The 42,824-nt window shown below is 66.9% G+C and carries 43 protein-coding genes; 18 read left to right on the top strand and 25 right to left on the bottom strand.

Going from position 1 to position 42,824, the window contains the following annotated elements; all coding sequences use genetic code 11:
* A partial coding sequence (locus ACXAJT_RS21065; RefSeq protein ID WP_475238612.1) for a quinoprotein relay system zinc metallohydrolase 2 occupies positions 1 to 909 on the top strand: 909 nt, incomplete at its 5' end.
* A 146-nt stretch (positions 910 to 1,055) separates the two neighbouring features.
* On the opposite strand, the gene ACXAJT_RS21060 is transcribed toward ACXAJT_RS21065, so the two are convergent.
* The gene (locus ACXAJT_RS21060) at positions 1,056 to 1,673 is read right to left on the bottom strand and encodes a hypothetical protein (protein ID WP_475238609.1); all 618 of its coding nucleotides are present in this window, start codon (positions 1,671 to 1,673) and stop codon (positions 1,056 to 1,058) included.
* A gap of 184 nt (positions 1,674 to 1,857) precedes the next feature.
* Here ACXAJT_RS21060 and ACXAJT_RS21055 point away from each other — a divergent pair, with 184 nt between their 5' ends.
* The 7 genes from ACXAJT_RS21055 (at position 1,858) to ACXAJT_RS21025 (ending at position 8,154) form a co-directional block, all read left to right on the top strand.
* Positions 1,858 to 2,985, top strand: a complete 1,128-nt coding sequence (locus tag ACXAJT_RS21055) for an S-(hydroxymethyl)glutathione dehydrogenase/class III alcohol dehydrogenase (protein ID WP_475234219.1) — start codon at positions 1,858 to 1,860, stop codon at positions 2,983 to 2,985.
* 3 nt (positions 2,986 to 2,988) lie between these two features.
* Positions 2,989 to 3,813 (top strand): S-formylglutathione hydrolase, encoded by an 825-nt coding sequence (fghA, locus tag ACXAJT_RS21050; protein ID WP_475238607.1) that lies wholly within the window; start codon positions 2,989 to 2,991, stop codon positions 3,811 to 3,813.
* Positions 3,814 to 3,841: 28 nt separating this feature from the next.
* Positions 3,842 to 4,240 (top strand): c-type cytochrome, encoded by a 399-nt coding sequence (locus tag ACXAJT_RS21045; protein WP_475238603.1) that lies wholly within the window; start codon positions 3,842 to 3,844, stop codon positions 4,238 to 4,240.
* 138 nt (positions 4,241 to 4,378) lie between these two features.
* The gene (locus tag ACXAJT_RS21040; protein WP_475238600.1) at positions 4,379 to 6,181 is read left to right on the top strand and encodes a methanol/ethanol family PQQ-dependent dehydrogenase; all 1,803 of its coding nucleotides are present in this window, start codon (positions 4,379 to 4,381) and stop codon (positions 6,179 to 6,181) included.
* A gap of 80 nt (positions 6,182 to 6,261) precedes the next feature.
* Positions 6,262 to 6,795 carry a c-type cytochrome, methanol metabolism-related gene (locus ACXAJT_RS21035; protein ID WP_475238597.1) on the top strand — a complete coding sequence of 178 codons (534 nt, stop codon included), beginning with the start codon at positions 6,262 to 6,264 and terminating at the stop codon, positions 6,793 to 6,795.
* On the top strand, positions 6,779 to 7,630 hold the full coding sequence (locus ACXAJT_RS21030) for a substrate-binding domain-containing protein (protein ID WP_475238594.1): 852 nt from the start codon (positions 6,779 to 6,781) through the stop codon (positions 7,628 to 7,630). The genes ACXAJT_RS21035 and ACXAJT_RS21030 overlap by 17 nt, the downstream gene beginning before the upstream one ends.
* Positions 7,627 to 8,154 carry a PQQ-dependent catabolism-associated CXXCW motif protein gene (locus ACXAJT_RS21025; protein ID WP_475238589.1) on the top strand — a complete coding sequence of 176 codons (528 nt, stop codon included), beginning with the start codon at positions 7,627 to 7,629 and terminating at the stop codon, positions 8,152 to 8,154. The genes ACXAJT_RS21030 and ACXAJT_RS21025 overlap by 4 nt, the downstream gene beginning before the upstream one ends.
* Before the next feature lie 9 nt (positions 8,155 to 8,163).
* On the opposite strand, the gene ACXAJT_RS21020 is transcribed toward ACXAJT_RS21025, so the two are convergent.
* From ACXAJT_RS21020 to ACXAJT_RS21005, 4 genes are all read right to left on the bottom strand, one after another.
* Entirely contained in the window at positions 8,164 to 8,634 is a 471-nt protein-coding gene (locus tag ACXAJT_RS21020; protein ID WP_475238586.1) for a MaoC family dehydratase, read from the bottom strand.
* A gap of 81 nt (positions 8,635 to 8,715) precedes the next feature.
* The gene (locus ACXAJT_RS21015; protein WP_475238582.1) at positions 8,716 to 9,669 is read right to left on the bottom strand and encodes a YncE family protein; all 954 of its coding nucleotides are present in this window, start codon (positions 9,667 to 9,669) and stop codon (positions 8,716 to 8,718) included.
* Positions 9,653 to 10,204, bottom strand: coding sequence for an SRPBCC family protein (locus tag ACXAJT_RS21010; protein WP_475238579.1), 552 nt, complete (start codon positions 10,202 to 10,204; stop codon positions 9,653 to 9,655). The genes ACXAJT_RS21015 and ACXAJT_RS21010 overlap by 17 nt, the downstream gene beginning before the upstream one ends.
* On the bottom strand, positions 10,201 to 10,707 hold the full coding sequence (locus ACXAJT_RS21005; RefSeq protein ID WP_475238576.1) for a DUF3280 domain-containing protein: 507 nt from the start codon (positions 10,705 to 10,707) through the stop codon (positions 10,201 to 10,203). Before ACXAJT_RS21005 ends, ACXAJT_RS21010 begins: the two co-directional genes overlap by 4 nt.
* Positions 10,708 to 10,875: 168 nt before the next feature.
* Between ACXAJT_RS21005 and ACXAJT_RS21000 the strand changes: the two genes are divergently transcribed.
* The 8 genes from ACXAJT_RS21000 to ACXAJT_RS20965 all read left to right on the top strand — a co-directional run bounded on the left by ACXAJT_RS21000 (position 10,876) and on the right by ACXAJT_RS20965 (position 18,022).
* Positions 10,876 to 12,048, top strand: a complete 1,173-nt coding sequence (locus tag ACXAJT_RS21000; RefSeq protein WP_475238623.1) for an ABC transporter substrate-binding protein — start codon at positions 10,876 to 10,878, stop codon at positions 12,046 to 12,048.
* A gap of 8 nt (positions 12,049 to 12,056) precedes the next feature.
* Complete coding sequence (locus ACXAJT_RS20995) at positions 12,057 to 13,028, top strand: YVTN family beta-propeller repeat protein (protein ID WP_475238574.1); 972 nt, start codon at positions 12,057 to 12,059, stop codon at positions 13,026 to 13,028.
* An 89-nt stretch (positions 13,029 to 13,117) separates the two neighbouring features.
* Positions 13,118 to 14,083: an ABC transporter substrate-binding protein gene (locus ACXAJT_RS20990; RefSeq protein ID WP_475238572.1), complete on the top strand. Its 966-nt coding sequence runs from the start codon at positions 13,118 to 13,120 to the stop codon at positions 14,081 to 14,083.
* Positions 14,080 to 14,751 carry an ABC transporter ATP-binding protein gene (locus ACXAJT_RS20985; protein ID WP_475238570.1) on the top strand — a complete coding sequence of 224 codons (672 nt, stop codon included), beginning with the start codon at positions 14,080 to 14,082 and terminating at the stop codon, positions 14,749 to 14,751. The genes ACXAJT_RS20990 and ACXAJT_RS20985 overlap by 4 nt, the downstream gene beginning before the upstream one ends.
* Positions 14,752 to 14,766: 15 nt before the next feature.
* Entirely contained in the window at positions 14,767 to 15,195 is a 429-nt protein-coding gene (locus ACXAJT_RS20980; protein WP_475238566.1) for a cupredoxin domain-containing protein, read from the top strand.
* A 145-nt stretch (positions 15,196 to 15,340) separates the two neighbouring features.
* Positions 15,341 to 15,625, top strand: coding sequence for a helix-turn-helix transcriptional regulator (locus ACXAJT_RS20975; protein ID WP_475238563.1), 285 nt, complete (start codon positions 15,341 to 15,343; stop codon positions 15,623 to 15,625).
* Positions 15,625 to 16,962, top strand: coding sequence for a HipA domain-containing protein (locus ACXAJT_RS20970; RefSeq protein ID WP_475238560.1), 1,338 nt, complete (start codon positions 15,625 to 15,627; stop codon positions 16,960 to 16,962). The genes ACXAJT_RS20975 and ACXAJT_RS20970 overlap by 1 nt, the downstream gene beginning before the upstream one ends.
* 85 nt (positions 16,963 to 17,047) lie before the next feature.
* Positions 17,048 to 18,022, top strand: coding sequence for a class 1 fructose-bisphosphatase (locus ACXAJT_RS20965; protein ID WP_475238557.1), 975 nt, complete (start codon positions 17,048 to 17,050; stop codon positions 18,020 to 18,022).
* 70 nt (positions 18,023 to 18,092) lie between these two features.
* Here ACXAJT_RS20965 and ACXAJT_RS20960 read toward each other — a convergent pair whose 3' ends face one another.
* Positions 18,093 to 19,556: an MDR family MFS transporter gene (locus ACXAJT_RS20960; protein ID WP_475238554.1), complete on the bottom strand. Its 1,464-nt coding sequence runs from the start codon at positions 19,554 to 19,556 to the stop codon at positions 18,093 to 18,095.
* 402 nt (positions 19,557 to 19,958) lie between these two features.
* On the opposite strand from ACXAJT_RS20960, the gene ACXAJT_RS20955 reads away from it, so the two are divergent.
* The gene (locus tag ACXAJT_RS20955) at positions 19,959 to 21,392 is read left to right on the top strand and encodes an aminotransferase class V-fold PLP-dependent enzyme (protein WP_475238551.1); all 1,434 of its coding nucleotides are present in this window, start codon (positions 19,959 to 19,961) and stop codon (positions 21,390 to 21,392) included.
* A 195-nt stretch (positions 21,393 to 21,587) separates the two neighbouring features.
* Here ACXAJT_RS20955 and ACXAJT_RS20950 read toward each other — a convergent pair whose 3' ends face one another.
* From ACXAJT_RS20950 to ACXAJT_RS20910, 9 genes are all read right to left on the bottom strand, one after another.
* Positions 21,588 to 22,049 (bottom strand): Lrp/AsnC family transcriptional regulator, encoded by a 462-nt coding sequence (locus tag ACXAJT_RS20950; RefSeq protein WP_475238549.1) that lies wholly within the window; start codon positions 22,047 to 22,049, stop codon positions 21,588 to 21,590.
* A 62-nt stretch (positions 22,050 to 22,111) separates the two neighbouring features.
* Positions 22,112 to 23,056 (bottom strand): LysR family transcriptional regulator, encoded by a 945-nt coding sequence (locus ACXAJT_RS20945; protein WP_475238547.1) that lies wholly within the window; start codon positions 23,054 to 23,056, stop codon positions 22,112 to 22,114.
* Entirely contained in the window at positions 23,053 to 23,706 is a 654-nt protein-coding gene (locus ACXAJT_RS20940; RefSeq protein ID WP_475238545.1) for an aspartate/glutamate racemase family protein, read from the bottom strand. The genes ACXAJT_RS20945 and ACXAJT_RS20940 overlap by 4 nt, the downstream gene beginning before the upstream one ends.
* The gene (gene hydA / locus ACXAJT_RS20935) at positions 23,706 to 25,160 is read right to left on the bottom strand and encodes a dihydropyrimidinase (protein ID WP_475238542.1); all 1,455 of its coding nucleotides are present in this window, start codon (positions 25,158 to 25,160) and stop codon (positions 23,706 to 23,708) included. Before hydA ends, ACXAJT_RS20940 begins: the two co-directional genes overlap by 1 nt.
* Positions 25,161 to 25,248: 88 nt before the next feature.
* Positions 25,249 to 26,175 (bottom strand): N-carbamoyl-D-amino-acid hydrolase, encoded by a 927-nt coding sequence (locus tag ACXAJT_RS20930; RefSeq protein WP_475238540.1) that lies wholly within the window; start codon positions 26,173 to 26,175, stop codon positions 25,249 to 25,251.
* A gap of 22 nt (positions 26,176 to 26,197) precedes the next feature.
* A complete protein-coding gene (locus ACXAJT_RS20925) occupies positions 26,198 to 26,866 on the bottom strand; it encodes an amino acid ABC transporter permease (protein ID WP_475238537.1) in 669 nt (222 codons plus the stop codon).
* A gap of 10 nt (positions 26,867 to 26,876) precedes the next feature.
* On the bottom strand, positions 26,877 to 27,545 hold the full coding sequence (locus tag ACXAJT_RS20920) for an amino acid ABC transporter permease (protein ID WP_475238534.1): 669 nt from the start codon (positions 27,543 to 27,545) through the stop codon (positions 26,877 to 26,879).
* Positions 27,542 to 28,282, bottom strand: a complete 741-nt coding sequence (locus tag ACXAJT_RS20915) for an amino acid ABC transporter ATP-binding protein (RefSeq protein ID WP_475238621.1) — start codon at positions 28,280 to 28,282, stop codon at positions 27,542 to 27,544. Before ACXAJT_RS20915 ends, ACXAJT_RS20920 begins: the two co-directional genes overlap by 4 nt.
* Before the next feature lie 118 nt (positions 28,283 to 28,400).
* Entirely contained in the window at positions 28,401 to 29,234 is an 834-nt protein-coding gene (locus ACXAJT_RS20910) for a transporter substrate-binding domain-containing protein (RefSeq protein ID WP_475238532.1), read from the bottom strand.
* Positions 29,235 to 29,625: 391 nt separating this feature from the next.
* Here ACXAJT_RS20910 and ACXAJT_RS20905 point away from each other — a divergent pair, with 391 nt between their 5' ends.
* A complete protein-coding gene (locus ACXAJT_RS20905) occupies positions 29,626 to 30,039 on the top strand; it encodes a VOC family protein (protein ID WP_475234984.1) in 414 nt (137 codons plus the stop codon).
* An 83-nt stretch (positions 30,040 to 30,122) separates the two neighbouring features.
* Here the strand turns inward: ACXAJT_RS20905 and ACXAJT_RS20900 are convergent, their stop codons facing one another.
* From ACXAJT_RS20900 to ACXAJT_RS20855, 10 genes are all read right to left on the bottom strand, one after another.
* Entirely contained in the window at positions 30,123 to 30,932 is an 810-nt protein-coding gene (locus ACXAJT_RS20900; RefSeq protein WP_475238529.1) for a metallophosphoesterase family protein, read from the bottom strand.
* 155 nt (positions 30,933 to 31,087) lie between these two features.
* Positions 31,088 to 32,581, bottom strand: a complete 1,494-nt coding sequence (locus ACXAJT_RS20895; protein WP_475238525.1) for an amidase — start codon at positions 32,579 to 32,581, stop codon at positions 31,088 to 31,090.
* Complete coding sequence (locus tag ACXAJT_RS20890) at positions 32,581 to 33,897, bottom strand: D-serine ammonia-lyase (protein WP_475238523.1); 1,317 nt, start codon at positions 33,895 to 33,897, stop codon at positions 32,581 to 32,583. The genes ACXAJT_RS20895 and ACXAJT_RS20890 overlap by 1 nt, the downstream gene beginning before the upstream one ends.
* A complete protein-coding gene (locus ACXAJT_RS20885) occupies positions 33,894 to 34,706 on the bottom strand; it encodes a sulfite exporter TauE/SafE family protein (protein ID WP_475238520.1) in 813 nt (270 codons plus the stop codon). The genes ACXAJT_RS20890 and ACXAJT_RS20885 overlap by 4 nt, the downstream gene beginning before the upstream one ends.
* Before the next feature lie 3 nt (positions 34,707 to 34,709).
* Positions 34,710 to 36,098, bottom strand: coding sequence for a M20 family metallopeptidase (locus ACXAJT_RS20880; RefSeq protein WP_475238518.1), 1,389 nt, complete (start codon positions 36,096 to 36,098; stop codon positions 34,710 to 34,712).
* Positions 36,099 to 36,118: 20 nt separating this feature from the next.
* Positions 36,119 to 37,690: a gamma-glutamyltransferase gene (locus ACXAJT_RS20875; RefSeq protein WP_475238515.1), complete on the bottom strand. Its 1,572-nt coding sequence runs from the start codon at positions 37,688 to 37,690 to the stop codon at positions 36,119 to 36,121.
* Complete coding sequence (locus ACXAJT_RS20870; RefSeq protein WP_475238513.1) at positions 37,687 to 39,351, bottom strand: ABC transporter ATP-binding protein; 1,665 nt, start codon at positions 39,349 to 39,351, stop codon at positions 37,687 to 37,689. Before ACXAJT_RS20870 ends, ACXAJT_RS20875 begins: the two co-directional genes overlap by 4 nt.
* Positions 39,351 to 40,241: an ABC transporter permease gene (locus ACXAJT_RS20865; protein ID WP_475238617.1), complete on the bottom strand. Its 891-nt coding sequence runs from the start codon at positions 40,239 to 40,241 to the stop codon at positions 39,351 to 39,353. Before ACXAJT_RS20865 ends, ACXAJT_RS20870 begins: the two co-directional genes overlap by 1 nt.
* Positions 40,242 to 40,290: 49 nt before the next feature.
* A complete protein-coding gene (locus ACXAJT_RS20860) occupies positions 40,291 to 41,208 on the bottom strand; it encodes an ABC transporter permease (protein WP_475238511.1) in 918 nt (305 codons plus the stop codon).
* Between the two features lie 63 nt (positions 41,209 to 41,271).
* Positions 41,272 to 42,780 (bottom strand): ABC transporter substrate-binding protein, encoded by a 1,509-nt coding sequence (locus tag ACXAJT_RS20855; RefSeq protein ID WP_475238508.1) that lies wholly within the window; start codon positions 42,778 to 42,780, stop codon positions 41,272 to 41,274.
* Positions 42,781 to 42,824 lie beyond the last annotated feature (44 nt).

The raw sequence follows: 42,824 nt of genomic DNA, 5'->3' as shown, positions 1-42,824 counted from the left end.
GCGGCGCTGGCGGCGCGCCCGGTGACCGGCGCGCGCTGCCGCGCGGCCGGCCCGGCGCTGCCGGTGAACGAGGTGGCGCCGGGGGTCTTCGTGCACCGCGGTGCGGTGGCCGAACCCGAGGCGGGCAACGGTGGCGACACGTCCAACCTTGGCTTCATCGTCGGCAGCCGCGCCGTGGCGGTGATCGACGCCGGCGCGGCGGCATGGATCGGCGAGGCGCTGTGGCGCGCCATTCGCGCCCGCACCGATCTGCCGGTGCGCTACCTCGTGCTGACCCATGTGCATCCCGATCATGTGCTCGGCGCGGCGGTTTTTGAGGCGGCGGGGGCCGAGGTGATCGGCCACGCCGGGCTGGCGCGGGCGCTGGCCGAGCGGCAGGACGGCTATCTGGAGAGCTTCGCGCGGCTGATCGGGGCACCGGAATTTCTGGGCAGTGCGCCGCCGCGGGTGACGGGGGGGATCGAAGACGTCGCCGTGCTGGAGCTTGGCGACCGGCGGCTCGATCTGCGCGCCTGGCCCGCCGCGCACAGCAGCACCGATCTGACGGTGCTCGACCGGAGCAGCGGCACGCTCTTTGCCGGCGACCTGCTGTTCGACGCGCATGTGCCGGCGCTCGATGGCAACCTGCGCGGCTGGCAGGCGGCGCTCGACCGGCTGACCGAACTGCCGGCGCTGCGCGTGGTTCCCGGCCACGGTGGGCCAGTGCTGGACTGGCCACAGGGCGCCGCGCCGCTGCAGCGCTACCTCGACGTGCTGGCGGGCGACACCGCCGCGGCCATCGCGGCCGGCGAGCGGCTGTCGGAGGCGGTTGCGCATGTGGCGCAGAGCGAGGCGGACCACTGGCAGCTTTTTGACGCCTTCAACCCGCGCAACGCGACGCAGGCGTTCACCGAGCTGGAATGGGAATGAGTTCGCACCCGCGGCGCATGCGGAAGGCTGCGTATTTTTAAAGAGAAGAAGCCGGGGACGCGGGCGCGCTTCTTCTCTTTGAAAATACGCCCGCCGGAGGCGTCCGGCGCTGCGGCCCCGAGCCGGGGCGGAGAAGGGGGCGGTGCTTATCCGCCCTCGCGTCCGGCCTCGGCGAGCATCTGGGAGATGGCATAGAGGCGCTTTTCCAGCAGTTGCGGCGTCTCGCAGAGATAGGTGATCGTTTGCTGCCGGTCGGTGAAGATGCGCTGGTCCCAGTCGAGTTGCTCTTCCAGCGCGTCGACCCGGTCGAAATCGGGATCGGGTCTGGACATTTCCGCCGCCATCTCGTCGCGCGCGGCGTCAATCTTTTCGGACAGTGCGATCTGGCTGAGGGAAAATTTCCCGATGCCGTCGAGGATGCGCGTGCGCCGTGCCGAAAGCCGGTCGAAAACCTCGCCGAAGACGGCGCCCATCAGGGCCATGTCGCGGCCCTGCGCCTCGGCGAAGGCGGCGACTTCCAAGCGCGCGGCTTCAAGCTCCACGCGCCGCAGCGCCAGAAGCTCGGCCAGATCGCCTGCCGCCACGCCGGCTGCGCCCTCGGGGGCGGTTTCGGGCAGCGGCTGCGGCCACATCAGACCCGGCGAAAGCTGCGCCACCTTGCGCTGCACACAGGGCCATGTGGGATCGGAGAAATCCGCAGCCAGCGCGCCGGTGCCAGTCAGCGCGAGCGTTGCCGCGAGCGCCAGAAGTCCCTGTCTTATCATCCTCTCCCTCCATCGGTGCGGGCCGGTTTTCCCCTTCTCGCAGGCTGCGCTTTCGGGGCGTTGCGGGGAATACCCACCATTGGCGGTATTGTTGGGTATGCAACGGCGCACCCATACTCGGCTCAACCGCCGGGTCCGTCTTGGGACCCGATGCGCAAGGATTTTCACTCAGGAGGGAGACTGCATGAGAACCCGTGCAGCCGTGGCGCTGGAAGCCGGCAAACCGCTCGAGATTATGGACGTGGAGCTTGATGGCCCGAAGGCTGGCGAGGTGCTGGTGGAGGTGAAGGCCACCGGCCTGTGCCACACTGACGAATTCACCCGGTCGGGCGCCGACCCCGAGGGCATCTTCCCGGCCATCCTTGGCCATGAGGGCGCGGGCGTGGTGCTCGAAGTGGGCGAGGGCGTCACCACGCTGCAGCCCGGCGATCATGTCATCCCGCTTTATACCCCCGAGTGCCGCGAGTGCCCGTCGTGCCTGTCGGGCAAGACCAACCTCTGCACCGCGATCCGCAATACCCAAGGGCAGGGGCTGATGCCCGACGGCACCACGCGCTTCAAGATGCTCGATGGCACGCCGATCCATCACTACATGGGCTGCTCCACCTTCGCCAATCACACGGTGATGCCGGAGATCGCGCTGGCCAAGGTGCGCGACGATGCGCCCTTCGACAAGATCTGCTACATCGGCTGCGGCGTCACCACCGGCATCGGCGCGGTGATCAACACCGCGGGCGTCGAGATCGGCTCCACGGCGGCGGTGTTCGGCCTCGGCGGCATTGGCCTCAACGTGATCCAGGGCCTGCGCATGGCCGGTGCCGACATGATCATCGGCGTTGATCTCAATGACGACAAGGCCGAGATGGCGCGCAAGTTCGGCATGACCCATTTCGTGAACCCGTCGAAGGTCGAGGACACCAAGCAGGCGATCATCGACCTGACCAAGACCGAGCGCGACCAGATCGGCGGGGTGGATTACAGCTTCGACGCCACCGGCAACGTGCAGGTGATGCGCGACGCGCTGGAATGCTCGCACCGCGGCTGGGGCGTGTCGGTGATCATCGGCGTGGCGCCGGCGGGGGCGGAGATCTCCACCCGGCCGTTCCAGCTGGTGACGGGCCGGGTCTGGAAGGGCACGGCGTTTGGCGGCGCCAAGGGCCGCACCGATGTGCCGAAGTTCGTCGACTGGTACATGGACGGCAAGATCGAGATCGACCCGATGATCACCCACAAGCTGACCCTCGACGAGATCAACCACGGCTTTGACCTGATGCACGAGGGCAAATCGATCCGCGCGGTCGTCGAGTTCTGAAGCATGGAGGTTGTGGCGGAAAATATCAGCTTCGGCGGGCGGCAGACCGTCTACCGGCATGGCTCGGAGGCCTGCGGCTGCGACATGACCTTCGCGGTCTACCTGCCGCCGCAAGCGGAGGCGGGGCCGGTGCCGGTGCTGTGGTATCTCTCGGGGCTGACCTGCACGCATGAGAACGCGATGACCAAGGGCGGCTTTCAGGAGCACGCGGCGCTGCACGGGCTGGCTGTGGTGTTTCCCGACACCTCGCCGCGCGGGCCGGGGGTGGCCGATGACGAGGCCTATGATCTGGGGCAGGGGGCGGGGTTTTACGTCAACGCCAAGCGCGCGCCGTGGAAGCCGCACTACCGCATGTACGACTATATCACCGACGAGTTGCGCGGTCTCGTTTCGGGGCTGGAGGGCATCGGCGCGCGGCACGGCATCACCGGGCATTCCATGGGCGGGCATGGCGCGCTGACGCTGGCGATGCGCAACCCCGAGCTTTACCACAGCCTCTCGGCCTTTGCGCCGATTGCCCATCCGACCCAGTCGGACTGGGGGCGCAAGCAACTCTCGGCTTACCTCGGCGACGACGAGGGCTGCTGGGCGGGGCATGACTCCACGCTGCTGATGGAGGAGCGCGGCTGGAAGGGAGAGATCCTCGTCGATCAGGGCGCGCGCGACCAGTTCCTTGACCTGCTGAAGCCCGAGGCTCTGGCCGGGGCGATGACAAAGCGGCGGCAGCCGGGGGTTCTGCGCATGCAGCCCGGCTACGACCATTCGTATTTTTTCGTGAACACATTCGCCGGCGACCATGTCGCGTGGCACGCGGCCCGGCTGGCCTGAGCCGGTGCCCAGAAGGAGGAGACAAGGCATGTTTCAAAGAACGCTCGCAGCCGCGCTGATGGTGACCCTTTCGGGGGGCGCCGCGCTTGCCGACATGCAGGGCGACGCCGAGAAGGGCGAGAAGGTGTTTCGCAAGTGCAAGGCCTGTCACATGGTCGGCGACGATGCAGAGAACCGGGTCGGCCCGGTGCTGAATGGCATCGTCGGGCGCGAGATCGCCACGGTCGACGGTTTTGACTATTCCGACGCGCTGACCGAACTGGCGAGCGAGAAGGGCAGCTGGACCCCCGAGGAACTGGCGGCCTTTCTGGAAAAGCCGCGCGATTACGCCAAGGGCACCAAGATGTCCTTTGCCGGGCTGCGCAAGGAGGATGAGCGCGCCGACGTGATCGCCTATCTGTCGGGCTTCGCGGCGGGCGGGTCATGACCGGCTGAACAGAATTCCGGGACCGGCGGGAGGAGAAGGAGCGCCGGACCCGGAGGATCCACGCAGGCCGCGTGCGCCGCAAAGGCGGGCCAGCGGGGACAACAGGGCGGCGGTGCCGCCATACCTAGGGAGAGAGAAATGAAGAGACGGCTGCTTCTGACGTCTGGCGTGGCCCTATGCGCCGCGTCCATGGCGATGGCGAATGACGACCTGATGACCCAGATGGACGACCCGGCGCAATGGGCGATCCAGACGGGCGATTACGCCAACCAGCGCTATTCGGAACTGGACAAGATCAACAAGGACAACGTCGGCGACCTGCAGGTGGCGTGGACGTTCTCGACCGGTGTGCTGCGCGGCCACGAAGGCTCGCCGCTGGTGGTGGGGGACACGATGTTCGTGCACACCCCGTTCCCCAACATCGTCTATGCGCTCGACCTTGCCGAAGAGGGCAAGATCAAGTGGCGCTACGAGCCCAAGCAGGATCCCGACGTGATCCCGGTGATGTGCTGCGACACGGTGAACCGCGGCGTCGCCTATGCCGACGGCAAGATCTTCCTGCATCAGGCCGACACCAAGGTGGTGGCGCTCTCTGCCGAGACCGGCGAGGTGCTGTGGGAAGTGATGAACGGTGACGCCTCGAAGGGCGAGACCAACACCGCCACGGTGATGCCGGTGAAGGACAAGGTGATTGTCGGCATCTCGGGCGGCGAGTTCGGCGTGCGTGGCCATGTCACCGCCTACAACATGGAGACCGGCGAGCAGGAATGGCGCGCCTACTCCATGGGGCCGGACGAAGACATCCTGATGGATCCCGAGACCACCACCCATCTGGGCGAGCCGGTGGGCGCGGATTCGGGCACCAACACATGGGAAGGCGATCAGTGGATGATCGGCGGCGGCACCACCTGGGGCTGGTATTCCTATGACCCCGAGGCCGATCTGATCTACTACGGCACCGGCAACCCCTCGACGTGGAACCCGGCGCAGCGCCCCGGCGACAACCGCTGGTCGATGACCCTGATGGCGCGCGATCCCGACGACGGCATGGCCAAATGGGTCTACCAGATGACCCCGCATGACGAATGGGATTACGACGGCGTCAACGAGGTGATCCTCACCGATCAGGAGATCGACGGCGAGGCGCGCAAGCTGCTGACCCACTTCGACCGCAACGGTCTGGCCTATACGATGGACCGGATCAGCGGCGAGCTTCTGGTGGCCGAGAAATACGACCCGGCGGTGAACTGGACCACCGGCGTCGACATGGACCCGGAGTCCGACACCTATGGACGTCCGGCGGTGGTCGCCGAGTATTCGACCGAGCAGAACGGCGAGGATGTGAACTCCACCGGCATCTGCCCGGCGGCGCTTGGCTCCAAGGACCAGCAGCCCGCGTCCTATTCGCCGAAGACCGAACTGTTCTACGTGCCGACCAACCACGTCTGCATGGACTATGAGCCGTTCCGCGTGAGCTACACCGCCGGTCAGCCCTACGTGGGCGCGACGCTGGCGATGTATCCGGCGCCCGACAGCCACGGCGGCATGGGCAACTTCATCGCCTGGGACAACATCAACGGCGAGATCAAGTGGTCGATCCCCGAGCAGTTCTCGGTCTGGTCAGGCGCGCTGGCGACCGCGGGCGACGTGGTCTTCTACGGCACGCTGGAGGGCTATCTGAAGGCGGTCGATTCAGAGACCGGTGACGAGCTTTATCGCTTCAAGACCCCGTCGGGGATCATCGGCAACGTGATGACCTACGAGCATGACGGCAAGCAGTATGTCGGCATCCTGTCGGGTGTCGGTGGCTGGGCCGGCATCGGTCTTGCCGCGGGGCTGACCAATCCCAACGACGGTCTTGGCGCCGTGGGCGGCTATTCGGCGCTGTCCGACTACACCGCGCTTGGTGGCCAGCTGACGGTCTTCGCTCTGCCCGAGTGATCCGCAGCCATGACGGCCCCGGCGACAGCCCCGCTGTCGCCGGGGCCTCCCTCGACAGACAGTTTCAGGACCCATACGCCATGACCCCAAAGTTCACCCTCCTTGCCGCCGCCGGCCTGCTCGCGGCCCTGCCCACGGCGGGGGCGCTGCACGCCGCAAATGTTTCGATGGACGATCCCAATATCGCCGTCGATTACGAGGAAGGCGGCCGCTACTACACCGAGGACGGCATCCCCACCTTCAACGTGGCCGAGGATGGCACGGTGGACTGGCCGACCTTCTCGGGGTTCCGCCGCTATCACGCCGAATGCCACGTCTGCCACGGCCCCGACGGCGAGGGCTCGACCTACGCGCCGGCGCTGAAGAACTCGGCGATAGAGATGGATTATTACGATTTCGTCGACGTGGTGGTGAACGGGCGCAAGAAAGTCGGCGCGGCAGAGAACTCGGTGATGCCCGCCTTCGGCACCAACCCCAACGTGATGTGCTACCTCGATGACATTTACACCTACCTCAAGGCGCATGGCTCCGGCGCGATCGCGCGCGGCCGCCCGGCCAAGAAGGAGCCCAAGAGTGAAACCTTCACCGAGATGGAAGATGCCTGCATGGGCTGAGGGAAAGCGCCGCACCCTCATTGCGGCGCTGGCGGCCCTGCTTGCCTCCCATGCGGGGCCGGGCGCGGCGCAGACCTCGGATCTCGTCTCCAAGACGCATCTGAGGGTCTGCGCCGATCCCGCCAATGATCCGATGTCAGTTCAGGATGGCTCGGGGTTCGAGAACAAGCTGGCCGAGCTGATCGGCGGCAAGCTCGAACGCCCGGTCAGCTACACGTGGTTTCCGATGGCCACGGGGTTCATCCGCCAGACCCTGAAGGCCGGGCAATGCGACGTGGTGATGGGCTACGCGCAGGGGCATGAGCTGGTGCTCAACACCAACCACTACATGACCTCGGCCTATGTGCTGGTGGTGCCCGGCGGCGGCGCGCTGGCCGATGTGAGCCAGCTGTCGGACCCGGCGCTGCAGGGGCTGACGCTGGGGGTGATCGCCGGATCGCCGCCCGCCACGCATATGGCGCGGCACGGGCTCATCGGAAAGGCGCGGCCTTACCAGTTGGTGGTCGACCGTCGCCACGACAGCCCGGCGCAGGACATGCTGGCCGATCTGGAGGCGGGCGAGATCGACGCCGCCGTGCTGTGGGGGCCGATCGCCGGACCGCTGGTCAAGCGCGCGCATCCGGGGCTGAAGGTGGTGCCGCTGCTAAGCGAGGCGGGGCCGCCGAAGCTGTTCTACCGCATCACCATGGGTGTGCGGCGGGGCGAGAAGGTCTGGCAACGCCAGCTCAACTCGCTGATCCGCCGCCATCAGCAAGAGATCGACGCGCTGCTGGTCGAGGCCGGGGTGCCGCTGGTCTCGGATATGGGCGAGCAGGTGATCTCGGTGTCGCAATGAGGCCCTTGGCGGGTGTGCTGGCGCTGCTGCCAGCGCTGGCCTTTGCGCAGGCGCCAGAGCCCGCAGGCTACCGGATGGACGCATACCGTGCGCCGGTGCCAGAGACGCTGGAGGGGGCGACGGTGGTTGGGGCAGGGAAAGCGCATGACCTGTGGCGATCCGGTGAAGTGGCCTTTGTCGACGTTCTGCCGCGCCCGCCGAAGCCCGACAATCTGCCCGAGGGCACGGTCTGGCGCGATAAGCCACGCGACAGCATTCCCGGCGCGGTCTGGCTGCCCAACACCGGCTATGGCGCGCTGGCCGAGGCCGACGCACGCTACTTTCGCGACGGTCTGGCGTCGGTCACCGGCGGCGACAAGGCGCATGCGGTGCTGCTGTTCTGCCTCGCCGAATGCTGGATGAGCTGGAACGCCGCCAAGCGCGCCTTGGCCGAGGGGTACACAGAGGTTTACTGGCTGCCCGAGGGGACAGACGGGTGGGCCGCGGCGGGCTACCCGCTGGAGCGGGTGACACCGCGGCAGTAACGGGCGCGCTCAGTCTTTATAGTCGCGCCCGAACATCACCATGCGCGAGAGCAGCCGCTGGCGGGTCTCGCCATGCTGGTTGAGGGTCAGCGTCTCGACCGAGACCATCGCGCGGCCGGGGCGCGAGCGCGAGGGTTTGATCTCGGTGATGGTGCTTTCCACGTGCAGCACGTCATCCGCGCGGGTCGGCTTCGGCCATGTCACTTCGACCCCGGCACCGATAAGCCCTTTGGCGAAGGGCATCGAGGCGACGAAAAGCTTCATGGTGATCGCCGCAGTGTGCCAGCCGCTGGCCGCGAGCCCTTCGAACAGGCTGTCCTTTGCGGCCTCCTCGTCGAGGTGGAAGGGCTGCGGATCGTAATCGGCGGCAAAGGTTTTGATCTGCGCCGCGTCAAGCGCGTGGGTGCCGCTGACGAAGCGATCCCCGACGGCGATATCTTCAAGGTAGAGATCGCGGGGCAGGGGGGCTGTTTCGGTCATGGCGGCGGGATCCTTGGCAGTGTGCGTGCCGCAGCTATGCGCAACGCGGGCGCGGACGTCCAGCCCCGTGATGCAGCGGCATCACTCGGGCCGTTGCAGGATGAAGGCACCGAAGGCGCGCGGGCCGTCGGCGGTGCTCAACTCGGCGGTGACCTGCAGCGTCTCGGCGTCGATCAGGCTGAGCGTATTGTCGAACCAGTTGGCCACGGCGATCCGCCCGTCGGAGGTGGCGGCGATGCCTTCGGGGTATTCGCCCACCGCGATCTCGGTCAGCGGCGCCAGATCGCCCAGCCCAATGACGCTGACCGTTCCGGCGTATTGATTGCTGACGAAGGCGCGGCCCTTGCCGAAGGCGATGCCATAGGGGCGCGCGCCGACGCCGACGGTCGCCAGCACTTCGCCCGAGGCGGGGTCGATCACCGTAACATCGTCGCTGCCGACATTACCGACAAAGAGCCGCCCATCGGGTGCGAAGCCAAGGCCGAAGGGGCGCGAGCCGACCGCGACAGTACGGGACAGCGCCAGCGTGCCCGCATCGTAAAGGCTCACCCGGTCGGCATCGCGCTCGGCGGCGGCGAGCCAGCGGCCATCCGGCGACAGCGCCAGCCCGGCGGGCGCGGCGCCCGCCGGCAGTTCGATCTGCGGCGCCAGCGTTATGTCATCCAGCACCCAGAGCCGCGCGTTGTACCAGTCGGACACGAAGAGGCGCCCGCGCGCAGCATCATGCGCCGCGCCCATTGGGCCGCCGTCCAGCTGCACCTCTGCCGCGACCGAGCCGTCCGGCCGATGGCGGCGCACGGTCTTGGCGTCGGGCGCGACGGTATAGACCCGCCCGTCCGCCGCCACCGCCACGCCCGCCGGTTTCCCGGGCAGGGGCCAGCGCGCCACCTCGGCGCCGGTGGCGAGGTCGAGCACGCTGACCGCCTCGCCGTTCTGGCAGGTGACATAGGCCAGATCGGCCACCACCGCCCCCGGCGCGGCACTTGCCCAGAGGGCCAGCGCCGCGGCGCGCAGCAGGTTACGAGCCCGGCGCACCGAACCGCTCGACCAGCGCGCCCAGCCCGGCCTCGTAGACCGCCGTCACCGCCGCGATGGCGGCCTCGTCGTTGAGGGTCTCGGGCGGGTCGTTGTTGGGATAGCCGCGATAGAAGGCCCCGCGCCATTCAACCTCGGACCCGCCGCCCTCGCGCGGTTTTACCGTCAGATGCGAGGAATAGTTGGTCACCGGCAGCACCTCCACCGCCACGTCGGTGATGCGGTAGCTGTAGGACATCTTCTCATCGCTGTACTTGTACAGCACCTCCGAGATCATCGGCCCCTCGGCGCCCTGATCCGACAGGTAAAGCTCGCGCGTGGCGTCGATCTCGTTGCCGCCCTCGCCGCTTTGCGAGACGATGGCCGGATGCCAGCTCATGTCCTGAAAATCGCCGATCGCGGCCCAGACCTCGGCGGGCTCGGCGGCGACTTCGCTGGTGACGGTGATCTTTTGCCGGGTCGGCCCATGCGCCATGGCGGCGGCGGGCAGCAGCGCGCTCAGAGCCCCCGCGATCAGCAGGTTGCGTCGTTTCATTCTGTCTCCTCCTTGGAAAACTCTTGTCGGAAAATCCCCGTGCGCAGGATGTAATCCATGCCGCGCCGCCAGCTTTCGTCGGTGTTCGAACGGATATCGACGACCCGGCCGCGCACGGTTTCGCCGGTCGCGGCGTCGCGCAGTTGCAGGTTCATCGACAAGATCAGGTTCGACACCTTCTGCACCTCGCCCACCAGCGCGTAATCGGCCCCCAGCTTGGTCGCCATGCGCGCGTCGCAGCCGTAGCATTTCGCCGGGTTGACGATGCGGTCGCGGGCCTCGGCCACCGGCGCCAGATCGACCAGATCGAAGCCTTCGTCGGTGAAGCGCTCGGCGACCATCCTTTCGAGCATGGCGATCCGCGCCAGCTCTGCGGGATCCTGACCCAGCTCGGCGGTCTGCAGCGAACTGTCGAGGAAGGTGATGCCGAAGAAGGCCACCTTTTCCCCGGCACGCACCGGGCCGCAGAGCAAGCTGAACAGGATCAGGGCGCGGATAAGCATCGCTGCCTTCTTAGAAATTAAGAGTCGCCGACAATCGTGCCGCCGTTACGCTGATCGCCGCAACCGAACCGAAAGTATCGGTTCACCGCTTCGCCTTTGGAGGGGCAGAGTGGCGACAAGCCCGACCGAAACAGGTGGGCATGGGAGGACAACGTGCTGACAAAAGCGATGCCGCTGCTGGCCGCCGCGGCGCTGGCGCTATGGGCGCCGGTGGCGCAGGCGGTCGAGGTGAAGGCCGGGGTGCTGCGGGTGGATTACCCGGTGCTGCTGCCGATCTCGCGCTATGATGCGCGGCCCGAGGATCTGGGTTTTGCCGGGGCGCACTTGGCCGAGGAAGACAACGCCACCACCGGCGGCTTCATGGGCCACAGCTATCAGACCGACACCGCCGCCGCCGCGCCCGAGGGCGCGCTGGCCGCGCTCGATGCGATGCTGGCGGAGGGCATTCGCTTCGTGGTGCTGCAGGCGCGGGGCGAGGAGGTGACCGCGCTGGCCGATCGCGCCGCCGAGGCGGGGGCTTTGGTGATCAACGCCAGCGCGCCGGACGTGGCGCTGCGCGATACGGACTGCCGCGCCAACCTGCTGCATGTGGCGCCCTCGGATGCCATGACCGCCGATGCGGTGGCGCAATTCGCGATCTGGAAGAAATGGCCGCGCTGGGTGCTGGTCAGCGGCTCGAACCCCGCCGACCGCGCGCTGGCCGAGGCCTACCGCCGCGCCGCCCGCAAATTCGGTGCGGAGATCGTCGAGGCGCGCGAGTTCGAGGACACCGGCGGCAGCCGCCGCACCGATTCAGGCCACGTGCTGGTGCAGCGGCAACTGCCGACCTTCCTGCAGCGGCTGCCCGAGCATGACGTGGTGATCGCCGCCGACGCCTCGGATTACTTCGCCGCCTATCTGCCCTATCACCTGTGGACGCCGCGCCCGGTTCTGGGCAGCGCAGGGCTGCGCCCGGTGACCATGCATGGCGCGCATGAAGCATGGGGCGCGACACAGTTTCAGACCCGCTTTGAAAAGCTCGCGCAGCGGCACGTACAGCCCGAGGACTACAACGTCTGGCTGGCCCTGCGGGTGCTGGGCGAGGCGGTGACCCGCACCGGCAGCAACGATCCCGCCACGCTGGAAGACTACATCCTGTCGGACGCCTTCGAACTGGCCGCCTTCAAGGGCCAGAAGGTGACCTTCCGCAATTGGAACGGGCAGTTGCGCCAGCCGATCCTGCTCTACGACGACCGCATCACCGTCAGCGTCAGCCCGCAGGAGGGGTTCCTGCATCAGGTCTCGCCGCTCGACACGCTGGGGCTCGACCGGCCCGAGTCGGGCTGCACGGCATTTCAATGAGGACACCGATGAAAAAGCTCCTGCTCTGCACCGCACTTTGCCTCGCCGCCAGCGGCGCGCTTGCCGGCAAGGCCTTCGTGTCGAACGAACGCGGCAATACGATCACCGTGCTCGACACCGAAACCTGGGAGGTGATCACCGAGTTTCCGGGCGGCAACCGTCCGCGCGGCATCACCCTCTCGCCCGATGGCGCGCTGCTTTACGTCTGCGCCTCGGATGACGACACGGTGCGGGTGTTCGACACCGACACCTACGAAGAGCTCTATACGCTGCCCTCCGGCCCGGATCCCGAGCTTTTCGTCATCGATCCTTCGGGCAGCCCGCTCTACATCGCCAACGAGGATGACAACCTCGTCACGGTCACCGACACCGAAACCCACCGCATCTTGGCGGAGGTGCCGGTGGGGGTGGAGCCCGAGGGGATGGCGATCTCGCCCGACCACAAATGGGTGGTGAACACCTCGGAAACCACCAATATGGCGCATTTCATCTCGACCGAGGATTACGAGATCAAGCACAATATCCTTGTCGATCAGCGCCCGCGCTACGCCGAGTACACCGACGATGGCACGCGGCTTTTCGTCAGTTCCGAGATCGGCGGCACGGTCAGCGTCATCGACATCGCCGAGGATGGCACTCCGACGCTGACGCAGAAGATCGGCTTTGAGGTGCCCGGCGTGCTGCCCGAATGGCTGCAGCCGGTGGGGGTGAAGGCCACCTCGGACGGCAGCCGCATCTTCGTGGCGCTGGGGCCGGCCAACCGCGTGGCGGTGATCGACGGCGCCAGTCTTGAGGTGATCGAGTACATCATGGTGGGCCAGCGGGTGTGGCAGATGGCCTTCACCCCGGGCGAAGACTTCCTTGTGACCACCAACGGCAATTCCAACGACGTCACGGTGATCGACGTGGCCGCCGAAAAGGCCATCAAGTCGGTGCAGGTGGGCCAGCAGCCCTGGGGCGTGGCGATCACGCCCGAATGATCAGGTTGCGTGGCGATCACGCCCGAATGATCCGGCCGCGTGGCGATCACGCCCACACGAGGCGGACCGAAGTGAGGGGAGGAGAACCCATGAAACGATTTCTGAGCGCGCTGGTGTTGGGGTGCGTCACCGCCTTTGGCGCCGCCGCGCAAGACCTGCCGGTGATCCGCGCCGCGGTGCTGAAGATCGGCACGGTGAACTGGGAACTGTCGACCATCGCCGAGCAGGGGCTCGACGAAAAGCATGGTTTCCGCCTGCAGGTGGTGCCCTATGCCGACAATGGCGCCACGCGCATCGCGCTGGAAGGCGGCGAAGCCGACATGGCCGTGGCCGATTGGATCTGGGTGGCGCGCCAGCGCGCGGCGGGCAAGGACTATGTGGTCGTGCCCTATTCGCGCGCGGTCGGCGGGCTGGTGGTGCCCGAAGGGTCGGACGTTGAAACGCTGGCCGACCTCGCGGGCGGCAAGATCGGCATCGCCGGCGGCCCGCTCGACAAGTCGTGGCTGATCCTGCGCGCCTACGCGCAGCGCGAATACGGCATGGACCTCGCCGCGCAGACAGAGCAGGTCTATGGCGCGCCGCCTCTGGTGTTCAAATCGGGGCTGTCGGGCGATTACGCCGGGGCGATCAACTTCTGGCACTTCCTCGCCAAGATGAAGGCGGCGGGCATGCGCGAGTTGATCTCGGTGGAGACGGCGGCAGAGGCGCTGGGGCTCGACCCGGATGTGCCGCTCTTGGGCTATTACTTGAAGCAAGAGTTCCTGTCGCAGCACGAAGGGCTGGCGCAGGCCTTCTATGAGGCCAGCCGCGAGGCCAAGCAGATGCTGGCGGACGATGCGGCGGCATGGGACGACGTGCGCCCGCAGATGAATGCCAAGAGCGACGCGCAGTTCGAGCAATTGCGCAGCGACTGGATCGCCGGGGTTCCGGCGCGCGGCCCGGTCGATGCCGAGGCCGCGGGCAAGCTGCTGGCGCTGATGGCCGAGCTAGGCGGGGCCGAACTGGTGGGCGAGGCAAGCAGCCTGCCGGACGGTCTGTTCGCGGCGGTGCAATGACCCCGCGCTGCGCGCCAGACGACAGCCGGGTGGTGCCGCTGTATCCCAAGCTGGCCGAGCCGGGGGCGGTGCGGGTGGAGATACGCAGCAAGCGCTTCGGCCCGGCCGAGGTGCTGCACAACCTGCGCTTCACCGTGGCGCGCGGCGAGACGGTGGCGCTGGTCGGTCCCTCGGGCATCGGCAAGTCGACGGTGCTGCGCATCGTCGCCGGGCTTGATCCCTATTTCGATGGCGAGATCACCCGCCCCGCCGAGATGGCCATGGTGTTTCAGGAGCCGGTGCTGCTGCCGTGGCGCAGCGCGCTGCAGAACCTCACGCTGGTGCATCCGGCGCTGTCCGAAGGCGACGCCCGCGCGGCGCTCGATAGGGTCGGGCTGCAGGGCAGATACGAGGCCTATCCGCGCAGCCTGTCGCTGGGCCAGCAGCGCCGTCTGGCGCTGGCGCGCGCCTTCGCCGGGCGGCCGGGTCTGCTGATCATGGACGAACCCTTCGTCTCGCTCGACCCCGATCTGGCCGAGGCGATGTTGCAACTGACCGAGGCGCTGATCGCCGAGCAGCGCCCGGCGACGATCCTCGTCACCCATGCGCGGGCGGAGGCCGAGCGGCTTGCCGACCGCGTTCTCGAACTCAAGGGTCAGCCCGCGACGCTGGGCCCGCATCTGGTCTGAAGGAGACAGTTAACCATGAAATTCCCCATTCTCGCCGCAGCGCTGAGCCTTGCGGCGCTCCCCGCGCTCGCGCACGACTACGGGTTCGCCGGTATACTGTCGCACAGCAATTCCGGCGACATGCCCGGCATCACCCTGTCGGTCGGCAAGCCGCTGGCCGAGGGGCCGATCACCCTTAGCTCGGGCACGGTCTATGAACTGGAGATCGAAGCCGACGGCTCGGGCGAACTGGCGCTGGAGGGGCCGGGGTTCTTTCGCGCGATCTGGGTCAACGAGGTGGTGGTGAACGGGCTGGAGATCCGCCCCTATGGTCTGGAGAGCCTCGAGTTTGACGAGGCCGGAGAGATGGAGATCGAGTTCCTCGCGATCAAGCCGGGGCAGTACTACCTGAAGATCCCCGGCTCGCAGGGCGAAAGCCAACGGGTCGACATCACCATCCAATAGGAGGGGGGGGGAGATACGCTGTGGTGTATAAATTAAATATATGCACCACAATGTATAAACAGCTCTTTTACACGCCAAAGCATATTGGCGATTTATACGCTCTGATGTATACCAAGCGCAGTCCTTGGCCTTTCGGAGCCCAGCCATGCCCCAGTCCCTCACACCGATCCGCGATGCGCGCTGCTTTGGCGCGGCCATCCGCGCGGCGCGCCGCGCGCGGGGCTGGACGCAGGCGGATCTGGGGCGTCGCGCCGGTCTGGTCACCCACCACGTCTCGAAGATCGAAACCGGCGACACCGACCCGAAGCTGACGACGGTGCTGGCGCTGCTGGCGGCGCTGGAGCTTGACGCGCTGCTGGCGCCGCGGGCGCTCGACGATCCTGCCGCCGAACTGGCGCGCCAGCCGCGGCGGATCGAGGATCTGTTCTGATGGGCCGCAGACCGCTGAGGCAGCGCCTCGACGTGTATATGAACGGGCGGCGCGTGGGGCTTTACGCAAAGGCGCCCGACGGCGCGGTGAGCTTTACCTATGATCCGCAGTGGATCGAGGCGGTGGGCCTGCCGATCTCGCGCGCGCTGCCGCTGCGTGCCGGGGCGCAGCGCGGCCCGCAGGTGATCGCGGTGTTCGAGAACCTGCTGCCCGACAGCCCCGACCTGCGCCGCGTCATCGCCGAGCGCACCGGCGCTGCGGGCACCGACCCGCATGCGCTGCTGGCGGCGATCGGGCGGGACTGCGTCGGCGCGCTGCAGTTCCTGCCCGCGGGTACGGCGGCGGCGGAGCCGTTCGCGCTGCGCGCGGTGCCGCAGACCGACGCGCAGATCGAGGCCGCGCTCTCGGGGCTGGAGCGCGCGCCGCTGGGGCTCGGCCGCGACGCGGCCTTCCGCATCTCGCTGGCCGGGGCGCAGGAAAAGACCGCCTATCTCTGGCACGATGGCACGTGGTGCCGGCCCGAGGGGCTGACCCCCACCAGCCATATCTTCAAACGCCCGATGGGCGCGCTGCAGCAGGGCATCGACATGTCCGACAGCGTCGAAAACGAGTTTCTGTGCATGCGGCTGGCGCAGGCATTCGGCTTCGACGTGCCGCAGGTCGAGATGGCGCGCTTCGGCGCCGAGCGGGCGCTGGTGGTGGCGCGGTTCGACCGGCGCTGGCAGGCCGATTGGAACGGCGGACAGGGGCGCTATCTGCGCCTGCCGCAAGAGGATTTCCTGCAGGCGCTGGGTCTGCCCTCGACGCTGAAATACCAAAGCGACGGCGGCCCGTCTGCGGGCGATTGCTATCGGCTACTGGCCGGCGCGCAGGACCCGCGCGGCGATCAGAAGACCTTTCTGAAAGCGCAGCTGTTCTTCTGGATGATCGGCGCCACCGACGGCCATGCCAAGAACTTCAGCCTGTTCCACACGCCGCGCGGCTACAGCCTGACGCCGCTCTACGACATTCTCAGCGCCGCCCCGGCGCATGCGGCGGGGGCGCTGCGCAATGCCCAGTACCAGATGGCGATGTCGGCGGGGCGCAACCGCAAGTACCGCATGGACCAGCTGCACCCGCGCCACTTTCTGCAAAGCGCCGTGGATGCCGGTTGCCCCGAGTTCTTCGCCCGCGAGGCGCTGGCCGAGCTGGCGCAGTGCGCCGCCCCGGCCCTGCGCGAGATCGCGCCGCTGGCCGCAACGCTTCCGGCGCATGTGGCCACCCCGATCGTGCAGCGCGCGCAGGCCTGCGCCCGGCTGCTGGCCAGCGCCGCGCAGGCCGAGATACCGCTCACCTGACACCTCTGTTCCCCGCGCGCCATCGGCGCTACATCGTTGACATGCGTGCCCCAAAGACGCGCAGATTACCACAGGACGACCCAAGATGCTGACCCTCCCCACCGACCATTGCAACACCGGCGACGCGCTGCATGACCGCCTGCCCGACGCGGGCGCCGGCCGCATTGTGCGCCACATCGCCGAGGCGCTGCTGCCCATCGCAGACCGGCTGGCGGCGGGCCTGCTGCCCGGCAACCCGGCGCAGATCGTCGGCGACAACGAAAGCGGCGACGCGCAGAAGGCGCTCGACGTGGGGGCGCATGAGCACATGCTCAAAGCGCTCGACGGGTGCAACATCCGCCACGTGCTGTCGGAAGAGGCCGAAGAGGTGGTCACGCTCGACCCGGCGGGCGAGTATGATCTCGCCATCGATCCGATCGATGGCTCGGGCTCGATCGGCATCTGCGCGCTGCTTGGCATGCTCTTCGTCATCTACCCGGCGGGCGACGGCAGCTTCCGCCGTCCCGGCAGCGACGCGGTGGCGGCGGGCTATGCGTGCTTTGGCCATTCGGTGGATTTCGCGTGGTCGCTGGGCGACGGCGTGCATATCGCCACGCTCGACCGCGCGATCGGCGACTTCCGCATCGCGTCCGAGAACATCCGCCTCAAGCCCAGCACTTCTATGCTCGCCTACAACGCCTCGAACGAGCGGCACTGGGCGCCGGGCCTGCAGGCCTACGCGGCGGATCTGCGTGCCGGCAAGGACGGGCCGCGCGGCAAGAATTTCAACATGCGCTGGCTGGCGGCGGCGGTGGGCGATCTGCACCGCATCATGCTCAAGGGCGGGGCGTTCCTGTACCCGCAGGACAGCCGCAAGGGCTATGAGCAGGGGCGGCTGCGGCTGGCCTATGAGGCGATCCCCATCGCCTTCATGGTCGAGCAGGCGGGCGGGCGCGCCACCGACGGGCGGCAGCGCATTCTCGACCTGGCCCCCGAAACGCCGCACGCCTTCTGCCCGCTGATCTTCGGCTCGAGCGAAGAGGTGGATCTGATCGAGGGCTATATCGCGCGCCACGGCTGAGCGCGGCGCGCGGGTCTTCAGACGCCCGGGCGTTGTGCGCCCGGGGTCATGCGTCGGGTCACGCGCCGGGTCATGCGTCGGGGCGCATGTCGGGCGGGCGCCGTACGAAGAAGCTGGCGACGATCATCAGCAGCGAGATCAGCGCGCCGGTCAGGAAGCCCGCCTGCACGCCAGCGGCGGTGGCCTCGGTGAGATCGGCGCCGGCGGCCATCTCGGTGCCGATGCGGATCGACATCACCGACACGAACAGGGCGATGCCCGCCGCGCCGGCCACCTGCTGCACCGTGCCGATCACCGCCGAGCCGTAGGAATAAAGGTCCTTGGGCAACGATCCCAGCGACGAGGTGAACAGCGGCGTGAACAGCAGCGCCAGCCCGACGCTGAGGATCATGTGACACGCCAGCACCTGCCACACCGCGCTCTGCAGGCCCAGCGTCGCCATCGAGCCCAGCCCGGCGCAGACACAGACCGCGCCGGGGATGACCAGCTTGCGCGCGCCGACGCGGTCGAAGGTGCGCCCCACGAAGGGCGCCATCAGCCCCATCAGCAGCCCGCCCGGCAGCAGCAGCAGACCGGCCTCCAGCGGCTCCATGCCCAGCACGTTCTGCATGTAGATCGGCAGCAGGATGATCATCCCAAAGAGCGACATCATGCAAAAGCCCATCATCACCACCGCGACGGTGAACACTTTGACCCGGAAGGTGCGCAGATCGAGCAGCGCGCGCCCCTGCGGTCCCAGCCGCAGTTGGCGCAGCACGAAGATCACCAGCACCAAGGCGCCGCCCGCCAGCGGCAGCCACGGCGGCACCGCGCCGCCGCTGCCATGCCCCTCGCCAAGCGCCGACAGCCCGTAGACCAGCCCGCCGAAGCTCAGCGCTGAAAGCGGCACCGAGATCAGATCGAGCGGTGCCTTGCGCGGCTCGGTGACGTTCTCCAGCCGGGCATATCCCAGCGCCAGCGCCGCCAGACCGATGGGCAGCACCAGCCAGAACATCCAGCGCCAGTCCAGCAGGTTGAGGATGATCCCCGAGATCGTCGGCCCGATCGCCGGAGCCACCGAGATGACGATCGAGATATTGCCCATGGTCTTGCCGCGGCTTTCGGGCGGCACCAGCGTCATCACCGTGGTCATCAGCAGCGGCATCATGATCGCCGTGCCGCAGGCCTGCACGATGCGCCCGGTGATCAGCATGCCCAGCCCCGGCGCCAGCGCGCAGATCAGCGTGCCGGTGCTGAACAGCCCCATGGCCATGGTAAAGACGGTGCGGGTGTGCAGCCGCTGCAGCAGGAAGCCGGTGATCGGGATCACCACGGCCATGGTCAGCAGAAAGGCGGTGGTCAGCCATTGCGCGGCGTTGGCGGTGATCCCCAGATCGGTCATCAGCCGCGGCAGCGCCACGCCCATGATGGTCTCGTTGAGGATCACGGTGAAGGCCGAGACCAGCAACAGCAGGATCACCAGCCGGTTACGGGCGGCATGGTCTGGGGGCGGCGCGGTGGCCGCGGCGCCGGCGGGCTCGGGAGGGCTTTGCATCGGGAGTACTCTGAAAATTGGGAAGGATCGGCGGCGGCGGACGTGGCGAAACCGCACCGATACCCCGTACCTAGGCCCCCCGCTGCCCGCACGCAAGCCGCCTGCCCAAGCGCTCCGACGCGGCGCGGATCCCCGCCTTCTTCTCTTTCCAAATACGCATGTCGCGGCGTTCCCCACCCCGCGACCTCGCTTGGGGCAGGACCAAGCCGCGGGGAGCGGGACTGTGTTGAATGCCCGCATATATGGAATGTGAGTCTAATAAAGGTGAGGTTTTGAGAATGAAATGACGCCAATTTCCAGATTAGATGGAAAATTTGGAAACCTGCGCCCTCGTCCCGCTGGTAGGGTCGGCACGTCAGCGGTTTGCGCCGCGTTCCCCGTCCAAGATCAATGAGACCTCCCATGCCCATCACCGATCCCGCCGCCCTGTTGTCTTCGTTCCGCGCATCGCTGCCCGAGGTCGCGCAGATGGGGGCCGATCTGGTGGGCAAGGGGGCGATGGTCGAGGGTCCGTTCGGGTCAAAGCCGCTGGTCTACGCCGACTATGTCGCGTCGGGGCGGGCGCTGAAAACGCTCGAGATGTTCATGCTCGAGCAGGTGCTGCCCTATTACGCCAACAGCCATACCGAAGCGTCGTTCTGCGGCGGCTACATGACCCGGCTGCGCAATGAAGCCCGCGCCACCATCGCCGCGCATTGCGGTGCCACGGCCGAGGAGCACGCGGTGGTCTTTGCGGGCAGCGGCGCGACGGCGGGGATCAACCGGCTGGTGCGTCTGCTGGGCGCCGATCAGGGCCGGGTGAAGGTGATCATCGGCCCCTACGAGCACCACTCCAACATCCTGCCGTGGCGCGAGTGCGGCGCCGAGGTGGTCGAACTGCCCGAGGATTCGCGCGGCGGCCCCGATCTGGCGGCGCTGGATGCGGCGCTGGCGGATGCCGCCAGCTACGACCGGGTGATCTGCGCCTTCTCGGCGGCCTCCAACGTCTCGGGGATCATCGCCGATGTGGCGGGTCTCACCGCGCGGGTGAAGGCCGCCGGGGCGCGGATGGTCTGGGACTATGCCGGGGGCGGGCCTTACCTGCCCATGGAGATGCGCCCGCAAGGCGCCGAGATCGACGCGCTGGTGTTCTCGCCGCACAAGTTCCTTGGCGGGCCGGGCGCTTCTGGGGTGTTGGTGCTGCGCCGCGACGCAGTGGTCTCGGAGCGGCCGACGTGGGTCGGCGGCGGCACGGTGCGCTTCGTGTCCTCCGAGGGTCACGATTATTCCGGCGCGCTGGAGGCGCGCGAAGAGGCGGGCACGCCCAACGTCGTGGGCGACATCCGTGCCGCGCTGACGGTGATCGTCAAGGAAGAGATCGGCGCCGCCTATATGGCACAGCGCAACGCCGAGCTGTCGGCCCGCGCCATCGCGGCGTGGCAGGCTGAGCCGGGGATCGAACTGCTCGGCAACACCGAGGCGGCGCGCATCCCGGTGCTGTCGTTCCGCCTGCGCGACCCGCGCGGCGGCTACATCCACCAGCAGTTGGCGACCAAGATGCTGAGCGACCGTTTCGGCATTCAGGCGCGCGGCGGTTGCGCCTGCGCCGGGCCCTACGTGCTGCGCCTGCTGGGCTACGATGCCGAGGCGGCGGCCGAGACCCGTGCGGCGATCCTGTCGGGTCAGGAACTGGAGAAGCCCGGTTTCGTACGGCTCAACCTGTCGGTGTTGATGAGCGACGATGAGGTCGAGTTCATCCTGCAGAGCGTGGCCACGTTGTCGCGCGATGCGGTCGCCTATGTGGATGGCTACGAGGTCGACGAGGGCCGGGCGATCTTTTCGGCCAGCGCGGCCTGAGGTCGAGGCGCTGATGCGCCCGGAATCAAGTCAAAGCCGCCGGGCGAGCGCCGGCCCGTTCCGGCGGGCTGGCGCTTTGCCATCCTCGTACTCCGGTTTGAGGTCGTTCGGATTTGGTCGGGATAAATCGCCAAGCTCAATCGTTGCAGCGCCACCCCACGGGCCAGCGCTCGCCCGGCTCCGAACCGTTTGCCGTCAGGCGTAGTCCAGCGGCAGTTCGGTGCTCGACTTGATCGTCTCCATTGCGAACATCGACGAGACGTCATGGATCTCCACCTTGTCGATCAGCCGCTGGTAGACCCGGTCGTAGGTGGCGATGTCGGGCACCACCACGCGCAGCATGTAGTCGGTCTCGCCTGCCAGTCGAAAGATGTCGACGATCTCGGGAATGCTCTCGGCGGCTTTGACGAAGGCGCGCGCCCATTCGCGGCTGTGCTGGTTGGTGCGGATCGCCATGAACACCGAAACCCCGACGTTCAGCTTTTCCTCGTCGAGCAGCACCACCCGACGTTTGAAGTAGCCGCGTTCCTCGAGCTTGCGGATGCGGCGCCAGCAGGGGGTGGTGGTCAGGCCGATCTCGGCGGCGATCTCGGCCACCGCCATCTCGGAGTTGCGCTGCAGCAGCGAGAGGATTTTGCGGTCGTAGGTGTCTAGCATGGGATTGCGCCTGTCAGGTCGTTTTGCGCAATCCTATCCCAGTAATCGGCGCATTGGTAGCATCAGGCCCGCTGCGGCGGTTCGGCGATCAGCAGATCGCTGTCGGCGAAGGCCGCGCGCAGGTCCGACATGAAGCTGTGCAACAGCCCCGAGTACGGCACGCCCCGGCGGGTGAACATCACCGCCTTGACCTCGCAGGCGGGCAGGAAGGGTTTGCACACCAGCGCGTCGGAGCCATGGGTGGTGGCCGAATAGGGGTCGACCACGGTCACCCCGAGGTGCTGTGCCGCCAGCGCCGTGGCCGTGGCGCAATAGCGCACCTCGATGCGCGGGGAATATGTCGCGCCGACCTGCTCGTAGGCCTTACGCACCAGCTGTCCGAGGTTGGAGGCCATTTCCAGCCCGACCAGCGGTTCCGTCTGCAAATCCAGCGCGGTGATATGCGGCTTGGCGGCCAGCGGGCTGCCCTTGGGCACCAGCGCCACCATATGCGCCCGCTGCAGTACGTCGATGTTCACCGCCGCCTGCCGGTCATGGTCGATGGCGAGGCCGATGTCGGCCTGACCGCTCTGCACCGCGTCCCTGACCTGTTCGAGCCGCCGCACGTCGAAGGCGACCGAGACGTCGGGCCGCGCATCCAGAAACCGGCGCAGCGCGACCGGAGCCACGGAATATCCAAGCGGCGGCGTGGCGATGATCTTCAAACGGCCGGCCATGCCGAGCTTCATGTCGCGGGCCCGCTGCGAGAACCCGCGCATCAGGCTGAACACCGGGCGGATCTCGTCATAGAGCGATTTTGCCTCGGCGGTGGGCTGCAGGCGGCGGCCGGTGCGCTCGAAGAGCGTCAGGCCGAGTTGCGATTCCAGCTGCCGCAGCCCGGCAGAGACGGCGGGCTGCGAGATGCGCAACTGTTCCGCGGCCTCGACCGTGGTGGCGCAGCGCATCATCGCGGCGAAGATCTCGAGCAGGCGCAGCGAGACCTCCGGCAGCCCGTCGACGCTTGTCATTCAGGCGCTCCGACCAGACCAAGCGCCATGGCGGCGGCGGCCTGTACGGGATCGATCACCGCGATGCCGATGTCGCGTTCGAGCTTGGCGCGGATCGGCGCCATACCGGCGCAGCCCAGAACCACCGCGCCCGCGCCTTTCTCGGCCAGTTCGCGGCCAAGACGCACGCACATGCCATAGACCTCCGCGTCGCGCCCCGAAGCCTCGGCCGACACGCCGGGCAGCGCCAGTTCACCGGCAAGGCGGCTTTCGATGCCCATGGCGCGGATCTTTACCCGGTGACGTGCGATCGAGCCGGGCGCGAGCGCGATGATGCCAAAGAGATCGGCGCGCGCCATGGCGGTGAGAATGCCCGCTTCCTGCACGCCGATCACCGGCTGTTTCATCAGGCTACGGGTCAACTCGACGCCCGGGTCCGAGAAACAGGCCGAGACATAGGCGGCGGCATCGGGCCGCGCCTGCGCCGCCTCGGCAAATCCGAGCCCGGCGCGCGCCACGTCTTCGGCGGTCATGATCGTCGCCGGGGAGGCGGGCAGATCGGTGACCTCGAAGGCCGGGCCGCGCGCGGGGGCAAGATGCACGATGGCCTCGCGGATGCCTTGGGTGACGCTGGCCGACGAGTTGGGGTTGATGATGAGGATCGGGCCCATCAGCGCAGCACCGCGCCGAAGTTCTGTGCCGGGTCGAGCTCCTTGGCGGTATAGCCGGGCTTGCCACGCAGATCGACCGGCTGGCGGGCGACAAACTGTCCCTGACCTTCCTTGGCCTTCAGTTCGCCATGCTCGACGATCACCGCGCCGCGGTTCATGACGATCTCGGGCTTGCCGGTGATCTCCATGCCCTCGAACGGGGTGTAATCCATATTGTCGTGCTGGTCGGCCGCGGTGACGGTGACCCGCTCTTCGGGGTTCCAGATGGCGATATCGGCGTCCATGCCCGGCGCGATCCGGCCCTTGGTGGCGCAGCCAAAGGTCTTGGCGGCATTGGTAGACGACAGCGCCACGAACTGTTCCAGCGTGATCCGGCCCTTCACCACCCCTTCGGAGAAGAGGTAAGGCAGGCGCGCGGCGATGCCGGGCATGCCGTTGGCGATCTTGGGGTAGGGGATGTCCGAGCCGTTGACGAATTTGCCGGTCTCGTCAAAGCGATAGGGCGCGTGGTCGGAAGAGACGCTCTCAAAGGTGCCCTGCGCGATGTGGTGCCACAGCGCGTCTTGGGTCTGCGCGTCGCGCAGCGGCGGCGAGCAGATGTATTTCGCGCCTTCCATGCCGGGGCGGTCGAGATCGGAGCGGGTGAGCGCGAGATATTGCGGGCAGGTCTCGGCATAGAGCTTGGCGCCGTTGAATTTCTCGCGGCGGACGATCTCGGCGCCGCCCTCGGTGGAGACATGCACGATGAACAGCGGCGCATCCACCAGCTTGGCCAGTTGGATGGCGCGGTTGATCGCCTCCTGCTCGGCCAATTCGGGGCGCGAGACGGCGTGGTACTTGGGCGCGGTGAGGCCCTTGTCGGCCAGCCGCTTGTTCATCCATTTGACCATGTCGTTGTTCTCGGCATGGACCATGGTGATCGCGCCGTGCTCGCGCGCAACGGTCAGGATGTCGAGCATGCCGCCGTCGCCGAGGTTCATCAGGTCGTAGGTCATGAAGACCTTGAAGGAGGTGATGCCGCGGGCGAAGGCGCGGGGCAGCTGGTCTTCCAGCACCTCGGGTTTCGGGTCGGAGATGATGAGGTGGTAGGAGTAGTCGATCACCGAGCGCGCGGCGCGGGCATCATAGGTGGCGATGACGTCATCGACCGATTGGCCGCGCTGCTGCGCCGCGAAGGGGATGAACGACGAGTTGCCGCCAAAGGCCGCCGAGATCGAGCCCGAGAGGTAGTCGTCGGCGGTCATCACGCCCGAGGAGCTTTCCTGCGCGATATGGGCATGCGCCTCGATGCCGCCGGGCATGACGATGCGCCCGCCTGCGTCGATGCGGCGCTCGCCGCCCGCGAGGGTCTCGGCGACGGCCACGATGCGCCCGTCCTTGATGCCGATGTCGCCCTTGGCCGTGTAGTCGGCGGTGGCAATCATCCCGTCGTGGATCACCGTATCGAATTGCATCTGATCTCTCCTTCCGTGCCGCCGCTCGCGGTCTGTCCGTCTGTCCCCGCAGGGACGAGCGCCGGGACAGGGTCCCGGCGCGGATGTGTTATTCCGGCACTTTGACGCCGGTCTGCTCGGCGATCAGCCCGTAGTGCTCGATGCGGCGGTGCGCCGCGAAGTTGAACACGGTGGACTTGCCGAAGTCGCATTTGGCGAAGTCCGCCTCGTGCACGATCAGCTCGTCGCCTTCGCCTTCCGCCTTTGCCACGACAAAGCCGTCGGGGTCCACGATGATCGAGCCGGCGAACATGTGGTTGCCGTCTTCCATGCCGGATTTGGCCACCGCGACCGCGTAGGTCGAGTTCTGGTAGGCGCCGGCGCAGACCGACAGTTCGTGGTGATACATGCGCCGCTCGATACCCTCTTCCGCCGAAAGGTTGTTCTGCGACGGGGTGTTGTAGCCGATCGTGACCAACTGCACGCCCTGCAGACCGAGCACCCGCCAGCTTTCCGGCCAGCGGCGGTCGTTGCAGATCGCCATGCCCATGATCACGTCTTGGTTCTTGACCACGTTGAAGCCGGTGTCGCCGGGCAGGAAGTAGCGCTTTTCAAGGTGTTGGTGGGTGCGCTCGGGCTCGAACTCGGCGTGGCCGGGCAGGTGGGTCTTGCGGTACTTCAGCACGATCTCGCCCTCGGGGGAGACGATGATCGAGGTGTTGAAATGCTCGCCTTCCGGGGTCAGCTCGCAATAGCCGAAGGTGAAGCCCATGCCATATTCTTTGGCTTTGTCAAACAGCGGCTGCACGGCGGGGTTGGGCATCTGGCTTTCGAACCAATGGTCGAACTCGGCGCGGTCCTCGACGTAGAAACGCGGGAAGAAGGTGGTCAGCGTCATCTCGGGATAGACGAGGTATTTCACGCCCTTCTCGTTGGCCTGATCCATCAGCGCGACCATCCGGGCCACGACCTCTTCGCGGGTCTCGTCCTTCTGGATGCCGCCGATCTGGGCGCCGCCGATAATCATCTTCGTCATGGGTTTTTCCTTTCAGGGACGTTCAGTGCACCGCGAGTCCGCGCTGGTACCGCGAGATCAGGCGGACGAGCGGCCAGAGGATCGCGAGGTAGATCAGCGCAGCGAGGATCAGCGGCGAGGAGTTGTAGGTGACCGAGCGGGCCATATTGGCCGAGTAGAGCAGCTCGGAGAGGGAGACGACCGAGGCCAGCGAAGTCAGCTTCACCACCTCGACGGTGTTTGACAGCAGGTCGGGCAGCACGTTGCGCACGGCTTGCGGCAGGACGACATACACTTGTGTCTGCGCCTGGCTCAGCCCGGTGGCGCGCGCCGCTTCGGTCTGGCCCTTGGGCACCGACTGGATGCCCGCGCGGAACACCTCGGCGAAATAGGCCGAGTTGTTGAGGAAGAAGGCGATGACCACCGCGAAGAACGGGCTCAGTTCCAGCCCGGCGAAGGGCAGGCCCGAGTAAACGAAGATCAGCAGCACCAGCGGCGGGATCGCGCGGAACAGGTCGATGAAGCCCACCGCAGGCCACTTCAGCCAGCGCCGCGGCGACAGCGCGCCAAGCGCCAGCAGCAGCCCGCCGATCAGGCCGAGCCCGATGACCACCGCGCAAAGCTGCAGCGTGATGATCAGCCCCTTGAGCAGCAGCGGCCAAGCCTGCGCCATGATGTCGAGGTTGAAGAAGAGGTCGATGAAATTGCTCATGATGCGCCCCTTACACGGACCAGGCGTAGCGCTTCTCGAGGAGGCGCGAGAGGATAACCACCGGCAGGAAGATCGCCAGATAAGCGAGCGCTGCCATGGTCAGCGGCGTGGCCGAGCCCGAAAAGCTCTGCGCCGAGGAGGAGACGGCGAGGATTTCCTTCACCCCGATCACCGAGCCGAGCGCGGTCATCTTGGTGATCGCCAGCGCACGGTTGACCAGCGGCGGGATGCCAAGGCGGATGGCTTGCGGCAGGGCGATTTCGAACAGCGTTTGCGCAAAGCTCAGGCCGGTGGCCCGGCCAGCTTCCCACTGCCCCTTGGAGACGGCGGTGAGACCGGCCCAGAAAATCTCTTCGGCGAAGGCGGCAAGCACCCCGCCCAGCACCAAGATCAGCACCATGGGCCCCGAGAGGTTGATGCCGAGGCCGGGCAGGCCGAAGTAGACGATCAGGATCACCACCAGCGGCGGCAGGGCGCGGCCGATGTCGGCGAAAGCGACGATCGGCAGGGTCAGATACCACCGGCCCAAGGTGCGCAGGCACGCCAGTGCGAGGCCGAGCAGCAGCCCGACAACCACGATCACCGCGCTGAGCCACAGCGTGGTGACGATGGCCGAGGCGAGGTCCGGCAGGTATTGTGCCATGACCGCGCCGTTGAAGAAGGTCTCTAGGAATCTCATGCGGCGCTCGTCGGGTGCAGGCGGGACAGGAAGGCGCGCAGGCGGTCGGACTTGGGGTTGCCGAAGATCTCTTCGGGCGGGCCGGCTTCGACCACAACGCCGCCATCCATGAAGACGACGCGGTCGGCGGCCTCGCGGGCGAAATCCATCTCGTGGCTGACCACGACCATGGTCATGCCCTCGTCACGCAGCTGTTTCATCACCTTCAGGACCGAGCCCACCAGTTCAGGATCGAGCGCCGAGGTCGGCTCGTCGAACAGCATGACCTTGGGATCGAGCGCCAGCGCGCGGGCAATGGCGACGCGCTGCTGCTGGCCGCCCGACAGTTCGGTCGGCATGGCATCGGCCTTATGCGCCAGCCCGACGTGTTCGAGCATCTCCATGGCGCGGGCCTTGGCCTCGGGCTTGGAGCGTTTCAGCGCCTTGACCTGCGCCAGCATGACGTTGGCCAGCACCGATTTGTGCGGGTAGAGATGGAAGCCCTGAAACACCATGCCGATCTTCAGGCGCATCTTATCGAGCGCCCGGCCCTGACAGTCGGTCACGTGTTCGCCGTCGAGCAGGATGCTGCCCGAGGTCGGCTCTTCGAGCCGGTTGCAGCAGCGCAGCATGGTGGATTTGCCCGACCCGGAGGGGCCGATCACGAAGACCAGTTCGCCCGGCTTCACGCTCAGGTCGATGGAGGTCAGGACCTGCGTCTCGCCAAAGCTTTTCTCGAGTTGATTGACCTCGAGCATCGGTCGTTGGTGGACCTTGGCACTGGAGGTGGGGGTGGCTGCGTGCATAGCTAAACTCTCGATGATCGGGCGGGGCGGCATGCGCCCCGCCCGGCAATGTCAGAAGACGTCTCGGGGATCAGAGGTCGCAGGAGACGTCGTGTTCGGTGTCGTCGTACCCCTCGTAGCCCGGGGTGCCGTAGCCGGGGGTCGGGGTGACGATGGTGCTGCCCTCGGTCGGGGTCACGGCGAACCACTTCTCGGACAGTTCGGCCATGGTGCCGTTGGACTTCAGGCATTCCAGCACGGCGTCGATCTTGTCGCGGGTCTCGGTGTCGTCCTTGCGGAACGGGAAGGCCCAGACCAGACCGGTGCTGATCTCGTAGCTGAGGTCGATGCGCGGGTTCTGCTTGGCAGCCCAGGCCGAAACCGTGGCCCCGGCGAGGTTGGCATCGGCGCGGCCCGTGGCCACAGCCTCGACGGCGTCGGTGTTGGTGCCGTAGGCCACGACCTCCCAGCCGTATTCTTCAGCCTTCTCTTCGAGGTAGCTTTCGTAGTTCGAACCCTTGTTGACCGAGATCGTCTTGCCCTTGAAGTCTTCGAGGCTGGTCAGCTCGGGGCTGCCGGCGGGAACGGTGAAGGCAAAGTTGGTGTCCATGAAACCTTCGGTGAACAGCAGGTTCGCGGCGCGCTCTTCGCTGACGGTGGTGGGCGCGACGAGGAAGTCGTAGGTGCCGGCCTGCAGCGCCGGGATCAGCCCGGAGAACTGGGCGGCCACAACCTCGATCTCGGCGTCCAGCACCTCGCCGATGGCGGCGGCCAGATCGACGTTGAAGCCCTCGATGCCGCCCGAGAGGCTGGGCATGGCGTGCGGTGCGTAGGTGCCGTCAAGCGCGACCTTGTAGTCTTGGGCGAGCGCCGGCATCGCCAGTGCGGTCAGGGCTGCGGAAAAGAGAAAACCGGTACGTTTCATTGGGAGCTCCGTGTTGGTTTAGTGTGTTATTGGTGTCATCCGGGGAGGCGTCGGATGGGTTCAAAAAGACGACGGGCCCCGGGGAGAGCAATAGAAATGAAGATTATACTGATAGTATAATTATAAGATCGGATTATAGATAGTCACCGGCCTGACACATTTCTCTGGACGCCGGCAGAACGCCCGGCTTGCCTTAAGGCCTTGCTACACTGCGCATAATCGCATGCCGCTGCGGAACCCGCAGGCGCTTGGCTGTGGTCGTTTCGCGGAAGCGCCGGGACCGAGGGCGCGCAAGGCCGCCTCTTTACGATGCCTGCAAAATAGGCAATCCAATCGCCATCACGCGTCCGGACCCCCGTCCGGCGCCATCCCGGCAAGCGGAGTATTCCCGATGAAATCCCTCTTCCACCTCGCGATTCACGTCAAAGACCTCGACGAGACGCGCGCCTTCTACGGCGACGTTCTCGGCTGCGAGGAAGGCCGGTCGACCGACACTTGGGTCGATTTCGACTTTTTCGGCCACCAGCTTTCGATGCACCTCGGCGAGCCGTTCCCGGTGACCCGCACCGGCAAGGTCGGCGAGCACATGGTGATGATGCCGCACATGGGCGCGGTGCTGCGCCTCGACGACTGGAAGGCGCTGGCCGCCCGGCTCGAAGAGAAGGGCATCGCGTTCGACATCCCGCCGGTCATCCGCTTCGAGGGCGAGCCGGGCGAGCAGCGTACGATGTTCTTCTTCGATCCGTCGGGCAACCCGATCGAGATCAAGGGCTTCGCTGATTTCGACGGCCTCTTCGCCGCCTGATCGCTGGTCCTGCCCCAATGCAAAGCCCCCGGCCGCAACGCCGGGGGCTTTTTTGCGTTGAGCGGGGCGGCTTGATCCGGACGCTAGAGGTCTTTCAGCAGATCATAGGTGGCGGCGTTGCGGCGCTGGCCGTCGACGCCTGCGCGCAGCAGGCTGCGCTGCGTGGGGCTGAGATCGACGCTGGGTTGCCAGACCTCGGCGCGGCCCAGCCCCTTCACCCGCACGCCATTGGGCAGCACGCTTTCATACGAGAGGTGGTGGTGGCCATGCACGATCAGCCCGGCCCCCATGTCGCCCGCCAGCCGGTCGATGAAAGAAAACCCGTGGCGGTTGCAGCTTGGTGCCTCGTGGCTGACCAGCACGTCGGCGCGCTGCAGCCCAAGCTGAGCCACCGAGGACGGAAAGATCGTGCTGCGGTGACGCCGTGGCAGCCCGCCCTTGTAGAGCGCCGAGGCATGTGACCCGGCGATCATGTCTTCGGGGGAATGCAGCTGCGCCGGCCCGCGACCATCCCAGACCCGGCCCCGCACCACGCCGCCCAGACCGGCGATGGCGGTGCCCATGCCGGTGGCCTGCACGACCTTCCCGTCAAGCAGGTTGCCCGGCATCTCTTCGTGCAGCAGGTCGCAGATGGCGTCGGTTTCCGTGTCGTGGTTGCCCGAGATCGTCCACCAGCGGATGCCCCGCGCGCGCACCTCCTGCAAGGCGCGGCGGGCGGTTTCGACCTGTTCCGGCTCTTTTGCCGCGTCGGCCAGATCGCCAAGGATGATCACCTCCTTGGTTTCCGGCCCGAGCGCTTTCAGCAGCGGCTCCCAGCGGCCATGCGGATCGCCATAGAACAGCACACCTTCGAGCAGCAGCGCCCATTCGGACTGGTTGAGATCATGTTGCATGGCGGCATCCCTCGGCGGCGGTGGTGCAGCTAGACCATTTAGCCGCCGGGATTGCAAACCCAGCCGCGCGCGGGCGACCTCCTAGGGGGGCGCCGGGCGCGAAGCCATGCTCGCCCGACAGTTGCGTCGTGTCGGCTACGTGGCCGGCCCTTGGGTCAGTCGAAGGTGAGAAAGCCGGGGGCGTCCGAGAGGTTGGGGGCTTTGGTCAGCGCGGCGATGTCCGGCCTGCGCGGGGCGAGATCGGAGAGGCCTGCGATCACCGCTTCAAGCTCGGCCGCCACCGCCAGAACGCCCAGATCGTCGTGGCGCTTGCCGATGATCTGCAGGCCGAAGGGCATGCCATTGGCATCGTGGCCGCAAGGGATGGTGATGGAGGGATGGCCGGGGATGGTCGAGGCATAGGCCATGGCGAGCCAGTGGTAATAGCTCTTGGTCGGCACGCCGTCGATCTCGGTGGGATAAAGCTCGTGCCAGTCGCGCGGCGAGATGCAGACAGCCGGTGAGATCAGGTAGTCGGTGGTCTCGAAGAACGCCTGCCAATCGCGGTAGAAGCGCGCCTGCCCGAAGATCGCCTGCGCCACGTCCTCGGCCGAGTAGCTGCGCCCCTCGGCGACATTGTCGCGCACGTTGGGGCCGACCAGTTCGGGCTGCTCGTCGACCAGTTTCGCGTGCACACCAAGGAATTGCACGGCGCGCAGCACCGAGAAGATGCGGTCGGCATCGGTGCAATCGGGGGTGCTTTCCTCGACCTGCCCGAAGAACGGCGAGATCTGCGGAACGACCTTGCGGAAATGGTCGCGGATCAGGGTCTCGGTAGGGGCAAAGCCGAAATCCTCGGTCACCGCGATCTTCAGCGACGACAGGTCGCGGCGCGGCAGATCGGCGAAATCGGCGGCGGCCCACGGCGTCTTGCCGTCGATCACCGGGGTGAACGGATCGTTGCGGTCGGGGCGGGCGAGCACCGAGAGCATCAGCCCGCAATCGGCGACCGAGCGTGCCATTGGCCCGGAGGTCGGGAGCGGGATCAGCCCCGCCGCACGGGTGTTGCCGGGCACCACGCCGGGGCTGGGGCGATAGCCGACGATGCCGCAGAAGGCGGCAGGGTTGCGCAGGCTGCCGCCGGTGTCCGAGCCGGTGGCGAGCGGCGCATAGCCGCAGGCCAGCGCCACCGCAGAGCCGCCCGACGACCCGGCGCAGCTGCGGGTGATGTCGTGCGGGTTGGCGGTCACCCCGTAGACGCGGTTGCGGGTGTTGGCTCCGGCGCTCCATTCGGGGTTGTTGGTCTTGCCCATGGGAAAGCCGCCCGCCGCGCGCATGGCGGCGACGATGGCGTCGTCCTTGGTGGCGATATTGTCCTTGAACGCCTCGGACCCGAAGGTGGTGGGCAGGCCGGTGACGTCGATCATGTCCTTCACACCGAAGGGCAGCCCATGCAGGGCGCCCAACTCCTTGCCGGCGGTGACATCGGCCTCGGCCTGCTTCGCGGCCTTGCGCAGCCCATCGAAGTCGCGCGCGATCAGCGCGTTGACCGCGTGATCTACCGCTTCGACGCGGGCGATGCAGGCCTCGGCCAGTTCCACCGGCGAAAGCTGCTTGCGGGCGATCAGGCGGCGCGCCTCGATGGCACCAAGATCGGCGGGGTTGGTCATCACGGAGTTCCTTTCAGATCGAAGCGCGGGCCAAGCGCGCGGCCCTTGGCGACAAAACCTTGGTACTGGTCTGCGGGGACGAAGGCGCCGCCGGTGGTCCAGATCACATGCACCGCCCGCGCCGGATCGACGCCGGGCATGTGCTGCGCGCAAAAGGCGCGGCCTGCGGCGGTGTTCATCAGCATCTGCGGCCCGCCAAAGCCCGAGGCGGCGGAGGGTTCCAGCCGCAGCCCCTTGGTCTCGGCCAGCGCCAGCCAGCGGAAGAGATCGTTGTCGCCGACGGTAAAGACCCCGGCGAGGCGGCGCTGCATCCGCTCGGCCACCAGTTGCGACATGGTGGCCACGGCCATGCCGTCGGCTTCGGTGCGGTTGCTGAGGCCCAGTTCGTAGACCGAGGTTTCGCGACCCAGCCCTTCGCGCATCTGCACCAGCGCCGAGGGGGCCTGCACCGGCTCTACGAAGAACGGGTGCACATCCGCCCCAAAGACGCCGCGCGCGCCGTGCGCGATGCCACCCGGCGCGCCGCCGATGCCGCAGGGCAGGTACAGGATCAGCGGCCGCTCGGGGCCGATCGCGATGCCCTGCGTGGCCATTTGGTCCTTCAGTTCGGCGGCGGCGGCGCTGTAGCCCTTGAACAGCAGCAGCGAGTCTTCGTCGTCGACAAAATGCGTCAACGGATCGCGGGCGGCGATCTCGCGGGCGGCGGCGACGGCCTGCGAATAGTCCGTCTCATGCTGCACCACCTCGACGCCGAGGCTTTCCAGCCGCGCCACCTTCCACGGTTTGGCGTCATGCGACATATGCACCGTGGCGTTGTAGCCAAGCGCCCGCGCGGCGATGCCGACGCTGAGCCCGAGGTTGCCGGTGGAGCCAACGGCGATGCGGCGCGCGCCGAAGAAGGCGCGGGCCTCGTCGCCGGCAAGCTTCTCGATGTCCTCGCCATCATAGAGAAGCTCTGCACCGCGCGCCTGACTGACCGCGATGCTGAGCACCTCAAAGACGCCGCCACGCGCCTTGACCGAGCCCGCGACGGGCAGCGCGTGGTCGCCCTTGACCAGCAGCGGGCCAAAGCCGGGGGCATCATAGCCAAGCGCGGTGCGCAAATCGGTGATGTCGATCAGGTCCGACCGGATCACGCCGGCGGGCGCCAGTTCCGGCCAGAGCGCCGCCATCAGCGGGGCGAAACGGCCCCATGCCGCCTTGGCCCCCGCGACGTCGGCCATGGCCTGCGGGTCGGTCTGCGGGGCGTAGCTTGGATTGGTCCAAAGCACTGGCTCGGCGGCGCGCAGGCGCTGCAGGAGGGTCTCGTCGCTCATCCCATCAACGCCTTGCGCAGCATGTTCCCGGCCAGCACCAGCACGGTCAGCGCGAACACCAGCCGCAGCCTTGCGGGGCTGAGGCTATGCGCCAGTTTCACCCCGATCGGTACGGTCATCAGCGAGGTGACCATGATCAGCAGCACCGCCGGCAGGTTGACGTAGCCCACGGTGCCCGGCGGCTTGCCGGTGAGGCTCCAGCCGGTCAGCAGAAAGGCGATGAAGCCGGGGATCGAGATCAGCAGCCCGAAGCCCGGCGAGGTGCCCACCGCCCGGTGCGGTGGGACGTTGTAAGCGGTGAGCAGCGGCACGGTGAAACTGCCGCCGCCGATGCCCATGAGCGCCGAGAAAAAGCCGATGATACCGCTGTAGAGCGCGCTGAGCCCGCGACCGGGCAGCGTGTCCGACAGCCGCCAGCTTTTCTTGCCGAGCAGCATGTACAGCCCGAGGCAGACACCGATGATGCCGAACACCAGCTGCAACTGCTGCGAGCGCAGCACCGTGGCCGCGAGCACCCCCAGCACCGAGCCGACGGCGATGAACGGCCCCCATGTCTTGATCAGCTCGATGCTCACCGCGCCGCGCTTGTGGTGCGATGTGACCGAACGCAGCGAGGTGACTATGATCGTGCCGGTGGAGGTGGCAACGCAGATCTGCATCAGCTGATCGGGGGTGTAGCCCAGCCCGGTGAACACATAGAAGAACGCCGGCACAAGGATGATCCCGCCGCCGACGCCAAGCAGCCCCGAGATGACCCCGGCCACCGCTCCGGCGGCGGCAATGACCGCGAAAAGAACGAGGTATTCCATCGGTCAGTCCTTCGGCGCGCCCTGTTCGGCGATGTCAAGAAACAGCCCGGTCATGCCGATCAGCGCCTGCCGCGACAGCGATTTCAGGATGTGCTCATTGGGCGCGTGCTGGCTGCAGCCGGCGTAGGAGTGCGGCACCCAGATGGTGGGCAGGTCCAGCACCTCGGCAAAGCAGTCGTTGGGCAGCGAGCCACCAAGGTTGGGCAGCAGGTGCGGGCGCGCGCCGGTGCTTTGTTCCAGCGACGCCGAGGCGAAGCGCACCCAAGGGTGATCGGGATCGAGCCGGGTCGCGGGGAACGACCCGCTGTCGGCGGAAACGATCTCGACCTGCTCAAATCCCTGCGCGTCGAGATGGCGGCGCAGGGCGGGAATGATATCGTCCACATCGGTGCCGACGACGTAGCGCAGCTGGCAGGTGGCGCGGGCCCATCCGGCGATCGCGTTGACCGGCGCCTCGGGCACGCCCGCGACCATCGCCAGCACCGCAAAGCTGTTCCAGCCAAAGACGCGCTCGGACATGGTCAGGCTTTCCTCGCCCCAGTCGGGGTCGAGCGTGATGCCGGATTTGACCTGCGGCAGCGCCGAGAGCACTTCGCGGATGCGCGGGGTCAGACTGTCGGGGCGCCATTCCGGCACGTTGATCTGGCCCCGGCGGTCGGTGATGCAGGCCAGCGCATGCGCCAGGATGATCGCCGGGTCGGCCAGCAGGCCGCCGAAGTTGCCCGAGTGGTTGGCGCCCTCGCGCAGCTCGACCTTCAGATCGAACAGCGCCCCGCCGCGCGAGCCGGTGAAGATCGTCGGCGCATCGGGCGACAGGCGCGGCCCGTCCGAGGCGATCAGCACGTCGGCGGCGAGCAGGTCTGCATGCTGTTCGCAGAAGGTCTTGAGGCCGGGCGAGCCGTTCTCCTCGCCCATTTCGATCAGCACCTTGGCGTTGAACCCCAGCTTGCCCTGCGTCTCGATCAGCGCGGCCATGGCGCGCAGGTTGATCAGGTGCTGCACCTTGTTGTCCGCCGCGCCGCGCCCATAAAGACGGTCGCCGTCCTCGGTCAGAACGAAGGGTTCCAGCCCGTTGCGCCACTGGCCTTCCTGCGCCCGCACCACATCGCCGTGGCCGTAGGTAAGCACGGTGGGCAGGCTTTCGTTTTCGATGCGCTGGCCGACGAGCAGCGGGCCCGCGCCCTCTTGCGGGTTGTCGAAGATCTGGCAGGCAAAGCCCATCGCCTCCAGCATCGGCTGCATCGCCTCGGTGAGATAGGCCAGCAGATGCGGCGCGCCGCGCGGGTCTTGGCTTTCGGTCGGTCGGGCGACCAGCTCGGCCAGTTCGGTCGGGAAGGCGCCGCTGTCGAAATACTCGGTGATGGCGGCAAGGGCGGTGTCGCGGGGGGACATATTGATCTCTTTCTTGGTCGTCAGTCGGCGGTGACCCCGTCGCCCCAAGGCGAGAAAGTCTCTGTGGTGCCAGAATTCACGCCGTTCGCGCGCAGCACCCCGGCGGGGCAGGCGAAGGCGAAGGGGAAGGGCAGGCGCTGGACCATGGCCAGCGGGTGCTCGGCGGCGAGGGCGTCGGTGACGGGACCGGCAAGGCGCTCGTCGGCCACCACCTGCGCCCCGCCCGACACATCGATGCGCGGCGCCTCGATGGCCTCCTGCATGGACATGCCCTGCTCGATGATATGGCCGGCGATCTGCCCGACGGCGGGCATGATCTTGCGCCCGCCGCTGGCACCGAGGGCAAAGCGCTTGCCCGGCGCTTCGCCGATCACCGGGCAGACGTTCATCAGGCAGCGCTTGCCGGGAGCGAGCGAGTTGGGCCCGCCCGGTGCGGGATCGAACCACATGATGCCGTTGTTGAGCAGCATGCCGGTGGAGGGCGACACCACGCGCGCGCCGAAGATCGACAGCAGCGTCTGGGTCATCGCGACCATGTTGCCGTGGCGGTCGATGATCGAGAAATGCGTGGTGCAGCCGGGGGCCTTGGCCGATTCATGGTCGCCCATCCCCTCGAGCCGCGCGGCATAGGCGGCCTTGAGCGCCTCCGCGCGGGCCAGATGCGCCTTGGGCGCGGCGGCCTCGGCGGCGTCATAGCCCTTGGTCCATTGCGTGACGGCATGGCTGAGGGTCGGTCCAGCGGTGAGGCCGGGCAGGGCAAAGAGCCGCCCGTCGCGATAGGGGATCTCCAGCGGATCGGACCATTGCGGCGCATAGGCCGCGAGATCGTCCATGGTCAGAAAGCCGCCCTTGGCGGTCACATCGCCCGACAGCATCGCGGCGATATCGCCCTTGTAGAAGTCCTCTGCGCCCGCCTGCGCCAGCTGCTCCAGCGTGGCGGCATGGCGCGACTGGTCGAGGCGGATATCCGAAAGCGCCGTCCAGCCAGAGCCCTTGGGCCATTGCCCGTCTTCGAGGAACATGGCGGCGGCGTCGGGATCCTGCGCAAGATCGCGCGCCGAGGAGGCGATGACCAGCGCCGCGTACCAATCCACGTGCAGGCCCTGCTTGGCGAAACCGATGGCGGGGGAGAGCAGGTCTTTCCACGGCATGCGGCCATAGCGCCCATGCGCGGCGGCGATGCCCGCGACGGTGCCGGGCACCGCGACCGACGTGCCGCCGATGACGTTGCGGTCCTCAACGACCGCGTCCCACGGAAAAAGGTCCGAGGCCTTGCCCGCGCCAGACAAAGGATAATGCGCCGGGTCGAGCGTGGCGGAACTGCGCATGCCGTAGTTCAGCGCGTGGGCGCGGCCTTCGTCCTCGCGCCAGATCATCATCGCGCCGCCGCCCATCGGGCCGGACATCCACGGCTCCAGCACACCGATTGCGAAGCTTACGGCCACGGCGGCATCAAGCGCATCGCCACCCGCCTTCAGAACCTCGGCCCCGGCCTTGGCCGCAAGCGCGTGCTGGGCCGCAACAACGCCGCCCGAAGTGGCGGTGACGCCGGGTTTGCGGGTGGTCTGTGACGGAGAGAACGAGCCGCTCATGCCAGACCTCCCATGCCCATGACACCGGTGGCGGGGGGCAGTTTCGACACGTCCGGCACGTCCCAATCCTGTCCGGGCTGCGCCGCGAGCAGTTTTTGCGTGTAGGCATGGCTGGGGCTGCCGAAGACCTGATCGACCGAGCCGCGCTCGACGATCTCGCCCTGCTGCATGACGATGAGATTGTCGCAGACCTGCGCCGCGACGCGCAGGTCATGGGTGATGAAGAGCACGGTCAGCCCCATCTTGTCGCGAATTTCATTGAGCAACTTGAGCACCTCCTTCTGCACCGACACGTCGAGCGCCGAGACCGCCTCGTCGGCGATCAGCACCTTGGGTTCGACCATCAGCGCGCGGGCAATGCAAATGCGTTGACGCTGGCCGCCGGAGAATTGGTTGGGGTAGCGGTTGAGCGCATCGGGATCGAGCCGCACGATTTTCATCAACTCGCGGGCCTTTTCCATCGCCTCGGCGCGGTCGCGGCCAAAGTTCACCGGCCCCTCCACCAGCTGATCGCCGATGGTGCGGCGCGGATTGAGCGAGCCATAGGGATCCTGAAACACGATCTGGATCATCTTGCGGTAGGGATGCAGCGCGCGCTTGGAATAGGCGGCGATGTCGGTGCCCTCGACCCAGACGTGGCCGGCGTCGGGGTCCTCCAGCCGGATCAGGCATTTGACCAGCGTCGACTTGCCCGAGCCCGACTCCCCCACGATGCCCAGCGTCTCGCCGCGGCGCACGGCGAAGCCGACGTCCTTGCAGGCGTGCACGATGCGGCCGGGGCGGAACATGTTGCCCTTCACGTGGTAGGTCTTTTCCAGCCCCTGCACCTTCAGCATTTCGACCCGCCCTTCGAGGCTGGGTTGCTCCGCGCGCTCGCGGCGCGGCACGGCGTCGATCAACAGGCGGGTGTAGGGGTGCTGCGGGCGGTTGAGGACCTCCTCGGCGCTGCCCTGCTCGACGATGCGCCCGTGTTGCATGACCACCACCCGGTCGGCGATCTCGGCCACCACGTCGAAGTCATGGGTGACGAACATGATGCCCGCCGAGTGCATTTCGCGCAGCTCTTTCAGCAGGTGCAGGATCTGCGCCTGTGTCGACAGGTCGAGCGCGGTGGTCGGCTCGTCGGCGATCAGCAACGCCGGGTCGAGCGCCAGCGCCATGGCGATCACGATGCGCTGCCGCTGCCCGCCCGAAAGCTGGTGCGGGTAGCTGGAGTAGATGCGCGCGGGATCGGGCAGTTGCACCTCATCCAGCAGCTTGATCGTGCGGGCCTTGCGCTCGGCGGCGGGCAGGCTGGTGTGCTGCTCGAACATTTCCTCGATCTGGTTGCCGACCGTGTAGCAGGGGTTCAGCGCCGACATCGGTTCCTGAAAGATCATCGCCATGCGGCGTCCGCGCAGTTTCGAATGCTCGGAGGGGGGCAGCTTCAGCAGGTCGCGCCCCTCGAACATCACCTCGCCCGACGAGGGCACCAGCGCTTTCGGCAGCAGCCCCATGGTGGTGAAGGAGGTGATCGACTTGCCCGAGCCGGACTCGCCGACGATGCAGACGATCTCCTTGGGCATGATCTCGAGGCTCAGCCCCTCGACCGCATGGGGCCGGTCGCCGCCTTTGGGCAGATCGACGGTGAGGTTGCGGATGGACAGGATGGGATCGGTCATCAGTTTCTGCCTTCGGGTGCGGTGACGTCGCGGATGCCGTCGCCGAGCATGTTGATCGACAGGACGAGGAAGAACAGCGCCACGCCGGGAATGGTGATGAGCCACGGCTCGAAGAGCAGCATTTCCTTGCCCTCCGAGATCATCAGCCCCCACGACGGGGTGGGCGGCTGCACGCCAAGGCCAAGGAACGACAGCGCCGCCTCGAGGATGATGGCATGGGCCATCTCCAGCGTGAAGATGACGATCAGGTGGTTCATCACGTTGGGCAGGATGTCCTTCCACAGCACCCGCGGCAGCGACGCCCCCAGCACCTCGGCGGCCGCGACATACTCGAGCTTGCGCACCTGCATGGTGGCGGCGCGCAGCACCACTGCGAAGCGGTCCCAGAGTAGCAGCCCCAGCACCGAGACCACCACCATCAGCGAGCCGCCGAAGAGCGCGACCACCGCCAGCGCCACCAGCACCACCGGCATGGCAAGGCGCACGTTGATCAGGAAGGTCACTGCCATGTCGACGCGGCCTCCGAAGTAGCCCGCGAGGATGCCCAGCACCGAGCCGATCAGCGCCGAGATGGTGGCGGCCAGCAACCCGATCATCAGCGAGATGCGCGCGCCATAGGCCAGCCGGGCCCAGAAGTCGCGGCCCAAGGCATCGGTGCCGAGCCAATGCGCCTCGTCGCCGCCCATGAAGAGGGGCGGTTTCATGCGCGCCAGAAGGTCCTGATCATAGGGGCTATAGCTGGTGAGCAGCGGCGCGCAGAGCGCGACGAAGATGATGATGCCCATCACCAGCGCGCCGAAGATCAGCCCGCGGTGACGCAGGGCGCGGCGCGCCATCGCCTGACGGGGCGAGAGCGGGGCGTCCTTGGGGGCGGCGTTGGAGGGGGTCATGGCGGGGCGTTCGGATGCGGTCGTGTCGGTCATGTCGAGGCGCCTTCGGTCAGCCCACGCGCAGGCGCGGGTCCATCCACGCGTTCAGCACGTCGGCGAGGAAGGTGAAGAGGATGTAGAACATGGAAAAGACGAGGATCAGCGCCTGCATCACCGGCAGGTCGTTGCGGCTGATGCTTTCCCAAGCGAGATAGCCCGCGCCGTGCAGGGCAAAGATCGACTCCACGACGATCGAGCCGCCGAGCATGAAGCCCATCTGCACAGCGGCGAGGCTGATCACCGGGATGATGGCGTTGCGCAGCGCGTGTTTGAACAGCACCTTGCGCGGCGCGAGACCCTTGGCGCGGGCGGTGCGGATGTAGTCGGCGGAAAGCACTTCGATCATTCCCGCGCGGGTCAGGCGCATGATCGCAGGCGTGGCGTAATAGCCCAGCACCACCGTGGGCAGGATGAAGTGTTTCCAGCCGTCCGAGCCCGAAGCGGGCACGAGCCCGAGATTGATCGAGAACACCACGATCAGGATCAGCCCGAACCAGAACGACGGGATCGCCTGACCCACCACCGAGATGAAGAGCGCCGCGCGGTCGATCAGCGAATTGGGCCGCACCGCCGCCGCCACGCCCATCGGGATGGCAAGGATCAGCGCAAACGAGATGGCCAGCAGGCCAAGCGTCATGGTCACGCCCAGCCGGTCGCCGATGATCTGCGTCGTTGGCAGGTCGAAATACCAAGAGCGCCCCAGATCGCCGCCCGCCGCCGACACCAGCCAGTCGGCGTATTGCACCAGCACCGGGCGGTCGAAGCCGTAGCGTTCGGTGATCGCGGCGATGTCTTCGGCGGCGGCGTTTTCACCGGCGATCGAGATTGCCGGATCGCCCGCCATGAACAGCAGGCTGAAGCTGATCGCCGAGACGGTCAGCGCAACCAGCACGGCAAGGCCGAGACGTTTGAGGATATAGAGTAGCATGGGGCGTTCCTATGGTCGGGTCTCGCCCGGTCCCCGCCAGCGGGGGCCGGGCAGGGCCAGTGCTTACTTCCAGCCGAAGCTGAAGAAGCGGACGATCTCGTCATCGGTCGGGGTGAACGCCATCTCGTCGCTCATCACGTAGTTGACGTTGTAGGTCCACAGCGGCACCCAATAGGCCTCGCGGGTGATCTTGCTCAGCGCGTTGGAGTAGAGCGCCTGCCGCTCTTCCTTGTCGTTGGTGCTGTCGGCGGCCTCGATCCAGTCGATCACCTGCTGATCGCGCGCGTCGTCCTGCGGCCCGCCGGTGAAGAACTCCGAGGTGATCGCCGAGGCATCGGCCACCGAGTTCGAGCCCCACGTCAGGAAGGCCATCGGCACCTCGCCCTTGCGATGCTTCTCGCGCAGGGCCGAGTATTGCATGAAGTTCAGATTGGCGTTGATGCCGACCTCGCCGAGAAAGCCCATGATCGCTTCGGCGTAGGGCCGGTTGCGGTAGGCGTAGAAGTCGATGTCGAAGCCGTCGGGATAGCCCGCTTCGGCCAGCAGTTCCTTGGCCTTCTCGGGGTCGTAGTCATAGCCCTCGACGCTCTGATCGCAGGCGAATTGCGCGGGCGAGCAGGCGGTGTCGATCACTTCCGACGAGCCCTTGACCAGCGCGTCGACGATCGCCTGACGGTCGATGGCGTGATAGACCGCCTCGCGCACCTTCTGATCGGTCATCGGCGACTCGCCCGAGCGTCCGCCGGCATCCATGGTGATGTAGCCGACGCGCATCGCGGGGGCGTTGACCACCTGATACTCGCCCATCGCGTCGAGCTTTTCAGCCTGATCGGCGGGCATGTTCCACAGAAAATCTAGCGTGCCGTTAAAGAACTCGGCGATCTGCGTGTTGGTGTCGGGCACAGTGCGGATGTCGACCTTGGCGACCCCGGCCTTGCCCTTCGGCCCGCCGAAGTACTCTTCGAAGCGCTCGAGCACGAAGTGCTTGCCCGGCTCCAGTTCGGTGATCTTGAAGGGGCCTGTGCCAACGGGTTCGAGCCCCATGCCGGTGGGGCCAACCTCGGTGTAATACTCGTCAGGATACATGGCGACGGGACCGGCGAGGAATTCCTCGGCCGCCGGGAAGGGCGCCTTGAGGATGATCCGCACGGTGTAATCGTCGATCTTTTCAGCGTGGTCCATCCAGCCGACGTTGGCCATGTTCTTCACGCCGTTCTCGGGGTCGGTCACGTAGTTGACGGTGAACACCACGTCATCGGCATTGAACGGCTCGCCGTTGTGGAAGGTCACGCCCTCGCGCAGCTTCAGTTCCAGCGTAACGTCATCGATCCACGTCCACTCGGTGGCGAGGTTGCCCTTGTATTCGCCGGTGTCGGGATCGCGATACAGCAGACCGTCCCAGACCGAGTGGTTGAGCAAAAGGCCCTCGCGCGCGGTGTTGAAGTAAACGTCTGCGGTTTCGAGTTCCTTGTTGAAGGCCATGTTCACCGTGTCGCTCGCCTTATCCGCGAAAGCGGGGGCAGAGAGACTTGCGCAAAGCGCGCTTCCGGCGAGAAGTTTACACATTTTCATGGTGTTGTCCTCACTGTTGGCGTTTTCGTTATTTGTATTCTTAT

This window comes from Salipiger sp. ABF4_146 (assembly GCF_056161345.1).
This window is presented reverse-complemented; position numbering and strand designations above follow the sequence as displayed.

Excerpts from the sequence above, each read along its gene's own strand:
- ACXAJT_RS20910 (WP_475238532.1), bottom strand. The coding sequence starts at position 29,234 with ATGAAACGTACCGGTTTTCTCTTTTCCGCAGCCCTGACCGCACTGGCG.
- ACXAJT_RS20940 (WP_475238545.1), bottom strand. The coding sequence starts at position 23,706 with ATGGGCCCGATCCTCATCATCAACCCCAACTCGTCGGCCAGCGTCACC.
- fghA (WP_475238607.1), top strand. The coding sequence starts at position 2,989 with ATGGAGGTTGTGGCGGAAAATATCAGCTTCGGCGGGCGGCAGACCGTC.
- ACXAJT_RS21000 (WP_475238623.1), top strand. The coding sequence starts at position 10,876 with ATGCCGCTGCTGGCCGCCGCGGCGCTGGCGCTATGGGCGCCGGTGGCG.
- ACXAJT_RS21040 (WP_475238600.1), top strand. The coding sequence starts at position 4,379 with ATGAAGAGACGGCTGCTTCTGACGTCTGGCGTGGCCCTATGCGCCGCG.
- ACXAJT_RS20920 (WP_475238534.1), bottom strand. The coding sequence starts at position 27,545 with ATGAGATTCCTAGAGACCTTCTTCAACGGCGCGGTCATGGCACAATAC.
- ACXAJT_RS20925 (WP_475238537.1), bottom strand. The coding sequence starts at position 26,866 with ATGAGCAATTTCATCGACCTCTTCTTCAACCTCGACATCATGGCGCAG.
- ACXAJT_RS20975 (WP_475238563.1), top strand. The coding sequence starts at position 15,341 with ATGCCCCAGTCCCTCACACCGATCCGCGATGCGCGCTGCTTTGGCGCG.
- ACXAJT_RS20950 (WP_475238549.1), bottom strand. The coding sequence starts at position 22,049 with ATGCTAGACACCTACGACCGCAAAATCCTCTCGCTGCTGCAGCGCAAC.
- ACXAJT_RS20915 (WP_475238621.1), bottom strand. The coding sequence starts at position 28,282 with ATGCTCGAGGTCAATCAACTCGAGAAAAGCTTTGGCGAGACGCAGGTC.
- ACXAJT_RS21030 (WP_475238594.1), top strand. The coding sequence starts at position 6,779 with ATGCCTGCATGGGCTGAGGGAAAGCGCCGCACCCTCATTGCGGCGCTG.
- ACXAJT_RS20860 (WP_475238511.1), bottom strand. The coding sequence starts at position 41,208 with ATGCTACTCTATATCCTCAAACGTCTCGGCCTTGCCGTGCTGGTTGCG.
- ACXAJT_RS21020 (WP_475238586.1), bottom strand. The coding sequence starts at position 8,634 with ATGACCGAAACAGCCCCCCTGCCCCGCGATCTCTACCTTGAAGATATC.
- ACXAJT_RS20995 (WP_475238574.1), top strand. The coding sequence starts at position 12,057 with ATGAAAAAGCTCCTGCTCTGCACCGCACTTTGCCTCGCCGCCAGCGGC.
- ACXAJT_RS20980 (WP_475238566.1), top strand. The coding sequence starts at position 14,767 with ATGAAATTCCCCATTCTCGCCGCAGCGCTGAGCCTTGCGGCGCTCCCC.
- ACXAJT_RS20890 (WP_475238523.1), bottom strand. The coding sequence starts at position 33,897 with ATGAGCGACGAGACCCTCCTGCAGCGCCTGCGCGCCGCCGAGCCAGTG.
- ACXAJT_RS20880 (WP_475238518.1), bottom strand. The coding sequence starts at position 36,098 with ATGTCCCCCCGCGACACCGCCCTTGCCGCCATCACCGAGTATTTCGAC.
- ACXAJT_RS20900 (WP_475238529.1), bottom strand. The coding sequence starts at position 30,932 with ATGCAACATGATCTCAACCAGTCCGAATGGGCGCTGCTGCTCGAAGGT.
- ACXAJT_RS20990 (WP_475238572.1), top strand. The coding sequence starts at position 13,118 with ATGAAACGATTTCTGAGCGCGCTGGTGTTGGGGTGCGTCACCGCCTTT.
- ACXAJT_RS20865 (WP_475238617.1), bottom strand. The coding sequence starts at position 40,241 with ATGACCCCCTCCAACGCCGCCCCCAAGGACGCCCCGCTCTCGCCCCGT.
- ACXAJT_RS20960 (WP_475238554.1), bottom strand. The coding sequence starts at position 19,556 with ATGCAAAGCCCTCCCGAGCCCGCCGGCGCCGCGGCCACCGCGCCGCCC.
- ACXAJT_RS20985 (WP_475238570.1), top strand. The coding sequence starts at position 14,080 with ATGACCCCGCGCTGCGCGCCAGACGACAGCCGGGTGGTGCCGCTGTAT.
- ACXAJT_RS20905 (WP_475234984.1), top strand. The coding sequence starts at position 29,626 with ATGAAATCCCTCTTCCACCTCGCGATTCACGTCAAAGACCTCGACGAG.
- ACXAJT_RS20895 (WP_475238525.1), bottom strand. The coding sequence starts at position 32,581 with ATGACCAACCCCGCCGATCTTGGTGCCATCGAGGCGCGCCGCCTGATC.
- ACXAJT_RS20955 (WP_475238551.1), top strand. The coding sequence starts at position 19,959 with ATGCCCATCACCGATCCCGCCGCCCTGTTGTCTTCGTTCCGCGCATCG.
- ACXAJT_RS20885 (WP_475238520.1), bottom strand. The coding sequence starts at position 34,706 with ATGGAATACCTCGTTCTTTTCGCGGTCATTGCCGCCGCCGGAGCGGTG.
- ACXAJT_RS21060 (WP_475238609.1), bottom strand. The coding sequence starts at position 1,673 with ATGATAAGACAGGGACTTCTGGCGCTCGCGGCAACGCTCGCGCTGACT.
- ACXAJT_RS21045 (WP_475238603.1), top strand. The coding sequence starts at position 3,842 with ATGTTTCAAAGAACGCTCGCAGCCGCGCTGATGGTGACCCTTTCGGGG.
- ACXAJT_RS20965 (WP_475238557.1), top strand. The coding sequence starts at position 17,048 with ATGCTGACCCTCCCCACCGACCATTGCAACACCGGCGACGCGCTGCAT.
- ACXAJT_RS21035 (WP_475238597.1), top strand. The coding sequence starts at position 6,262 with ATGACCCCAAAGTTCACCCTCCTTGCCGCCGCCGGCCTGCTCGCGGCC.
- ACXAJT_RS21005 (WP_475238576.1), bottom strand. The coding sequence starts at position 10,707 with ATGCTTATCCGCGCCCTGATCCTGTTCAGCTTGCTCTGCGGCCCGGTG.
- ACXAJT_RS20875 (WP_475238515.1), bottom strand. The coding sequence starts at position 37,690 with ATGAGCGGCTCGTTCTCTCCGTCACAGACCACCCGCAAACCCGGCGTC.
- ACXAJT_RS21025 (WP_475238589.1), top strand. The coding sequence starts at position 7,627 with ATGAGGCCCTTGGCGGGTGTGCTGGCGCTGCTGCCAGCGCTGGCCTTT.
- ACXAJT_RS20930 (WP_475238540.1), bottom strand. The coding sequence starts at position 26,175 with ATGACGAAGATGATTATCGGCGGCGCCCAGATCGGCGGCATCCAGAAG.
- ACXAJT_RS20970 (WP_475238560.1), top strand. The coding sequence starts at position 15,625 with ATGGGCCGCAGACCGCTGAGGCAGCGCCTCGACGTGTATATGAACGGG.
- hydA (WP_475238542.1), bottom strand. The coding sequence starts at position 25,160 with ATGCAATTCGATACGGTGATCCACGACGGGATGATTGCCACCGCCGAC.
- ACXAJT_RS20945 (WP_475238547.1), bottom strand. The coding sequence starts at position 23,056 with ATGACAAGCGTCGACGGGCTGCCGGAGGTCTCGCTGCGCCTGCTCGAG.
- ACXAJT_RS20855 (WP_475238508.1), bottom strand. The coding sequence starts at position 42,780 with ATGAAAATGTGTAAACTTCTCGCCGGAAGCGCGCTTTGCGCAAGTCTC.
- ACXAJT_RS21010 (WP_475238579.1), bottom strand. The coding sequence starts at position 10,204 with ATGAAACGACGCAACCTGCTGATCGCGGGGGCTCTGAGCGCGCTGCTG.
- ACXAJT_RS21055 (WP_475234219.1), top strand. The coding sequence starts at position 1,858 with ATGAGAACCCGTGCAGCCGTGGCGCTGGAAGCCGGCAAACCGCTCGAG.
- ACXAJT_RS20870 (WP_475238513.1), bottom strand. The coding sequence starts at position 39,351 with ATGACCGATCCCATCCTGTCCATCCGCAACCTCACCGTCGATCTGCCC.